Source organism: Rhizobium sp. WYCCWR 11152, from assembly GCF_013087615.1.
Classification (GTDB): Bacteria; Pseudomonadota; Alphaproteobacteria; order Rhizobiales; family Rhizobiaceae; genus Rhizobium; species Rhizobium indicum.
Genome location: NZ_JABFCP010000006.1, coordinates 452507 through 508841, shown reverse-complemented (window position 1 = coordinate 508841; position 56335 = coordinate 452507). Strand labels below are relative to the sequence as shown.

The window sequence follows — 56335 nt, the reverse complement described above, 5'->3', positions numbered from 1 at the left end:
CGCCGGGGCTGAAACAACCGCTCGGCCAGCCGGTCAAGGGGCAGGCGGCATTATTGAAAGCCGATATCGACCCGGCGCTGCCGACGATCTTCCTCGACGGGCTCTATGTCGTCGCGCATGAGGGCGGGCACGCGGCAATCGGAAGCACCAGCGAGAACCGCTTTGACGATCCTACATCCACCGACGTCCAGCTCGACGTGCTGATCGAGGCGGCACGGGGCATCGTACCGACGCTTCGCGACGCCCCTGTTATCGAGCGCTGGGCCGGGCTTCGCCCGAAGGCGATCGATCGGGATCCGATGATCGGCCGCCATCCCGACCACCGGCGCCTGATCGCGCTGACCGGCGGCTTCAAGGTCAGCTTCGGCCTCGCCCACCGGCTGGCGGAGGCGGCGATATGTATCGCAGGCGATACAGACTGCGGATTTTTGCTGCCGGAAAGCTTCGCAATTTCAAGCCACATCGCGGCGGCTTCACGTTAAACGTGAATTAGACGCCGCTGCGTTTCGTTATTCTGTCATGCAAATCACCTATCTGCTTGCGCATCGACAGCGCCGGATCTGAACGGTGCTCACTTCCTTGATGGAGGAAATTGCATGCGCTATGCCATTTGCTTCACGCCTCCGGCGAGCGACCCGTTGTCGCTCGTGGCCGCCAATTGGCTTGGCCGAAACGTGTTTTCGGGCGATATGATGGAGCCTCCGGCAGTTCGTGGCCTCGGTATTCACGAGATCGCCTTCCATACCGCCGTGCCGCGGCGCTACGGCTTTCACGGTGTTTTGAAGGCGCCCTTTCATCTGTCCCACGACATGCCCGAATCGCAACTCCTGCGCGATCTGATGCGTTTTTCCGGGACCTTCGTTCCCTTTCAGATTCCGCGTATCGAAGTCGCCCGGCTCGGCAATTTCTACAGCCTGCTGCCGAGCACTCCCTGCGAGCAGATCCAGTATCTCGCCTCGGCGATCGTGCAGGAATTCGATCGTTTTCGCGCACCGCTCAGCGAGGCCGAGATCGAACGCAGCGATCCGGACGGGCTGTCGGCGACGCAATTTTCCAATCTGCATCGCTGGGGCAATCCCTATGTGATGGAGGAGTTCCGCTTCCATATGCCTGTGACGGGCCCCGTCAACGCGATCGACATGCCGCGCATCGAGCCGGTGTTGCGGACGATCTTCGAGCCTGTCCTCTGCGAACCTGTAATGGTTTCCAACGTTGCCCTGATGATCGAAGAGGGCACTGGCGGTCCTTTCCGCGTTCACTCGCTGCATCCGATGGGCAAGGTCAGCGCGCGCAAAATCGCTTGAATCTGCTGATGAGCTAAAGGCTTGTGCTGTAAACGCAAATCCGGCCGAGCAGTTTCCGTCTCGACATTCCGGCTGCGGATGCTACCGTTCCCCGTCTTTTCAGAAGGTGATTTGATGGTATCCGAGACTTATCCGCGCAATCTCGTCGGTTACGGGCGTCTGACGCCCGATCCGAAATGGCCGGACGAGGCACGCGTCGCCGTGCAGTTCGTCGTCAACTACGAGGAGGGCGGCGAAAGCTCGATCCTCGACGGAGATCCGGCTTCCGAAAACCTGCTGTCGGAGATCGTCGGTGCGGCCGCCTGGCCAGGGCAGCGCAACCTCAACATGGAATCGATCTATGAGTATGGTTCGCGTGCCGGCTTCTGGCGGCTCTGGCGAATGTTCACCGATCTCAAGGTGCAGGCGACCGTCTACGGCGTAACGCTGGCGATGGCCCGCAACCCCGAGGCCGTCGCTGCGATGAAGGAGGCCGGCTGGGAGATCGCCAGCCACGGTTACCGCTGGCTGGAATATAAGGATTTTCCGGAAGATCTGGAGCGCAAGCATATCCTCGAAGCCGTGCGCCTGCACACCGAGCTTACCGGCGAGCGGCCCTACGGCATGTATCAGGGCAAGCCTTCCGACAATACGCTTCGGCTGGTGCAGGAGGAGGGCGGTTTCCTCTATTCCTCCGATTCCTATGCCGATGACCTGCCTTACTGGGTGAAGGGCGTCGACGGGAAACCCTTCCTGATCATCCCCTATACGCTCGAAACCAACGACATGCGTTTTGCGACGCCGCAGGGCTTCAATGCCGGCGATCAGTTCTTCACCTATCTGAAGGACGCTTTCGACACGCTTTATGAGGAAGGCAAGGCGGGCAGCCCGAAGATGATGTCGGTCGGATTGCATTGCCGCCTCGTCGGACGTCCCGGCCGGGCGGCAGCGCTGAAGCGCTTCATCGAATATGTGCTGAAGCATGACAAGGTCTGGATTCCGCGCCGCATCGAGATCGCCGAGCATTGGCACAAGCATCATCAGCCGGAAGCGCTCTGATGATGTCGCGCGAGGATTTCGTCTCCCGCTTCGGCGGCGTCTTTGAACATTCGCCTTTCATCGCCGAGCGCGCCTATGACGCCGGCCAGGTGCCGGAGCCGCTGACGGCGGCCGGCGTGCATGCGTCGCTAACCGCTGTCTTCCAGGCGGCAAGCCCGCAGGAGCGCCTCGGCGTGCTCAGCGCCCATCCTGACCTTGCCGGGCGCCTCGCGATAGCGGGCGAACTCACCGAAGACAGCCGGAAGGAGCAATCCGGCGCCGGTCTCGACCGCCTGACCCCGGCCGAACATGCCCGCTTCACCGAACTCAATTCGGCCTATGTCGAAAAATTCGGCTTTCCCTTCATCATTGCGGTCAAGGGGCTCGGCAAGGACGATATCCTGTCGGCCTTCGAAACACGGATCGGCAATGGCAGGGACGAAGAATTTGCGACCGCGACGGCGCAAGTCGAGCGGATCGCGCTGCTGCGCCTGACGACGATGCTGCCGGAGGCTGAATGAACGAGCGGCGCGCGATCGACTATCTCAATGAGATGTATGAGGCGGCATCCGAAGCGCTGTCTTTCGTCGGCGGAATGGATGGGGCGGCGTTCGCCGGGGACAAGCTCACTTTCAAGGCGGTTACCTTTTGCCACTTCACCATCGGTGCCGCGGCATCCCGCTTGCTGGTGACTCATCCGGAATTTGCGACCGAGCATCCCGATCTGCCGTGGACGAAAATCTGCGGCACGGGCAACCGTATCCTCGACGGCGTCTTCGATCTCGATCCTTCCGACATCTGGGAGGCGACGTATCGCACGCTGCCGGAGCTTCTTTCCGCGATCGATGCCATCCGTCACTGGCATGCCGAAGGTGAGTGAGCGATTGCCCCCACGTCTCGACATCCGTCCGCTTACGAGATCCGCCTTTGCTCCCTTCGGCGAGGTGATCGAAGCCGATCCCGCCTCGATGCGGCTCATCAATGGCGGCACGACGGAGCGTTTCCATGCGCTCGCCGCCACTGAGGCGACGGGCGAGGGTGCGCGCGTCATCATTAACCTCTTTCGCGGCCAGCCGCGCAGCTTCCCCTATGAAGTCACCATGATGGAGCGCCATCCTTTCGGCAGCCAGAGTTTCTCGCCGGTCTCGGGCCGTCCTTTTCTCGTCGTCGTCTCCGAGGACGAAAGCGGCCGCCCGGGCAGGCCGCAGGTGTTTCTGGCGCGCGGCGACCAGGGCGTGAACTATCGCCGCAACGTCTGGCATCATCCGCTGATGGCGCTCGGTGAAGCCTCAGATTTCCTGGTCGTCGATCGTGACGGGCCAGGCAATAATCTGGAAGAATACTTCTTCGAAACCCCTTATATCATTAAAGAGCCAGCCCCATGACCGGACTGACCACACATGTTCTCGACACCGCTCTCGGTAAGCCGGTCGAAGGCTTGAGGATCGATCTTTTCCAGCTCGACGGCGAGATCCGCAGGCATCTGAAGACGGTGGAGACCAATGCCGACGGCCGGGTTGATGGCGGCCCCATCCTCATTGGCGAAAATTTTCGGGCCGGCACCTATGAACTGGTCTTCCACGCCGGCGATTATCTGAGGGCCAGCGGCACGCCGTTGCCGCATCCCGCCTTCCTCGATCTCGTACCGATCCGCTTCGGTATTGCCGACGTCACGGCGCATTACCATGTGCCGCTGCTGATTTCGCCCTATGGCTATTCCACCTACCGAGGGAGTTAAAAAATGCGGTTTGCGGCAATTGCCGATATCCACGGCAACCATCTGGCGCTCGAGGCCGTGCTTGCGGATATTCGTGCGCAGGAGATCGATGAGATCGTCAATCTCGGCGATTTCTTCAGCGGCCCGCTCGAGGCCGGCAAGACGGCAGACTTGCTGATGCCGCTCGGGTTGACGTCGATCCGCGGCAATCACGACCGCTATCTGATCGAGCAGGATCCGGCGGCAATGCATGCTTCGGATGCGGCCGCCTACGGTCAATTGTCGTCGTCTCATCTTAATTGGATTCGAAACCTGCCGTTCGATACCATCTATCGCGGCGAAGTCTATCTCTGCCACGCGACGCCGAAGGATGACAATCTCTACTGGCTGGAATCGGTCTCGCCGGAGGGCGTCGTCTTCCTGAAACCGATCGAAGCGATCGAGGCGCTGGCCGAAGGCATCGACCTGCCGCTGATCCTCTGTGGCCACAGCCACATTCCCCGCGCTGTGCGCCTCTCCGATGGCCGCCTGATCGTCAATCCAGGCAGCGTCGGCTGCCCGGCCTATGACGACGAACTGCCCTATTACCACAAGGTGGAAGCCGGCCATCCGCTGGCGAGTTATGCCATTCTGGAAAAGGCAGCGGGCGGATGGACATGGCAGTTCCGAACCGTCGCCTATGACCATATGGCGATGTCGGCACTGGCCGCCGAAAGGGGCCGTGCCGACTGGGCAGGCGCGCTGGCAGCGGGTTGGGTGAGATAGAGCATGATGCCCGAAAAGTGTGAGCAGTTTTCGGGCGACATCATCCTATTCTAGTCCAGACCCGCTTGCGCGGCGATCAGTCCTTCTTTGGTACCGGCTTCGGCGCCGGAGGGATGATCGTTTGTGTCGGGGCTACGGTCGGTGTTGCCGGCTTTGCCGGGGCTGCCGCGGGCGTTGCCGGTCTTACCGGTTTTGCGCCATCGAGATTTCCAAGAAGGGATGAGATGGCATCGTCGCCGTCGAAGCCGGCTTCCTTCAGCAATTTGTCGAGGATCGGTTTATTCGCCTGATAGGAGAGGAGCTGGCTAGCCAGTCCTTCGCCGAGCCCGATACCGTTTCCGCCGGTCGCTCCGTTTCCGCGGCCGAGCATGCCGCCGGTATCGAATATCCTGATATCGGAGATCTTCTCGATCGGCTTGACCGCCTCGGCGAGCGCCTGCGGAATGATGCGGATCCGTTCGCGGGTGATCTCGAACTCGATGATGGCAGAGCTCAACTTGTTGCGAGCGTCGTTGAGCAATGCCTCGCTCTCAGCCGCGGCCTTGCCGGTTTCGAGAATGCCCTTGGCCTTGATGATCGCCGCATCCGCCTCGGCGGTCGCCAGCGTCTTGATGGCCTCGGCCTGGTCGCTTGCCGCTTGTTTTTCAGCTTCGGCGCCGACGGTGACGGCGGTCGCTTCCGTCTCGGCTTTCTTGCGTGCGTCGATGACGGCAATCTGCTTTTCGCGTTCGGCAATCTCGATCGCCTTGGCGGTGCCGACTTTTTCCTCCGCCGCTATCGCCAGCGCGCGCGCCGTCTCCGCAGCCGCCTTCGCTTCGGATTCTTCACGGCTCTTGTTGGCAACGGCGATGGCGCTTTCCTGTGCCACGATCTGGAGGTCACGCTTGGCCTCGGTTTCGCGTTGCTGGACGGCGCGGGCGGCGTCGATGTTGGCGCTTTCGCGAGCCTGCTTGGCAGATGCCTCGCGTTCGGCGATCGCCTGTTCGGAAGCGATGCGGGCTTCCTCCTCGGCGCGTTTTGCGGCCTGCTCCTGCTGCGCGGTTTCAGCGCGTGTCGCCGCGGATTTGTTGGCGATGTCCCGTTCCTGGCTGAGTTCGGCTTCCCGCTTGGTCCGCTCGATGGTTAGCGATTGCTGGCGGGCCTCGAGATCCTTCTGGGCGATGGCGACTTCGGTGTCGCGAACGATCTCGTTTCGCTCCTTCTTGCGTCCCTCGGTGATGCGGGTCAATGCCGCAAGACCCTGCGCGTCGAAGAAGTTGTTAGCGTTGAAATGCTTGATATCCGTCTGGTCGAGGCGTGTCAGCGACACGGATTCGAGTTCGAGGCCGTTCGACTGGAGATCGGCGCCGACAGCTTCCTGCACGGCCTTGACGAAATCCATGCGCTGTTCCTGCAGCGCGTCGAGATTCATCGTCGCGGCCACCGAGCGAAGGCCGTCGACGAATTTCGCCTCGATCAGGATGCGGAGAGCCTCGGCGTCGTTGGTGCGGTTGCCGAGTGTCTGAGCTGCAAGCGCAATCGAGGAGGCATCGGGTTTCACGCGCACATAGAACTCGGCGCCGATATCGACGCGCATGCGGTCCTTGGTGATCAGTGCATCGCCTTCACCGCGGCGAACCTCGAGCCGCAGTGTCTTCAGGTTAACCCGGGCAGTCGAATGGAAGATCGGCAGGACGACCGAACCGCCGTCGAGCACTACCTTCTGGCCGCCGAGACCGGTGCGCACATAGGCCTCGTCTCTGCTGGAACGCGTGTAAAGCGAGGCGAGGACAAAACCGATGCCGAAGATCAGAACAATCCCAATGCCGGCTGGTAGAATAACGTCGTACATCATTGCTGCTCCCTCAAAGATTGATTGTCCGCATCGGTGGGGTCGACCGGCGCGGGAATGGCGATAAATACATTTGCCTTGTGATCGACGAGAAGAACCGAAGCGCCGATCGAGAGTGGACCTTCGCCCTTGGCGGCTCGGGCTCGAAGCACATGCCAGTTTCCATGCTGATCCTTGACGCGGACGCGGCCCGGCAATCCCTGATCGAGCGGGCCGATCGACACCTCGGCTGTCCGGCCGAGCAAGGCGTCGAGATCGACCGCATAGGTTTCGTCGTGCGGTACGATCCGCGCCACGGTTCTGCTCGATGCCCTGACCATGGGGATGGTTGCGAGCGCGGCAGGTATGACGGCTATCAAGCTTGGCAGCGGCGCCCAGAAGGCGTTGGCGACGGCCTGCAACGCAAAGCCCGTCATCGCGAAGAAGCCGAGCGTCAGCATCATGAGAATCAGCAGCGGAACACCGCCGAGATTGAGCCAGGAGAGATAAGCCAGGATGCCGTCATGGCCATGAACCTCCGGCTTTCCCAGGAATTCCGTCATCGAAAAACCCATGACCATCGCGAGCATCTCGATCGCGGTCAGGCCGACAAGGATCGCTGCGGCGATGGCGAAGGGCGCACATTCAGGGGCGAAAAGGAGTGCCATCGTGTTATCGGTTATCCGCCTTGAAGCGTGCGAGCCGGGCTTCGATTGCCTGTTCGCGGTGCAGTCGGTCGAGTTCGTCCAATTCGGAACTGTGGCCATGCTCGCCAGCGGGAACTCCGGTCAGCCGCGAGACCGCCGCAGCAGCGCGCGCAGCATCTGCACCCGGTGCGGGCTGGCTGTGACCGGCCGCTGCCTGTTCGGGATACCGGGCGAGACTGCGTTTGAAATCGGCAAGGCGGGCGTCCGCCTCGCGGCGTGTGGCGAGCACGGCCTGCAAGGCTTTCTGGCCTTCATCCAACTGTTCCCTGGCATCGGCCAGCGCCTTGTCGAGCGCTGCGATCTGGGATTCGAGATCGATCTGACGGGCGACGCCGGCCTTTGCCAGGTCATCCCTCCCGGAGGAGACGGCGAGGCGGATCTTCTGGTCGAGCGCGTTCATGTCTTCGACGATTTCGTCTCTGCGGCTCTGGATGCGGTATTCCTCCGCGCGCGCCTTGCCGAGATCGGTGCGGGCCTCATCAGCCGCCGCATCGATCTCGCGGACCGCCTGTTCGATGACGGCGATCTTGTTGACGCCTTCCGCCTTGTCGACCGCCGCATTCGCGATGCCCGCGATCAGGCGACCCATGCGTGAGAGAATGCCTTCGTTCGTCATATTTTCCTCCATCCGAGCGGAATTCGGCGTGACGCCGATGTGAATCTCGTAACGGTCCTGGCCCGCAACGAGGTAGGCTGGAAAAATACTCTCCCATCCCCGTGAATAACCCGCGACATCGAAGGGCACGGCAACGCGTCCGTGCACCGTGGCGATCGTCAGGTCCGAGGGGCCTTTGATGGCGAAGAGCTTGTCATCGAGCGGCAGATGCGGCGGATCGGCGGTCACGCCGCGATTGGCGGCGAAATCGCGAAGGCCGAGCGTGACCAGCCTTGCCGGCAGGCCCGTCTGCTCGCGGACAGTTTCATAGGCAAGGTCATGCAGCAGGACGAGATTGGCGCCCGCCTTATCGGCAACGAGGCTGGTCAGGATTTCGATCATCCTGAGGTAGGCGGCAATGGTGTCGTCCAGCGCGTGCCGGGCACTGTCGTCAGGCGCCAGCGTGTAGCGCAGCAGCGATGGATGCGGTGTCTTGCCTGTGGTAGCCATAGGCAAAACATAAAGCACCGCTTTTGTGCTTTCAAGAGGTCGCGCTAAAAATACAACCTAGCCTTAACGCGCAGTTAGAAGGACTGAGGGCAGCGTCCAGTATCGAGATATTTAGGGAGCCGTTGCTGCGTCCGTCGCTGGCGGCAGGTCACTGCCGCCCGTCGATGATCGATGAATTCACGTCGTTGATGTCGCGTTTGCCGCAGAGCGCCATGGTGATGTCCATCTCCTTGCGGATGATGCCGAGCGCCAGAGATACGCCTTCCTTGCCCATGGCGCCGAGGCCGTAGAGGAAGGGGCGGCCGATATAGGTGCCCTTGGCGCCGAGCGCCACAGCCTTCAGCACGTCCTGGCCGGAGCGGATGCCGCCGTCGAGATGGACCTCGATACGGTCGCCGACGGCGTCGACGATCTTCGGCAGCATGCTGATCGATGAGGGGGCTCCGTCAAGCTGACGCCCGCCATGATTGGAGACGACGATCGCATCGGCGCCGGTGTCGACGGCGGCCTTCGCATCCTCCGGATCGAGTATGCCCTTGATGATCAGCGGGCCGCCCCATTGTTCCTTGATCCAGGCGACATCCGCCCAGGAAAGCCGCGGATCGAACTGCTCATGTGTCCAAGCGGCGAGCGAGGCGATATTGGTTACATTTTTCGCATGGCCAACGATATTGCCGAAGTTGCGGCGCTTGGTCTGCAGCATGTCCAGGCACCAGAAGGGCCGGGTCGCCATCTGCCAGACATGTTTCGGGGTGAATTTCGGCGGCGCCGACAGGCCGTTGCGCAGGTCCTTATGCCGCTGGCCGAGGATCTGCAGATCAGCCGTCAGCACCAGCGCCGAGCATCCGGCCGCCTTAGCGCGGTTGATGAGATTGAGGACAAAATCCTTGTCCCTCATCACGTAGAGCTGGAACCAGAAGGGGCGTGTCGTCGCTGACGCCACGTCCTCGATCGAGCAGATGCTCATCGTCGAAAGCGTGAAGGGAACGCCGAACTCCTCGGCAGCGCGTGCCGCCAGCATCTCGCCGTCGGCATGCTGCATGCCGGTCAGGCCGGTCGGCGCCAGGGCCACGGGCATCGACACTTTTTGGCCGATCATCGTCGTTTCCAGCGTGCGGTTGGTCATGTCGACCATCACCCGCTGGCGCAGCTTGATCTGGCTGAAATCGCTCTCGTTTGCCGCATAGGTCGATTCCGTCCAGGCACCCGAATCCGCATAGTCGAAAAACATCTTCGGCACACGGCGCCGTGCGAGCTTTTTCAAGTCGGCGATGGTGAGCGGAGTGGCCATGAATTGAACCTTCACGTCTGAATACGGCCATCGGCCATAACATGAAATTGGCAGAAGCGTTATGGGAAATTGGCCTTGTCGGACAGCTGTTACGGGGTGATTTCAAGAGCAACGAGATGTGTCATCGTAGCTGCGCTTTCAACGCAACACCGGCCACATAGGTCTCTGCAACAGCTCGGTCGTCGCCCATCGTCTGCAGTAGGAAAAGCTCCTCGGGCAGCGTCTTAACCACTTCCATCTTTAGTGCCATCGCCGATGTCGCCGTCGCATCGAGGACGACGAGATCGGCCTCGGTGCCGGGTTCCAGCGTGCCGATCCGGTCCGCCAGCGACAGGGCCTCGGCATTGCCACGCGTCATCAGGTAATAGCTTTCCAGCGGGTTCAGCCGTTCGCCGAGCAACTGCTGGATCTTGTAGGCCTCGTCCATCGTCCGCAGCATCGAATAGCTGGAACCGCCGCCGATATCGGTCGCTACCCCGATGCGAACAGGCTTTTCCCGCCGCGCCAGCGCCTTCAGCGGAAACAGGCCGGAGCCGAGGAAGAGGTTCGAGGTCGGGCAGTGGACGGCGACGGCACCTGCCTCGCTCATGGCATCGGCTTCGCGCTCGGACAGGTGGATGGCATGGCCGAAGAGGCTTTTCGGCCCGAGCAGGCCGTAGTGGGCGTAGATGTCGGTATAGTCGAGCGCGTCGGGATAAAGCTCGCAGGTGAATTTGATTTCGTCGTGGTTTTCCGAAAGATGCGTCTGGATGTGCATGTCGGGAAATTCACGGGCAAGCGCTGATGTCGCTTCCATCTGCGCCGCTGTCGAGGTGATGGCGAAGCGCGGAGTGATGGCGACGTGGTTGCGGCCCTTGCCGTGCCAGTCCGATATCACCTGGCGGGTCTCGTCATAGCCCATCTCGGGCGTGTCGAGCAGGCCTTGCGGGGCATTGCGGTCCATCATCACCTTGCCGCCGACCATTCGCATGTTGCGCCTCATCGCCTCGGCAAAGAAAGCGTCGGCCGAGGTCTTGTGCACGGAGCAATAGGCGACCGCCGTCGTCGTGCCGTGGCGGATCAACTCGTCGTAGAAATGCGTGGCGATCCTTTCGGCATGCGCGCTTTCGACGAAACGGCATTCCTCGGGAAAGGTATAGGTATTCAGCCATTCGAGCAGGTTGGCGGCGTAGGAGGCAATCACCTGCATCTGCGGAAAATGCAGGTGCATGTCGATGAAGCCCGGCATGATCAGATGCGGGCGGTGGTCGATTTCGGTCGTGTCCGCGGCTGCTTTTGCCTTGACGTCGGCATAGGGGCCGATAGCCGTGATCAGCCCATCTTCGACCAACAGGCCGCCATCCTCTTCGTAAAGGTAGCTTTGGCTGTCAACGAGGCTTAGCGGCGCGCGATGGAAGGAAAGCAGGCGGCCGCGCAGGAGTGTCGTCGTCATTGTTTCTTGCCTTCGACTGCGCTCTCGAACCAGGCGACCAGCAGCTTGCGCTCGTCCGGCGTGATGTCGGTGATGTTGCCGGGCGGCATGGCATGGCTGCGGCCCGCCTGTATATAGATCTCACGGGCATGGGCGGCGATTTCCGCGTCGTTTTCGAGCATCACGCCATTGGGTGGCCGCACGATACCCTCATACACCGGCTCGGCCGCGTGGCACATGGAACAGCGCGTCGAGACCAGTTGTTTGACGGCGGGGAAATGCGGATCGCCGGCGAATTGCTGGAAGGCGGGCGCGACCGCCGCCGCATCCGTTTCGCCCGTCAGCAGCTTCGGCACGGTCGAAAGCCACATGATCAGGATGAAAAGAATGACGGTGACGATCCAGGTCCAGGTCGGCCGGCCCTTCCTGGCATGCGTGGTGTTGAACCAGTGGCGGATGGTGACGCCCATCAGGAAGACCAGAGCCGCAATCACCCAGTTGAACTGCGTACCGAAAGACAGCGGGTAATGGTTCGACAGCATGAAGAAGATGACGGGCAGCGTCAGGTAGTTATTGTGTAGCGAGCGCTGCTTGGCGACCTGCCCATATTTGGGATCGGGAACCCGTCCGGCGATGAGGTCGGCGACGACGATCTTCTGGTTCGGAATGATGATCATGAAGACGTTGGCCGACATGATCGTCGCGGTGAAGGCGCCGAGATGCAGGAAGGCGGCGCGGCCGGTGAAAAGCTGCGTATAGCCCCAGGCCATGAAGACGAGCACGACATAGAGCACCGCCATCAGTCCCCAGGTGTTCCGCCCGAGCGGCGACTTGCAGAGCAGATCGTAGACGACCCAGCCGAGGGCAAGCGATGCCAGCGAGATCAGGATCGCGACGGGCGGGCTGATATCCAGCACATGCCGGTCGATCAGGAAGAGGTCGGCGCCGCCGTAATAGACGATGCACAGCATCAGGAAGCCTGATATCCAGGTGAAATAGCTCTCATATTTGAACCAGGTCAGGTGCTCCGGCATCTGGGCGGGCGCCACCAGATATTTCTGGATATGATAGAAGCCGCCGCCATGGACCTGCCATTCCTCGCCATAGGCGCCGGGCGGCAGATGCGGGCGTTTCACCAGTCCGAGATCGAGCGCGATGAAATAGAAGGACGATCCGATCCAGGCGATCGCGGTAATGACATGGAACCAGCGCGCCGCGAAGGCGAGCCATTCCCATGCTATGGCATATTCATACATCGAGTTCCCCTATCTTCCTCCGACTCGTGACATTGCGGAAATTTTGGCGGGGAGGGAAGAGGAGATTGAAGGACCACACGCTCAATCGCTGACGCGGCCAAAGGAGCAATGGAATGATCACCGCACTCTACAGCGATCAGGTCATCGCCGAAAACGCGCCGATGGACCGCCGGCTTGCCGCGCTCGTCCTCGCGCGCGGAAACCGCATCGGCTACATCGCATCCGGTCCGGACCCGCAGCGGGAGTCTTTCAACGAGAAACGGCGGTATTATCGCAGCTACGGGCTTTCCCTCGATCTCTTCTTCGATCTCGACGTGCTTTCCGGTGACGAAGAGATCGGCCGGCTGTTTTCCTGCGACGCCATCCATCTTTCCGGTGGGCATACCGGCGATTTTCTGAGACGGCTGCGCCGAAACGGCATGCTGGACAAGCTGCGCTCATGGGCATTGGACGACGGCATTCTCGTCGGAACCAGCGCCGGGGCGATTTTGATGACGCCGACCATCGCCGTCGACGCGCTCTTTTCCGGCGGTCCGCCTGATGCGGTGCAGGATGGCGCGGCTCTTGATCTCTTGCCCTTCGAATTCTTCCCGCATCTGAACGACGATCCCGGCTATCTCTCCGCGCTGCTGCGCTACAGCGAGACGACGGCAAGACCCATTCTCGCGTGCCGGGACGGCGAAGGTCTCATCCTCGGCAACGGGTTCGTCGAGATCTTCGGCGCTCCGCTGACGATTTCCGGCGGTTTTGCCGAAGCTGCCGATCGCAGCCGCATCGCCGATCTGCTGTCGCGTGCCTAAAAGCTGCCGAGAAGGCTGTGTATTATCTCTGCCTCATACTTGATCTGCTAATTCAGCAGGCCTTGAACTACGACGACTCGATTACAGTTATTTTGCGGGCCGCCGGAATAAAATAAGAACCGTTAGATCATCGGCGGCGCATTCATCGACGGAGAAGATGCCCATGCGCAGCATTCTGACGTGTGTGATGATTGCGTATGCGTCGTTGGCGACGGCTCACGACGCACCTTCGGGGTGGAGTTATGACCCCTATTGTTGCAACGGCAACAGTCATAATGGCGATTGCCAAATGATCCCTTCGAAAAGCGTGGCGGTGACGCCAGGCGGATATCGTGTGACGCTGATGCCGGGCGACCACCGGCTGGTCACCCATGCTCATGTCTTCCTGCTGCCGATGACGAAGGCGATGCAATCCGGCGACAACGACTATCATCTCTGTCTGTTCCCGAACGAGGACACGCCGCGCTGCTTCTATGCGCCGGAAATGGGATTTTGAAGCCGAGCCAGCGGACCGGACCCGGCTCACGAACCGGGTCCGGCATGTCGTTGTCTGAAATTGGCTGCACATTTTTAGGTGACATGTATCAATTTCCGGCTGCCTTCATCTCTTCGAGGATCCAGTTGCGGAAGGCCTTGATCTTGGGCACGTTGCGACGGTTTTCCGGGTAGACGAGCCAGTAGGCTTTGCCGTCGCTGCGGGTCAGTTCGAAGGGTTGATAGAGCCGGCCGAGCGCGATCTCGGCCGCATAGAAGGCAGGATGAAGGATGGCGACGCCATGGCCGGCGATCGCCGCATCGGCTTCCACCGCCTGAGAGCCGAGCTGGTTGCGCGGACGCCGATCGAGATCCGTCTCCGTAACGCCGGCTGCCTCGAACCATTGTTTCCACCAGATGTCGCCGGCGTCGAAGAGGTCGAAGTTCAGGAGATCGCGTGGCTCCCTGATGCCGCCTGCCGCCTCCGCCAGCTTCGGGCTCAGCATCGGCGTAAACTCCAGTCCCATCAGCCGGTGCAGCGCCAGCCCCGGCCAGTTGCCGTCGCCCCAGCGGATGCCGACATCGATCTGCTCGCGGGCGAAGTCGATGATATCCGAACTCGCCTGAAAGCGCACCGCGATCGCCGGATGCTTCAAGTGGAAGGAGCCAAGGCGCGGCGCCAGCCACTTCGAGGCGAAGGTATGGGTCGAACTGATGGCGAGCGTGCCTTCGACGCTGTCGCGCGCCGTCGCCATCGCGTCGTGCAGCATAGCGAAAGCTTCGGTCACCTTCGGCGCCAGCCGCTCGCCGGTGTCTGTCAGTGCGATCTGGCGGGGACGGCGCAGGAAGAGCGGCTCGCCGACATTCTCCTCCAGCAGCTTGATCTGGTAGCTGACGGCGGTCTGCGTCATGCCGAGCTCATCGCCCGCCTTGGTGAAACTTCCGAGCCGGGCAGCGGCCTCGAAGACGCGCAACGCATTCAGCGGGAATTGTTTGGACAGTTTCATGGATAAGTTCTCTTGATGTAGGCAGACGGTTGTTCGATTGGAATTGCAGCATTTTTGGCCGCAAACTGCAACTCATACCATCAAACCATCGAGGTGATGTCATGGATTGCTATGCTATCGAACAGAGCCCGCCGCAGCCGACCATCGGAATTTTCCGGCGCATCGGCGGCCGGCTGGCGCGGATCTGGCGCATGCCCAGCCTCGATCTCGACACGGCGCCCGATCGCGTCAAGCGCGATCTCGGTTTCCTCGACGGGCGCGATCCCTATTACGAAGACGAGCGCATGCGGTAGGCGCCAAGCGCCGTCAGGATCTCGGCGGAGGTCATGGCGGCGATCACTTCAGGGCGCTTGTCTCTGACCGCCGCGCCGCCGATCGGCAGCGTCAGCCGCTCGAGCCAGGCACGCTCACCGCCGCCTTCACGGGAAAGCCAGCTGGCGAAGGTGGCGCGCTTGGTCGCCGAGCCGATCATGCCGACATAGACGAGATCCGTTCTTTCCAGCGCTTCGCGGGCGATGAGGAAATCCAGCGCGTGGTCGTGCGTCAGGATGACGACCGCGCCGCCAGCCGGAATATCCTTCACCAGCGCTTCGGGCATCGGCATGAGCCGCGTCTTCGTCTCGGGCGGCAGGTTGGCAAGTTCCTCCTGCCGCGTCTCGACGACCGTCACCGACAGCGGCAGCGGCGCAAGGGCCGTTGCCAGCGCCCGGCCGACATGGCCGGCGCCGAAGAGATAGACTTCGGGCAGGCGCTCGATCTCACTGGTCAGCCTGGCCTCGATTTCTTCGGTAACCGCCTGCGTCACCCGGCGAAACCGCAGCTGCGTGCGCCCACCGCAGCACTGACCGATGTCAGGCCCGAGCGGAATATCCATCTCCGCCATCCCGCCGGTTCCCGCCAACATGTCCCGCGCATTCGCGATCGCCATGAATTCGAACTGGCCGCCGCCGATCGTGCCCCACAATGCGGTTTGCGATACCAGCATGAAGGTACCGGCCTCGCGTGGGGTCGAGCCTTGTGTGCCGGTGATGTCGACGAGGATGCTGTCGGGGTGGGCGATGATGAAGCTGGAGAGGTCGGTCATGGGTGGAGGGCCGATGAGCGGGTGGGCGCGGCACCCCCCTCTGTCCGGCAGGACAGAGGGGGGTGCCGCCCACTCCAACCTCTCTGCCGGTGCCGCTCAAGCAACAAATCAGCCGGACGCATCCTACACCCGCTTCATCCGCTCGACCGCCATCAGCACCCGTTCCGGCGTCGCCGGGGCGTCGAGCCTCGGGCAGACCTTGTAGTTGGCCACACTTGCTACCGCCATCGACAAGGCTTCCAGTACCGAGATCGCCAGCATCAAGGGTGGCTCGCCGACGGCCTTGGAGCGGCCGATGGCGGCCTCAGTGTTCTCGGACCATTCGGCGAGGCGCACGTTGAAGATCTTCGGACGGTCGGAAGCGAGCGGGATCTTGTAGGTCGAGGGGGCATGGGTGCGCAGCCGGCCCTTGTCGTCCCACCAGAGTTCTTCCGTCGTCAGCCAGCCTAGTCCCTGCACGAAGGCGCCTTCGACCTGGCCTATATCGATCGCCGGATTCAGCGAGCGGCCGACATCGTGGAGGATGTCGGTGCGGTCGATCAGATATTCGCCCGTCAGCGTGTCGATCGACACCTCGGTGCAGGAGGCGCCGTAGGCGAAATAATAAAAGGGCGTGCCGCGGCCGGCTTTGCGGTCCCAGTGGATCTTCGGCGTCTTGTAGAAGCCGGCGGCGGAAAGCTGGACGCGGGCGAAATATGCCTGCTTGATGAAGTCGGGGAAGGGGATCTCGATCTCGCCAACGCGCACGCGGTTCGGCAGGAAGACGACGTCGGTGGCTCCTACATCCCATTTCTCGGCGGCAAAGGCGACAAGCCGTTCCTTGATCTGGCGAGCGGCGTCGAAGGCGGCCATGCCATTCAAGTCCGAGCCGGAGGAGGCGGCGGTGGCCGAGGTGTTCGGTACCTTGGCCGTCGTCGTCGCAGTGATCTTTACCCTGTCGATATCGACCTGGAAGCTGTCGGCCAGCACCTGCGCCACTTTGGTATAGAGGCCCTGGCCCATTTCAGTGCCGCCATGGTTCAGGTGGATCGAGCCGTCCTGATAGATGTGCACGAGGGCGCCTGCCTGGTTGAAGGCGGTCATGGTGAAGGAGATGCCGAATTTCACCGGCGTCAGCGCGATGCCCTTTCTGATATAGCGGCTGTCGCGGTTGAAGGCGATGATGGCGTTGCGCCGTGCCCGGTATTCGGCCGTTTCCTCCAGCTCCTCGACGATGCGGGCGATGATGTTGTCCTCAACCTCCTGATGGTAGGGGGTGAGTGTGCGCTCCGAACCCGGCTGGCCGTAGAAATTCAGTTTGCGGACATCGAGCGGGTCTTTGCCGACGGCATAGGCGATCTCCTCGATGAAGCGTTCGGCGCCGAGCATGCCCTGCGGCCCGCCGAAACCGCGGAAGGCGGTGTTGGAGACGGTGTGCGTCTTTAGCGGCTTCGAGGTCAGATGCACATGCGGATAGAAATAGCTGGAATCGGCATGGAAGAGGGCACGATCGGTCACCGGCCCAGAGAGGTCGGAGGAGAAACCGCAGCGCGCCGCATAGGTGGCGTCGACCGCATGGATGCGGCCTTCGGCGTCGAAGCCGAGTTCGTAATCGACGAGGAAATCGTGGCGCTTGCCGGTGGCGCTCATATCCTCGTCGCGATCAGGGCGGAATTTGATTGCCCGGCCGAGCTTCTTGGCGGCGATGGCGGCAAGGGCTGCGAACTGATTGCCCTGCGTCTCCTTGCCGCCGAAGCCGCCGCCCATACGGCGCACATTGACGGTCACCGCGTTCGAAGGAATATCGAGCACATGGCCGACAATGTGCTGGATCTCGCTCGGATGCTGCGTCGAGGACCAGACGGTGACCTCGTCATCCTCGCCGGGGATCGCCGTGGCGATATGGCCTTCGAGGTAGAAATGCTCCTGCCCGCCGATGCGCATCTGACCTTTAAGACGCATGGCAGCATTGGTCATTTCCGTGTCCGGCTCGCCGCGCCGCAGCGTCATCGGGGTGATGACGAGCGGGCTGCCATTGGCGAGGGCGCCGTCGATATCGCTCCAATGCGGCAGGTCCCGATAGTCGATCTTTGCCAGTAGCGCGGCGCAGCGGGCGGCATCACGCGTCTCGGCGATGACGGCAAAGATCGGCTGGCCGTGGAACTGAACCAAGGTTTCAGCCAGCAGCGGCTCGTCATGGCTGCCGTTTGAGCTGACGTCGTTGACGCCGGGCACGTCCTTGCCGGTGAAGACCCAGACGACGCCGGGATAGGCGGCGACCGCGGAAAGGTCGATGCTGAGGATTTCGGCATGCGCCCGGTCGGAGAGGCCGAGGGCGCCATGCAGCAGACCTGCGGGTTCGGGAATATCGTCGATATAATCGGCGGTTCCGGTGACATGCTTATGCGCTGAATCATGCCGCAGCGAGCCGTGCATCGGGCCTGCGATGATGGCCTTGCGGTCTTCGAAGGTGGATTTGTCCATTAGATACCTCCTTCGCGAGAACGTGTGGTGCCGTGCGGCCCCCTCATCCGCCCTTCGGGCACCTTCTCCCCGAGGGGAGAAGGGGGAAAAGAGACGGCGCGGCAGTCCCTTCTCCCCAGCGGGGAGAAGGTGGCGGCAGCCGGATGAGGGGGGTGCTTTGCGCTGACAGGTATCATCTTCATCACGCCACCTCCTCAAACCGCTTCAGCTCCGCCGGCGCTCCAACCGTTTCCAGATAGAACCGCGTCAAAAGGTTCTTCGCCGTCAGCTGGCGGTATTCCGCCGTGGCGCGCCAGTCGGTCAGCGGCTGGTAGTCGGCGTCGAATGCGGGGCGGGCTGCGTCGATCGTCGCTTCCGTCCATGGTTTGCCGATCAGCGCCGCCTCCACCGTGCGGGCGCGTTTCGGCGTTGCCGCCATGCCGCCGAAGGCGATGCGGATGTCGGTAACGATTTCGGCCTCGTCGAGCGTCAGGAGGAAGGCGCCGAGCACGGCAGTGATGTCCTCGTCGCGGCGCTTAGTGATCTTGTAGGCGGCAAAGCGGCTCATTGCTGCCGGATAGGGAAGGAAGACGCTCTCGACGAATTCGCCGGGCTTTCGGTCCTGCTTGCCATAGGCGATGAAGAAATCCTCGAGCGGCATTCTGCGCTGGCCTTGCAGGGACCGCATCGTCAGTGTCGCGCCGAGCGCGATCAGCGGTGGCGGGCTGTCGCCGATCGGCGAGCCGTTGGCGATGTTGCCGCCAATCGTGCCCATGTTGCGCACCTGCTCGCCACCGATGCGATCGATCAGCCGCCCGATCGCCGGGATTTTCGTGGAGATCGCCTCGAAGGCCTTGGTGTAGCTGACGCCGGCGCCGATGGTAACGCCGTCCTCGCCTTCCGTGACCGACTGCAATTCGCTGAGGTGGCTGATGAAGACGACCGGGCTTAGCCTGCGCAGCTGCTTCGTCACCCAGAGGCCGACATCGGTCGCGCCGGCGACGATAATTGCGTCGGGTTCCTGCGAGAGGACTTCGGCCAGTGCCTGCATCGAAGCCGGCACGATCAGCCGGTCTTCGCCATTGGCAATCCTGATCGTGCCGCTCGCCTGCATTGCCCAAAGCCGCGCAACGATTTCAGAGCGCGTCCGTTCCAGCGGGTCGAAGAGCGTGCTCGGCCGCATCAGGCTCACCTGCTCGGCGGCCTTGACGATCGGCTCATAGCCCGTGCAGCGACAGAGATTGCCTTGCAGCGCCTTTTCGATTTCCTGGCGGCTCGGCTTTTCCTTGGCGAGCCAGAGACCATAAAGTGACATGACGAAGCCCGGGGTACAGAAGCCGCATTGCGAGCCATGACAATCGACCAATGCCTGCTGCACCGGATGCAGCGCGCCGTCCCTGCCGGCCAGATGCTCGACCGTTACCACATGGGTGGCGTGCAGCGAGCCCATGAAACGGATGCAGGCATTGACGGATTCATAGGCGAGCTTGCCGTCCGCCAGCCGGCCGACGAGCACGGTGCAGGCGCCGCAATCGCCCTCCGCGCATCCCTCCTTGGTGCCCGTCAGGCGTCGCTTCAACCGCAGAAAATCGAGAAGCGTCTCGGTTGGCCTGACATCAGTGAGCGTGATGTCCTCGCCATTCAGGATGAAGCGGATGCTGTCGTTCATGATATTCCCGGTTGTTTTTCCAAATGGTTAAGCCGCCGTCCAGCCACCGTCAATCGAGATATGCGTTCCGGTCACCTGCCGGGCCGCATCGCTGGCAAGGTAGAGCGATAGCGCGCCGATTTCCTCGGCCTTGACGAATTCATGCGTCGGCTGCGCCTTGAGGATGACCTCGCTCTTTACCTGTTCCTCGGTCATGCCGCGGGCCTTGGCGGTATCCGGTATCTGCTTCTCGACGAGCGGTGTCAGCACGTAGCCGGGGCAGATGGCGTTCACGGTCACGCCGAATTCGGCAAGCTCCAGCCCTGCCGTCTTCGTCAGGCCTAATATACCATGTTTTGCCGCGACATAGGCGGATTTGAACGGGGAGGCGACGAGCCCGTGGGCGGAGGCGATGTTGATGATGCGGCCGTACTTTTTCGCCTTCATCAGCGGGATCGCGGCGCGCATGGTATGAAAGGAACTCGACAGATTGATCGCGATGATCTGGTCCCATTTCTCGATCGGGAAATCCTCGATCTTCTCGACGTGCTGGATGCCGGCATTGTTGACCAGGACATCGACGCCGCCGAAGGTCTTGGCTGCGGTTTCGATCAGGTCGGCGATCTCGGCGGGCTTGGTCATGTCGGCCGGATGATAGAGCGCCCGGCCTTTGGACAATGATTCAAGCCGTTCGACGATCACCTTGATTTCATCGGCCTTTCCGAAACCGTTGATGACGATGTTGTCGCCCGTTTCGGCGAAGGCAGTGGCGATCGCAAGGCCGATGCCGCTGGTGGAACCGGTGACGACGACTGTTCTGCTCATGCTGTTCTCCCTGAAATCGCGATGCTGCGTTGCAGCGTTGGCTGCGAAGTTATGCCCAAAGCCGGCGGGCTGGCAATTCCGCTTTATTCGCTTTTCTCGCCCGCATCCGTGTCCTATTGATTTGCTTCGACAATTGACATGCTGAGGGAGGTTTTCATGAGCGGATATGTTCTGGCGATCGATCAGGGAACGACGTCGACGCGGGCGATCGTCTTCGATGGCGACATGCATGTCGCCGGCAAGGGCCAGAAAGAATTTACCCAGATCTATCCGCGCTCCGGCTGGGTCGAGCACGATCCCGAGGAAATCTGGGGTTCGGTCGTCTCCACCGTCCACATGGCGCTGCGCGATGCCGGGATCGAGGCTAGGGATCTTGCAGCACTCGGCATCACCAACCAGCGTGAGACCGTTGTCGTCTGGGAGCGCGAGACGGGCCGTCCGATCCAGAATGCCATCGTCTGGCAGGACCGGCGCACGGCAAGCTATTGCGACAATCTGAAAAGGCAGGATCTTGAGCGGCTGTTCACGAAGAAGACCGGCCTCATCCTCGATCCTTATTTTTCCGGCACCAAGCTCTCCTGGATGCTGGCTAACGTGAAGGGCGCGCGGGCGCGCGCCGCCAGGGGCGATCTCTGCTTCGGCACGATCGATACGTTCCTGATCTGGCGGCTGACGGGTGGCAAAAGCTTTGTCACCGACGCCACCAACGCCTCGCGCACTCTGATGTACAACATCGCCGAGAATGCCTGGGACGAAGACCTGCTCGATATTCTCCGCGTGCCCGCAGCCATGCTGCCCGAGGTCAAGGATTGCGCCGCCGAATTCGGCACTGTCGATTCAGATATCTTCGGTGCTGCCATCCCCATCCTCGGCGTTGCCGGCGACCAGCAGGCAGCGACCATTGGTCAGGCGTGTTTTGCGCCGGGCATGATGAAATCAACCTACGGCACCGGCTGTTTCGCGCTGCTCAATACCGGCGCCGATATGGTGCGGTCCAAAAACCGGCTGTTGACCACCATCGCCTACCGACTGAACGGCGAGACGACCTATGCGCTGGAAGGTTCGATCTTCATCGCCGGCGCCGCGGTGCAATGGCTGCGGGACGGGCTCGGGATCATCGGCAGCGCGGCGGAGACCAACGCCCTTGCCGAAAGCGCCGATCCGACCCAGGAGGTCTATCTCGTGCCCGCCTTCACCGGCCTCGGCGCGCCGCACTGGGATGCCAAGGCGCGCGGCGCGATCTTCGGGTTGACGCGTAACAGCGGTCCCGCCGAACTCTCCCGGGCGGCGCTGGAGGCCGTCTGCTACCAGACCCGCGACCTGCTCGATGCCATGCAGAAGGACTGGAAGAACGGCGCCGACGACACGGTGCTGCGTGTCGACGGCGGCATGGTCGCCTCTAATTGGACGATGCAGCGTCTCGCCGATCTGCTTGATGCCCCGGTCGATCGCCCGGTCATTCTCGAGACGACGGCGCTGGGAGCCGCCTGGCTCGCCGGCAGCCGGGCAGGGGTGTGGCCGGACCGGGACGGTTTTTCGGCGACGTGGAAACGCGATCGGCGGTTTGAGCCCGAGATGGACGAGAAGGTGCGGGCGGCAAAGCTCAAGGGTTGGAAGAATGCGGTCAAGCGGACGCTGAGCGAGGGGTAAGGGGACGGATGGAGCCGCGATATAACTCCGCTCGTTTCTGCGAGATACTCGGCTATTTCTGCAGCCACAGCGTTGCCGTGCTCAAGAAGATCACGAATTTCTCATCAATAATTTTTTGATGCGGCCTGTCGGGTAAGCGGTTACTCCTTCGTCATTCAAAAAGAGGAGTGAGCGATGCTTTATGCAATCCTTTGTTACGCCCATGAGGAAACCGTCTTCGCCTGGACCAAGGAGGAAGAAGCTGCCGTCATGGAGAAACTCTACGCCGTGCAGGAGCCGCTTGCCGCATCCGGCAAACTCGGCCCTGTCGGCCGGCTGATGCCGACCACGGCTGCGACCACGGTGCGCAAGGGCAAGGATGAGCCCTTGGTCATCGATGGGCCTTTTGCGGAAACGAAAGAGGCGCTTCTCGGCTTCTATGTCGTCGACTTTGAAACGCTCGACGAGGCGATCGCCTTCTCGAAGCAGCTTTCATCCGTCAATCCAGGTTCCACCTCTTACGAAATTCGGCCTTTCTACGTCTTCAGGCCGGGAGATGCTTCATCATGACAGACATTGCCTGGATCGACCTCGCGCTTGCATCGGCCCGCCCGAAGGCGCTCGGCGCGCTGCTGCGCTATTTCCGCAATCTCGATACCGCGGAAGAGGCGTTTCAGGAAGCGTGTCTGAGGGCGATCCGGACATGGCCGGAGAAAGGGCCACCACGCGATCCCACAGCCTGGCTCATCTTCGTCGGCCGCAACAGCGGCATTGATGCGGTGCGCAAGCGGGCGAAGATCCAGGCTCTGCCGGATGAGGACGTCATTTCCGATACCGAGGATGCCGAAAGCGATATCGCCGAGCGGCTGGACGATTCCAATTATCGCGACGATATTCTGCGGCTGCTGTTCATCTGCTGCCATCCCGATCTGCCGGCAACCCAGCAGATCGCGCTGGCGCTGCGCATCGTCTCCGGCCTTTCGGTGCCGCAGATCGCGCGTGCCTTCCTGGTTTCCGAAAGCGCCATGGAACAGCGCATCACCCGGGCCAAGGCGCGCGTCGCCAAGGCTGGGGTGCCTTTCGAAACGCCGAGTCCGCAGGAAAGAGCCGAACGGCTCTCGATCGTCAACACCATGATCTACCTGATCTTCAATGAGGGCTACAGCCAGGCCGATCCCAGGCATGAGGCGGCTGCCTTCAGCGACGAAGCGATCCGGCTGGCGCGCTTGATGCTGCATATCTTCCCATCCGAACCGGAGCTGATGGGGCTGCTTGCGCTCATGCTCCTGCAGATCTCGCGCCGGCCGGCGCGCTTCGATGCCGGAGACGAGATCGTGCTGCTCGAAGATCAGGACCGGTCGCTCTGGAACCGGCCGTTCATCAACGAGGCTTTGGCGCTGCTCGACAAGGCGCTGCGCCACCGCAAGCCCGCTCCTTATCAGATTCAGGCAGCCATCGCCGCTGTTCATTCCCGCGCAAAACGCGCCGAGGATACCGACTGGGTGGAGATCGATCTGCTCTATCGCGCGCTGGAGCGTCTCCAGCCATCGCCGGTGATAACGCTCAACCGGGCGGTGGTAGTCTCCAAGCTCCAGGGTGCGCAGGATGCGCTCGACCTCATCGATCCGCTTGGCGAAAAACTCGGCGGCTACTTTTACTATCATGGCCTGCGGGGCGGGCTGCTGAAGCAGCTTGGTCTGACCAGCCAAGCCCGAGAAGCCTTCGACCGCGCCATTGCACTGGCGCATTCGGCGGCTGAGGCCGCCCATATCCGCCGGCAGATCGACAAGATGCAGGAAGAGACCCCGCAGCCGATCGCAAAATAAAATGCGAAAAAGCCGGCGGGCTGTCGGAACGGCGAACTTCGACACGTCCTTGTAACAACCTGACAGGAAACAGGTTTCATTCACATGGAGAGATGTCGACATGACCGCCAGCACGCAGCATGAACTCGTCCTCGTTCGCGAATTCGACGCGCCGCGCGAGAAGATCTACAAAGCATGGACCGATCCCGACCTGCTGAAGCAGTGGTTCGTGCCGCGTCCCTGGGGGGTGGCGGAAGCAACGCTCGACGTCTGCCCCGGCGGTTCCAGTGTCGTCGTCATGCATGACCCCGAGGGCAATCAATACCCGAACCACGGCGTCTATCTCGAGATCGTCGAGAACGAAAAGATCGTCTTCACCGATGCCTATACAAGCGCCTGGGTGCCTTCCGAGAAACCTTTCTTCACGGGCGTCATCCTGCTCGAAGATCTCGGCAACGGCCGGACGAAATATACGGCCAAGGCGCTGCACTGGCGCGCCGAGGACAAGGAGGCGCACGAGAAGATGGGCTTCCACGAAGGATGGGGCAAGGCAGCGGACCAGCTGGCGGAGTTGCTGGCGAAGATGTGAGCGGGGGCGAGGCGGCGCGGCGAGACCGCGTTGTCCTGGCAGTTGAAGCATCGTCTAAGACCGTTCGAAAGATGATTCCGCCGGCGCTTCGAAGTCGTTGAATTCAGATTCGAATTGGTCGCCGATCGATCTTCCAGATTCCCAAAGACATCATGCCGCCCATCGAAATTCTCGAACATTCCGTTCCAGAATTTGTATTTGCGCTCTATCCCCGGCATCCTTATCTCAGCCGAGAATTCAACAGGATGCCGATGATGGAACTGGGGCTTTACACATTCGCCGACGTCAATCCCAACCCCTCCCGCAGCAAGGGCGCGGAAGGGGCGGAGCGGCTGAAGCATCTTATCGAGGAAATCGAGCTTGCCGACCAGGTGGGGCTCGACGTCTTCGGGCTCGGCGAGCATCATCGGCCGGACTATGCAGCGTCTGCTCCGGCGGTCGTGCTGGCGGCGGCTGCCGTCAAGACCAGGAATATCCGGCTGACCAGTGCGGTCACCGTGCTCTCCTCCGATGATCCGGTGCGCGTTTTCCAGCAGTTTTCGACGCTCGATCTGATCTCCAACGGCCGGGCCGAAATCATGGCGGGGCGTGGTTCCTTCATCGAGTCCTTCCCGCTGTTCGGCTACAATCTTGAAGATTACGACCAGCTTTTCGAGGAGAAGCTCGATCTGCTGCTGGCGCTGCGTGACAGCGAGGTTGTGGAGTGGAAGGGTGAGCTTCGCGCGCCGATCAACGGGCGCGGCGTCTATCCCAGGCCGCTGCAGGATCCGCTGCCGCTCTGGGTCGCGGTCGGCGGCACGCCGCAGTCGGTGGCGCGCGCCGGCGCGCTGGGCCTGCCGGTGGCGCTGGCGATCATCGGCGGCGAGCCGCGCCGTTTTGCGCCGCTCTTCGATCTCTACCGCGAGGCGGCGCGCCGGGCAGGGCAGGATCAGGCGAAGCTGAAGACCAGCATCAACGTCCATGGCTTCATCGCCGATACAACGGAGGCGGCGGCCAACCAGTTCTACGGGCCTCAAGCCGAGGTGATGAACCGCATCGGCCGTGAGCGCGGCTGGGGACCGACGAACCGGGCGCATTTCGACATGTCGCGCGGACCGAACGGCGCGCTCTTCGTCGGTGATCCCGAGGCGGTCGCCGAAAAGATCATCGCCCATCATGCTCTCTTCAAGAACGACCGCTTCCTGCTGCAGATGGCCATCGGCCTGATGCCGCATGCCGAGATCATGCGCGGCATCGAACTTTACGGCACGAAAGTCGCGCCGATCGTCAGAAAGGCGTTGACTGATAGCAGCGAAGAGGCGAAAGCCACGGCTTGACGAGCGCATAACGCCGAAAATCGGAATCGATGTTCTGAACTGAGTATGCGCAGATTCGAAGTGACAGAGCGTCCCTAGGGCTTCCTGTTGGAGGCGCGGCGCTCTAGAACAGGATGATTTTAGACCGGGTCGGCCTAAAATTTGAATCCTGGTCTAAATTGAATAGTTAGAGCATGATGTCGTCCGAAAACCGCTCACACTTTTCGGCATCATGCTCCAGGGCGGCCGCTGCCGCCCTGCGCAAGGCCGGAACAGACGAATGGTTATCGCAAACGACGACGAACTGACCAAGCTCAAGGAAATCGGCCGCATCTGCGCCAACGCCATTCAGGTGATGGCGGCGGCGATGGAGCCTGGCATGACGACGCTGGAGCTCGACCAGATTGGCCGCAAGGTGCTCGAGGATTCGGGCGCGCGTTCGGCGCCAGAATTCTGCTACCAGTTTCCCGGTGCCACCTGCATCAGTATCAACGAGGAAATCGCCCACGGCATTCCCGGCCCGCGCGTCATCCGCGCCGGCGATCTCATCAATATCGACGTCTCGGCGGAAAAGGACGGCTTCTTCGCCGATACCGGCGCCTCCTTCACGATGCCGCCGGTCAAGCCGAAGATCGAGCGGCTCTGCCGCGACGGCAAGCGGGCGCTTTGGATCGGGCTCAACCAGGTCAAATCGGGCGAGCCGCTGGCAAAGATCGGCACAGCCGTCGGCGCCTTTGCGCAGAAGAACCGCTATACGCTGGTCGCCAATCTGGCGAGCCATGGCGTCGGCCGCTCGCTGCATGAGGAGCCGGCCGAGCTCTCGACCTGGCCGGACCCTTCGGAAAAACGGATGATGACGGAAGGTCTCGTCTTCACGGTCGAGCCGTTTCTCTCGCTCGGCGCGACATGGGCCGAAGGCGGCGACGATGCCTGGACGCTCTATGCCGATCCGAAGGCGCCGACCGTGCAATATGAACACACGGTGGTCGCGACGCGTAACGGGCCGGTGATTTTGACCTTGCCGGATGAGCGGGGGTAAGGCTTTCTCGGCTGAGCCGGCGCGCCCGCCTCGTCCTTCGAGGCCCCTGCGGGGCACCTCAGGATGAGGCTCTCTTGGATGTCGGCGCGGCATCCTCCAACATCTCTATTGGGAGCACGGCATTCTCCAACGTCCCTCATCCTTGTACGTTGCCGTTGCTGTATAAAGGGGCTGCGCGGCGGAGATGCGTGTCATCCTTGGGTCTTGAACTCGTGCCTCAGCAAGCATCTCCGTCGCCATGTCTTCGCTCGAACGGTTGGTTGGGCTTCGAGCCCGCGTTGCAAGGAGGAGCAGTCATGCATATCCAGCAATCTTTCATGGTCGGTATCGATGTCTCGAAGGCCCATCTCGACGTGGCCGTCGAGGGCAAACGCGCCGTTGTCCGCTTCGACAACGATGCGCCAGGCTGTGCCGCACTCACTGCGGCACATGGCGTGGACAACGCCATATCGCCGGCGGCCGCGCCACCGTCAGATGCGCCCTCTATGCGCGACGCGGGCAAACCGCCCAAGGTCGCCATCGTCGCCGCTATGCGAAAGCTCATCATCATGATCAACACTATTCTTAAAAGACGAACCCCATGGAACCAGCCCCAACAACACGGTTGCTGAGGCGCCCAGCCCATAGGGCGGAGCCTCGAAGGACGCACCGCCGCGCTGCTCCTGACATCCATCGGACGCTGAAGCACCCGCTGCGCGGCCTTCATCTTCAGCCCCGTGTTCCCGGCCTGCCGCCTTGCAGGATTTCGGTGGCGGCGCGTTCGAGGATGCTGGCGATGCGGGCGGCTTCGGGTTTCGACCAGGGATAGCGCATCCTGAGCGCCGAGCGCAGCAGCATGCGGGCGGCGCGGATATCGCCGCCGTCCTGCATGAAGTCGCCGTCATCGCCTTCGTCGGCGCCGTGACGGTCGGTTTCGAAGACACGCTTCACATGGGCCATCTTCTCGCCGATGCGTTCCAGCTTGGCGAACGTTTGTAGGATCATGGGGCGGTTTTCTTCGACGCGGCCGCGGCCGGCCTCGGTGATGCGGTAGAGCTTCTTGGCGCCCTCGGCCTCCACCTCGGCAAGGCCGGTTTCCTCGAGATAGGTGAGTGCGGGATAGATGACGCCGGGGCTCGGTACATAGAAGCCGCCGGAACGCTCCTCCAGCAGCTTTATCAATTCATAACCGTGGCGCGGCTGCTCATCGAGTAAAGCCAGGATGACGAGCTGGAGATCGCCTGCTGCGAATTTGCGGCCCATGCGGAAATCTCCGCCGAACATGCCGCCTTTAAAACCTCTCATGATTTTTCTTTTCATCGTTAGATGTATCGTTGGCTATGTCGTAAAACATATATCGTAAGATATGCCCTTTCAAGTGCAGTCGAGAATTTTTGAAGTTTCGGGAAATTGATCGATCGATCAGAATTACTTGATTGTGATGCCGGTGCTGCGGCGCGATAAGCGCTGCATGCTCGTGCGCACCGGTCACTCCCCGCCGAATCTTGTCTCCACCGCCGCTGCCGGCGCCGTTGCCATGGCCGCCGCTATGGGCTTCGGGCGCTTCTCCTACACGCCGATCCTGCCCGGGATGATGAGCGGCGTGCCACTTTCGGCAGCGGATGCAGGCTTCATCGCGTCGGCCAATTTCGTCGGTTATCTCGTCGGCGCCGTGCTTGCCGCCTATGGCTGGGCGGCGGGGCGGGAGCGGCTGGTGGCACTGTTGTCGCTGCTGGCAACTGCGATCCTGCTTGCCGCCATGGCTACTACCGATTCTGTCGCCGTCTTTGCCATCATTCGCTTCCTGGCTGGTGTCGCCAGCGCCTTGGCGATGGTCTTCACCTCGTCGATCGTGCTCAGCCACGGGGCTGCCGCCGGCAACGATCATGTGCAGGCGGCGCATTTCGGCGGGCCGGGGGCGGGCATCGCCCTGTCCTCGGTCATGGTGTTTCTGATCGGCCTCGGCTTTCACGACGGGCCGGGCGGCTGGCGCGCCGACTGGATCGGCGGGGCGCTTTATTGCGCGGCAAGCCTCGTCGTCGTTTTCCTGCTGCTGCCGTCGGCGCCGGCGCAATCGGCGCAGTCGGGCAAGGAGCCGGCGCTCATCTGGAACCGGCCGATGGTGTTGCTGACTTTGTCCTACGGCCTGTTCGGCTTCGGCTATGTCATCACCGCGACCTTCCTCGTCACCATCGCGCGCCTTTCTGCAACCGGGCCCTTCGTCGAATTCCTCTGCTGGTTCATCGCCGGCCTGACGGCTGCGGTGGCGCTGTTTGCCTGGAAGCCGCTGGTCAAGCCGCTCGGGCTGGGCGGCGTGTATGTCGCAGCCCTTCTGGTCGAGGCCGCCGGCGTGCTTGCGACCGTGGCGCTGCCGCCTTCCGTTGCACCGCTGATCGGCGGCGCGCTGTTCGGGGCGACCTTCCTGGCAATCACCGCCTACGGGCTGCAGATCGGCCGCAAGCTTTCGCCTGAGAGCCCGCGGCGGATCCTGGCGATGATGACGGCTGCCTTCGGTGTCGGCCAGATCGTCGGGCCTGTCGTTGCCGGCTGGATCGCCGAGCGCAGCGGCAACTTCACCGTCCCGACGGTGATCGCCGCCGTGGCACTCGTCGCCTGCGCGGCGCTGATGATGCCGGTGATCAAGAAAATCGCCTAACCGGTTACAACTGCGTAACAATGGGCTGAACCCGTTGCTCCTTCCTTCGAACTGCCTTAGTTTCCGGCACAATCAGTGTTGACGACACTCCCGAGACTCACAGTTCAGGAAAGCAAAGCTCCCCGTGTTTCATTCCTTCTTTCCGCAGCCAAAGGCGTTCTTCACTTCGCTCGTTGTCTGGACGCTGATTTCCATTGCAGGCTGGTATCTCTTCGCCGCCAGTCTCGGAGCATCTCTCGGCTACGCGTCGGTTCCCGAAGAACAGCAGCCGATTGATCTCTCGTTCTTCCTGCTCCCCGAAAATCTCTGGTTCTACAGCTATTTCCTGCTGTCGGCGGCGATCTTTTGCGCCGCGTGGCATCTGATAGCGCGGAACCACCCCTGGAAACGGTGGTCGATCTGGGGTTCGGCCCTGATTATCTTCGTGACCTATTTCGGCGTCCAGATCAGTGTTGTGATCAACAATTGGCGCCGGCCGTTCGGCGATCTTCTAGTGAATGCGATGGCGAAGAAACCTGGTATCACCGTCGACAATTTCTACGACCTGATGTGGATCTTCTGCCAGATCGCATTCCTCAGCATGTTCGTGTCGATCATGACCGACTTCTTCACCAGCCACTACATCTTCCGCTGGCGCACGGCGATGAACAATTTCTACATGTCGAAGTGGGAAAAGCTGCGTCACATCGAAGGCGCCTCGCAGCGCGTTCAGGAAGATACGATGCGCTTTTCGAGCACGCTCGAAGGTCTTGGCATCAGCCTCATCAACTCGGTGATGACGCTCGTGGTGTTCCTTCCGATCCTTCTGGCGCTATCACATTACGTGACGGAACTGCCGTTCATCGGGCCGGTGGCGAATTCGCTCTTCTGGCTGGCGCTGTTCTGGTCGGCGTTCGGCACGCTTCTGCTGGCGGTCGCCGGCGTCAAGCTGCCGGGGCTGAATTTCCGCAACCAGCGTGTCGAGGCGGCCTATCGCAAGGAGCTCGTCTATGGCGAGGACCATGCGGACCGAGCCGAGCCGCTGACAGTCAGGGAGCTCTTCGACAACGTCCGCCGCAATTATTACCGCATGTATTTCCACTACATGTATTTCAACGTCGCCCGCTATTTCTATATCCAGGCCGACGCGCTCTTCGTGGTCTTCATGCTGGTGCCGACGATCGTGGCGGGCACGATCACCTACGGTATCTTCCAGCAGATCTCGACCGCCTTCGGCCAGGTCAGCAACTCGTTCCAGTATCTCGTCAACTCCTGGACAACGATCATCGAACTGCTCTCGATCCACAAACGCCTCAAGGCCTTCGAGGCGGCAATCGATGACGAACCGCTGCCGGAGATTGACCAGCGTTACCTGGAGCGTGAGGCGGGCGCGGTGCATGCCGACGGCTGATGAGTGGGGGATTTCGAGCGATCGAAAAGTCGGCGCGTGCGGCCCCCTCATCCGCCTGCCGGCACCTTCTCCCCGAGGGGAGAAGAGACTTGTCGCAACGTCTCGATTCCACCTTCTCCCCGCTGGGGAGAAGGTGCCCGTAGGGCGGATGAGGGGGCGGCACGGTACTGCGTCTCGGTGATCTTCACCGGCAAGTCGCCGTCAATCCTGATGTGGTACTACGCCGTCAGAGGCCTGACGTCTGCAATTTCCCGCGGGCTTCGATCATCGGGATCGCTTCCGAATAGCTGACACAGGCCACATCCGTTCGGCGGCAGACGTCGCTGACCAGCTTGTCGAGCGCCCGCCAATAGGCGCCGCCGTTCATTTCGACGAAGTGGAAGCCGAGCTGTAGCGGGATGCGGGCGCCTGCATATTGCTTGTCGAAAGCCTCCTTGAAGGCGGCATAGGCGCGGTCCTCGAATTCCGCGGAATCGGCCGTATCCTCCTCACCCTTGGAATGGCGGACGAAGAGATTGTAGTCCATGCCGATGATCGGCTTCTCGTTCGGGCCTTCGGGGATCAGCGGCAGGCCAAAGCGGATGATGCCGTCTTCCTCGACAGGCATGGCAGGCCCTTTGGTGACGAGGCTTGCGTCATAGGTGAAGCCCGCCTTCTTTTCGGCGGCGATCATGTCGGCGCCCGCAGTTGCGGCGAGATAGGGGGCGCGAAAGCCCTTGATGCCGTGATCGACCAGATCCTGCCAGCCGGCCGGCTCCTGCAGGCCGACGCTCTTCCAGGCATTCTCAAGCGTCGCGTGGAAGGTGGCGTACTCGGCCGACCAGTCGGCCTCGCTCCAGAGGCGGCCGTCGAAATGGCCGCAGGCATGGCTCGATATGTCGTGTCCTTCGAGATGGGCGTGCCAGATATTGCCGAGGCGTTCGCGGATCTCGTCGTCGCTCTGGGCGAAGCCGACATTGGATTTTCCGCGTTTCTGGTGGGGCGCCTGGTAGGCCTTCTTCGCCGCCTCGTTCATCAGGAAAGTGCAGGAAAGGAAATAGGTGAAATGGGCGCCGTTTTTCGCCGCCATCTCGCGGCTCTTCAGCCAGAGCGCGTTGTCGTGGGCGCCGTCGAAGGAAATGATGACGAGCTGTTTCGGCCGGTCGGCCGCCTCGGCAATTGCCGGAGCGAGGAGCGAAACAGAAAGGCAGGCGGAGAGGAGGGAACGAGACATGGGCACCGCGACAATTTGTTCGCGGTTTCCCTCCGACAGAATTGCGGCGAAGCTGCGGTCGCGCTGGCATTTTCTCGCGCCAGCCGGTAAGCCATGACAAACGGCACGGAAGGATCCGCAATGACATTGCTTATCGTCGGCATCATACTTTTCCTCGGGGTGCATCTGGTGCGAGTGCTGGTGCCGGACTTTCGCCGTTCGATGATCGCAAGCCTCGGCGAGAAGGGCTGGCGGGCGGCCTATTCCATTGCCAGCATCGCCACGCTGATCCTGTTGATCTACGGCTTCGGGCAGGCGCGGCAGGTGACCGGAATGCTCTACAATCCGCCGGTCTGGATGGCGCATATAGCAATCACGCTGATGCTGATCGCGATGATCTGTCTCGTCGCCTCGCTGCTGCCGGCGGGGCATATCGCGGCCAAGACCAAACATCCGATGGTGCTGTCGGTGAAGATCTGGGCGCTGGCGCACCTGCTCGCCAATGGCGAGACGTCGTCGGTTCTGCTGTTTGCCGCCTTCCTCGCCTGGGGCGTCATCTTGCGCGTTTCCCTGAAACGGCGACAGCGGTCAGGCGAAATCACGCTCCGACCGTTCGTCTCGGCCAAATACGACCTCTATGCGATCGTCATCGGCATCGTCGTCTGGGCGCTGATCATCTGGAAGCTGCACGAATGGTTGATCGGCGTTTCGCCGCTCGTCATCTGACCTACGCATAACCCCAAAAATCGATTCCGATTTTTGGAAAGGATTATGCGCGGATTCAAAGTCTTAGAGCGTCCTTAGCGCGTCCTGTCGGACGTGCGGCGCTCTAATCTTTCACATCCCCCTTACAACGGCGGCAAAATGGAGTAGAAGGCCCGACAATATGCGTTTTGCATGGTGTATGGGTATTTCCGCGGCCGGAGACGAGAATGGCATTCAACGACGACAGCTTCATCCGTGAAGTCAATGAGGAATTGCGGTCTGACCAGATGAAGGGCGTCTGGCGCCGGTTCGGCCGCTATATCGTCGTCGTCGCCATCCTGATCGTCGTCGGCACCGCCGGAAAGGTTCTCTACGACTATTGGGACGACAACCGTTCCTCCGGCACCGGCGACCAGTTCCTGGCGGCGATGAAGCTTGCCGACGAAAACAAGAACGACGAGGCGCTGGCCGCGCTCGACAAGCTCGAGAAGGACGGCCATGGCGCCTACCCGGTGCTGGCGCGTATGCGGGCCGCGACCGTTCAGGTGCAGAAGGGCGATGCCGCCGCGGCAATCGCCGCCTTCAACGAGATCGGCAAGGATAATGCCGTTCCAGCCGCCGTGCGCGATGCCGCCAAGATGCGTGCCGGCTGGTTGCTCATCGAGAACGGCGCTTACGAACAGGTTTCGGCGGCGATCGAGGAAATGGCCGTTCCGGGCAACGCCTTCCGTCATTCGGCGCGCGAGGCACTCGGCCTTGCCGCTTACAAAGCCGGCAACATGGCGCAGGCGCAGCAGTGGTTCCAGTCGATCGTCGACGATACCGACAGCCCGCGCAATATTGCCAATCGCGCCCATATGATGCTTGATCTGATTACCGCATCCGGCAAGGCGCCCGCCGCTCAGGGCTGATCGCGTTAAGGACAAGATATGAGTTTCACGGTCGCGATCGTCGGTCGTCCGAATGTCGGCAAGTCGACACTTTTCAACCGGCTGGTAGGCAAGAAGCTGGCGCTTGTCGATGACACGCCGGGTGTGACCCGCGACCGCCGGCCGGGCGATGCGCGGCTGATGGGCCTGACTTTCACGATCATCGACACGGCTGGTCTGGAAGAGGCTGACGCGGAAAGCCTGCAGGGCCGGATGCGGGCGCAGACGGAAGCGGCGATCGACGAGGCGGATCTTTCGCTTTTCGTCGTCGATGCCAAGAGCGGATTGACGCCCGTCGATACCGACCTTGCCGAAATGCTGCGCCGGCGCGGCAAGCCGGTGGTGCTCGTCGCCAACAAATCCGAAGCGCGGGGCTCCGACAGCGGCTTCTATGACGCTTATACGCTCGGCCTCGGCGAGCCGACGCCGATTTCGGCAGAACATGGGCAGGGCATGCTCGACCTGCGCGATGCGATCGTCGCGGCGATCGGCGAGGACCGTGCCTATCCCGAGAAAGAGGATGTGGCGGTTACCGACGTCGACATTCCGCAATCATCGGACGAGGGCGAAGAGGACGAAGAGCCGACCTATGACGATACGAAGCCGTTGCGCGTGGCGATCGTCGGTCGGCCGAATGCCGGCAAGTCGACGCTGATCAACCGCTTCCTCGGCGAGGACCGGCTTTTGACCGGGCCGGAGGCGGGCATCACCCGCGACTCCATCTCGGTCGAATGGGACTGGCGCGGCCGCACCATCAAAATGTTCGATACGGCCGGCATGCGCCGCAAGGCGCGGGTGATCGAGAAGCTGGAGAAGCTTTCGGTCGCGGACGCATTGCGCGCCATCCGCTTCGCCGAGACCGTCGTCATCGTCTTCGATGCGACGATCCCCTTCGAGAAGCAGGACCTGCAGATCGTTGACCTGGTGCTGCGCGAGGGACGCGCCGCCGTGCTCGCCTTCAACAAGTGGGACATGATCGAGGACCGGCAGGCGGTGCTTGCGGATCTGCGCGAAAAGACCGACCGGCTGCTGCCGCAGGCACGCGGCATCCGCGCCGTGCCGATCTCCGGCCAGACCGGCTGGGGGCTCGACAAGCTGATGCAGTCGATCATCGATACCGACAAGGTCTGGAACAAACGCATCTCGACGGCGCGGCTCAACCGCTGGCTGGAGACGCAGCAGATCCAGCATCCGCCTCCGGCCGTTTCCGGCCGCCGCATCAAGCTGAAATATATGACGCAGGTGAAGGCCCGCCCGCCGGCCTTCATGATCTCCTGCACCCGGTCGGATGCGCTGCCGGAATCCTATACGCGCTATCTGATCAACGGATTGCGCGCGGATTTCGACATGCCGAGCGTGCCGATCCGCATCCATTTCCGCTCGCCTGATAATCCGTTCGAAGGCAAGAAGAGACGAACGTAGGGTTCGGGGGCCATTCGTAGTGGGAACACCCCCTCTTCCCGGCAGGGCAGAGGGGGTACCATAAGCACTGTGATACCCAGTCCGGTTAGCAGCTAAACCACGCTTCGATTCAGCGCCTCACGCAGCGCCACGATCTCGGCCTGGAGGCGGGTGAGGTCGACTGCATCGCGACCGCTGGCAGCGGCGATGCAACCCGGGATGCCGATCGCCCTTTCCTTGAGGCGAATGCCTTCGTCGCTCAAGCGGATGACGACGACGCGTTCGTCCTCCCGGCTGCGTTCGCGTCTGACATAACCTGCGGTTTCGAGGCGTTTGAGCAGCGGGGTCAGCGTGCTCGATTCGAGGAAGAGCTTTTCACCCAAGCCGCCGACTGTCTGGCCGTCCTGTTCCCAGAGCGAAACCATCGCCAGATATTGCGGATAGGTGAGACCGAGCGTCTCAAGCAGCGGCTTGTAAACGCGGTTCAGTGCGTGGCTTGCCGTATAGACGGCGAAGCAGATGAAATTGTCGAGCTTCAGCTGATCCTGCATGGGGTTATCTCCAGAACTGATGGAAGTTATATCGCGCGATAAATAATCGTAAGCGATTTTTATGCATGGCTGCTATGCGCAATTTTAAATTGTCCAATAAACAATTGTGCGCGATATAAAAACGGTGTTCAGGACGAACATCGAACCCGAGAGGACAAGACAATGTCGACCATCAAGACCGCAGTTTCCGCAGCAGCACTGCTCGCAGCCTCCGCCGTCGGCGCGCTTGCCGATCCGGTACTCGAACCGACAACGCAGAAATTCATCGACGGGCTTGCCGGCGGCAAGCCGATCTACACGCTGTCGCCGGCCGATGCCCGCAATGTTCTGGCGGGCGCGCAGAAGGGCGACGTGAAGAAGCTTGCCGCCCAGGAAGAGGACAGGGTCATCAGGGCCGGTCCGACAGGCAACATCAAGCTGCGCATCGTCCGCCCGGAACATGCCAAGGGCACGATGCCGGTCATTCTCTATTTCCATGGCGGCGGCTGGGTGCTGGGCGATGCCGATACACATGATCGGCTGGTGCGCGAGATCGCCAACGGCGCCGATGCCGCCGTCGTCTTCGTTGACTACGAGCGCTCTCCGGAAGCCCGCTATCCCGTTGCCATCGAGCAGGCCTATGCTGCGACCAAATATGTCGCCGAACATGCCAAGGAGTTCAAGGTCGATGCCTCCCGGCTCGCGGTCGCAGGCGATAGCGTCGGCGGCAACATGGCGGCGGTGGTGACGCTGCTTGCCAAGGAGCGTGGCGGTCCTGCCATCGACCAGCAGGTGCTGTTCTACCCCGTCACCGACGCCAATTTCAACAATGGGTCCTACAACCAGTTTGCCGATGGGCCGTGGCTGACCAAGGAAGCGATGAAGTGGTTCTGGAACGCCTATCTGCCCGACGAGACCAAGCGCAAGGAGCCGACGGCCTCACCGCTGCAGGCGTCGCTGGAGCAGTTGAACGGCCTGCCGCCGGCGCTGGTCATCGTTGACGAAAACGACGTGTTGCGCGACGAAGGCGAGGCCTATGCCCGCAAGCTCAGCCAGGCCGGCGTCAAGGTCACGTCGATGCGTTATAACGGCACGATCCACGACTTTGTGCTGCTGAACGCGATTGCCGAAACGCCTGCGGCGCGCAGTGCGATTGCGGTCGCGAACGACACGCTTCGCAGCGCGCTTCACAAGTAAAACCAATCAGTCTGCAGACGGGAGAGGCCCGGCGGTTTCGCCGGGCTTTCTGCTTCTTGGAAGTGATTTGGCAAACTGCCAGGCCTTCTTCCATTTCGGCGTGATGACGCCGTTGGCAGCGCGGATATTGTTGATGAACTGCAGCGTCGCCGCTTCCCAGGAATATTGCATGGCAAGCTCACGCGCCTTGCCGCGCGAGGCGGAAAGAGCGGCAAGGCAGGCGGCTTGCAGGTTCTGGTCGAGCGCCCCGACTTCGCTATCCTCGCCGATGATGTCGAGCGGGCCGGTGACCGGATAGGCTGCGACCGGCACGCCCGATGCCAGTGCTTCGAGGATGGTGTTGCCGAAGGTGTCGGTGAGCGAGGGAAAGACGAAGACATCGGCCTGGGCGTAGGTTTTCGCCAGATCCTCGCCGAACTGCACGCCCGCGAAGAAGACGTCGGGATATTGCTTTTCAAGCTCAGCGCGGGCAGGACCGTCGCCGACGACGACCTTGGAGCCCGGCAGATCGAGATCGAGGAAAGCCGGCAGGTTCTTTTCCAGCGCCACGCGGCCGACGGTCATGAAGATCGGGCGCGCCAAGCCGAACGGGGTTTCCTCGAGCGCCATCGGACGGAACTGCGTGGCGTCAATGCCGCGGCTCCAGGGCATGAGGTTGCGGATGCCCTTTTCCGACAGTTCGCGGGCAAGGCTCGGCGTCGCCACCATGCAGCCGGCGCCGCCATTGTGGAACCAGCGAACGAAGGAGTAGAGCCAGCTCTTCGGTATCGGCAGGCGCGCGGAAACGTATTCCGGGAAGCGGGTGTGGTAGCTCGTCGAAAACGGCATGCGGTTTCTCAGGCACCAGCGGCGGGCGGTCAGCCCCAGCGGACCTTCGGTGGCAATATGCACGTAGGACGGATTGTGCTTTTCGATCTCGCGGGCGATGCGGCGGTAATTGGCGATCGACAGGCGGATCTCTGGATAGGTCGGGCAGGGGATGCTGTTGAAGCGCTCCGGCGTCACCATCGAAACCTCGACGCCCATCTTCGCCAGTTCGCGGTTGGTGTTCTCGATCGAGCGCACGACGCCGTTGACCTGTGGGTGCCAGGCATCGGTGACAATCACCAGCCTCTCAGGCAGGTTCCCGGCGGCTGCGGCATTGGCCCAGCTCTCGCCGCTATAAGTGTTTGCCGGACGTTGCAGCATGTCACGATTTCCATCCGCGTCGCAGTGATATGCCAACGCTCAACCCCAAAGCGGGGTTCCGGAACGGCGATTCCCGCTTCTCTATTTTGAGGCATGACCATGATGGAAATATTACAGCCCCTATTGCAGGGATTGCAGGGCTTTCGCCGGCCTGATCGCCCCGATTATGTCAGTGGCTGGCGGCGTTTTTTCATTCGAAAGAAGAAAGTCACGGCGCCGGTCGTGGACCGGCGCCGCCTGGGAGGTCAAGCTGCAGCGGAAGCCGAGCTTGCGGTCGGAACTTCCGAGATCGTCTTCAGAACCTGCGAAGCGATCTGGTAGGGGCAGCCCTGCGAGTTCGGGCGGCGATCTTCCAGATAGCCCTTGTAGTCGTTCTTGACGAAGGAGTGCGGCACGCGGATCGAGGCACCACGGTCGGCAACGCCGTAGGAGAACTTGTTCCACGGAGCCGTCTCGTGCTTGCCGGTCAGGCGCTTGTCGTTGTCAGGACCGTAGACGTCGATGTGGTCCATCAGGTTCTTGTCGAACTGCGCCATCAGCGCTTCGAAATAGGCCTTGCCGCCGACTTCGCGCATGTACTTGGTCGAGAAGTTGCAATGCATGCCCGAGCCGTTCCAGTCGGTGTCGCCGAGCGGCTTGCAGTGATACTCGATGTCGATACCGTACTTTTCGGTCAGGCGCTGCAGGAGGTAGCGTGCCATCCAGATCTGGTCGGCAGCCTTCTTGGAGCCCTTGCCGAAAATCTGGAATTCCCACTGGCCCTTGGCCACTTCGGCATTGATGCCTTCGTGATTGATGCCGGCAGCGAGGCAGAGGTCGAGATGCTCTTCGACGATTTCGCGGGCAACGTCGCCAACGTTCGAATAGCCGACGCCGGTGTAATAAGGGCCTTGCGGAGCGGGGTAGCCCTGCTCAGGGAAGCCGAGCGGACGGCCGTTCTGGTAGAAGAAATATTCCTGCTCGAAGCCGAACCAGGCGTCTTCGTCGTCGAGGATGGTGGCGCGGGCATTCGATGCGTGCGGCGTGACGCCATCCGGCATCATGACTTCGCACATGACGAGAGCGCCGTTGGTGCGGGCCGGGTCGGGATAGATGGCGACCGGCTTCAGCACGCAATCGGAGCTGCGGCCTTCAGCCTGCTGCGTCGAGGAGCCGTCAAAGCCCCAGAGCGGAAGCTGTTCCAGCGTCGGGAATACGTCGAATTCCTTGATCTGCGTCTTGCCACGCAGGTTCGGTACCGGAGTGTACCCATCGAGCCAAATATACTCGAGCTTATATTTTGTCATCGTGACTCTCTCAATGCTACGAAGGTGAGCAAATCCGGAGGTGATCTCGGCGCGCAAGCGCATCCGACCGCCAGGGATGACGCTTTAAAAGCACGTAGCGTGCCAGTTTTGGCGCTATGCGAAAGAAAGATCGCGAATCAGCGTGCCGGCCGATTTTTTCCCTTTTGGAAAATCGGGCTGTTTTTAACGCTCGCAGGCGGTATCGCCCATCAAAACGCAGTTTTTTCATCTGGAACCGGATGAAAATTGTGGCGTTAGGCTGAAATGATGAAGTGTTAAACAAATTATCGGAAGCTTTTAGCCGAGACAGCATGCCGACCGATTACAATTGCAACATTGCCGTTATTTTATGCAATTTGCATAAACTATGTGCACTGTGCTATGTAGATGGTCCTGAAATGTTGATGCGCCGAGCTGAATGGAGGCGATCTCATGCCCACCGGTTTCCATCGTGAATCCGCAACGATCTACCAGTTTCCCGTTAAGGCGATACGAAACGCCAACCGGTTCGAACGCGCCAGGCTGATGGAGCGCGAGGCCGCAGACGTCTGCGATGCTGCGCTCGACAGCTGCTGGTACCATGACGAGGCAGTTCGCGACGCCGATCGGCCGACGAAGTCCTGATTTCCTCTGGCAGATGCCGCCAAGGCGGGGAGCGCTCGCACATGGCGTTCATACTGCGTCAGCATGTGCGGCCTAAAAGCATGTCTCGCTAAGCGAATCTGAAAGATCGCGCCGCTTTAGCCGCCATCCAATCCAAGCTTTTCCCTTACGACCAATGCACCATGTTCGCTGACGACGCGGGCAGCGACCTTTGCTGCGAAGCGGGCGGCGGCAGGTGCATCGCCTGCTTCGAGATATCGTGCGAGAAAAGCGCCGTTGAAGCTGTCGCCGGCGCTGGTCGTGTCGACCACCTTCTCCACCTTTTCGGCCGGAACGAAGGTCTGCTCGCCGGCAAAATTCAGCGTAACACCCTCCGCGCCGTTCTTGACGACGATATGGACGGCACCCAATGCGCGGTAGCGATGGATCGTCGCCTCGATGGAATCATCGCCGAAATGGGCCGCCTCGTCGTCGAAGCTCGGCATGACGAGCACGGAGGAGCGGGCACCTTCGCTGATCGTCGTGTGCATTACGTCGTAGCTCGACCAGAGCCGCGGGCGGATGTTCGGATCGAAGACGACGAGCTTGCCTGCGGCCTTGGCGCGACGGACTTCGGCAAGCAAAGTCTCGGCATCCTCATGCGGCAGTATGGCAAGCGTGATGCCGGAGAAATAGACGACTTCAGCGCTCTCCACCGCCTCGCGCAGGCGGTCCGGATCGGCGGCCAGGCTGCGGGCAGCCGAGCTGTCGCGCCAGTAGCTGAAGGAGCGTTCGCCGTCCTTCAGGTTGATCATGTAAAGGCCCGGCGTCCTGCCCCTGATGCGGCGAATGAGGCTGGTGCCGATGCCCGCCTTGTCGATAAAGGCCGCCATCTCGTCCGACATGGCGTCGTCGCCGAGCGCGGTGAAGTAGTCGACCGACCAGTCGGCGGCAAGGCAGGCGCGGGCATACCAGGCGGTGTTGAAGGTATCGCCGGCAAAGCCCTTGCGCAGCAGACCATCGCCTGCCTGCGAGAGTTCCACCATGCATTCACCGATCGATAGAAACCGTCTGCTCACCTTGTCCTCCCGGCATTGGTCTTCATCCGCTGATACGCGGAGAGTATGAAGGTGGCAAGCGCCTATATTCGGGAATGGAAACCCGCCTTCGCGGGCTAGGCAAAGGCCGCTTGCGCGGCCTTCGTATCACTCATGGCCTGTCCATGTGATAACAGGCGGCCTTCTGGCCGGGGCGGACCTCCTCGGTCGGCGGCATTTCGGTGCGACAGATGTCGGTCGCCTTCCAGCAGCGCGGTGAGAAGACGCAGCCCTTCGGCGGATTGAGCGGCGAGGGCGGGTCACCCTGCAGGCGGATGCGGGTGCGCAGGCGCGCCAGCTTCGGATCCGGGATCGGCGCGGCGGAGAAAAGCGCCTGCGTATAGGGATGAGCGGGGTGATCGAAGACGGTAGCACAACTGCCTGCTTCCACCACCCTGCCGAGATAGAGCACCAGCACATCGTCTGAGATCAGGCGCACGACGGAGAGGTCGTGGCTGATAAAGATCAGCGTCAGGCCGAATTCCTTGCGCAGCTTGCGCAGAAGCGTGATGACCTGACCCTGGATCGAGACGTCGAGGGCCGAAACCGGCTCGTCGCAGATGATGAGCTTCGGTTTGGTGATGACTGCGCGCGCGATGCCGATGCGTTGCGCCTGGCCGCCGGAGAATTCGTGCGGATAGCGGTTGATCATTTCCGGCACCAGGCCGACGGCGGTCATGATCTCGCGGACACGTTCGGTGCGCTCGGCTCTCGTAAGCTTCGGCTCGAAGACGGTGAGCGGCTCGGCGATGATGTCTCCAACAGTCATGCGCGGGTCGAGCGAGGCGATCGGATCCTGAAAGATGATCTGCATGTCGCGGCGGGCGGCGCGCATTTCCTCGTCCGAAAGGTCGAGAAGGTTGCGTCCCTGCCAGAGGATGCGGCCCTTCTGCGATTTCAACAGCCGCAGGATGGAGCGGCCGAGCGTGGATTTGCCGCAGCCGGATTCGCCGACAATGCCGAGCGTGCGGCCTTCGCTGAGGTCGAAGCTGACATTGTTGACGGCGGTGAGAAAAATCGGCGGCTTGAAGAGGCCTTTCGCCGGCAGTTCGAATTGGGTCGTCAGGTTCTCGACCCTCAGAAGCGATCGTTCAGCCATGATTCAACAGCTCCTCGCGACGCGGGAAGGGGTGGTAGCATGCGGCACAATGGTGCGGCGCCAGGGTTTCGAGCGGTGGCGGGCGGTCGATGCAATCGTCCTGGACCTGCGAACAGCGCGGCGAGAAATTGCAGCCCTTCGGCAGGTGCTGCAGGTTCGGCGGACGCCCGGGGATGACGACGAGGTCGTCGACATCCTGGTCCGGCCGCGGGATCGAGGCATGCAGTGCCGCGGTATAGGGATGGGCGGGGTTGTCGAAGAGCTCGTCGACAGGCGCCTCCTCGACGATGCGGCCGGCATACATGACGGCGACGCGGTCGGCGAGGCCGGCAACGACGCCGAGGTCGTGGGTGATCATGATCAGGGCCGTGTTCATCTCCGCCGTCAGGTCGTTGAAGAGATCGAGGATCTGCGCCTGGATGGTGACGTCGAGTGCGGTCGTGGGCTCGTCGGCGATCAGAAGCTTCGGCCTCGTGAGCAGCGCCATGGCGATGACGATGCGCTGGCGCATGCCGCCGGAGAGCTCATGCGGGTAGAGGTGAAAGCGCCGTGTCGGGTCGGGGATGCCGACACGTTTCAGCATGTCGAGCGCTGCGGCGGATGCGGCGCGCGCCGTCAGGCCGCCGTGCACCTCGAGCTGTTCCGTCAGCTGCCGGGAAATCTTCAGCGACGGATTGAGGGCGGTCATCGGGTCCTGGAAAACCATCGCCATGTCCTTGCCGCGGATCTGGTCGAGTTCGCGCGGTTTCAGCGCCAGCACGTCCTTGCCTTCGAGCAGCGCCTGTCCCGTCGTTTTGCCGTTTTTGGCGAGCAGGCCCATGATGCCGAGGAAGGTCTGGCTCTTGCCGGAACCGGATTCGCCGACGATGGCGATGCGCTCGCCGCGCTTGACCGTCAGGTTCATGTTGGAGACGGCCTTGACCTCTCCATCAGGCGTCTTGAAGGTGATCGAGTAGTCTTTGAGTTCGAGAAGGGTGTCTTTTTGTGTTTCTTGGGACATTCTTATCGATCCTTCGGGTCGAACGCGTCGCGCAGGCCGTCGCCGATGAAGAGCAGGCTGAGCAGCAGGGCCACGAGGAAGCTCGCCGGGAAGACCAGCAGCCACGGCATGCTTTCCATGGCATCGGTTCCCTCGGCGATCAGCGTGCCGAGCGAGGTCAGCGGTTCCTGCACGCCGAAGCCGAGATAGGAAAGGAAGCTTTCGGTGGCGATGATTTCAGGCACCGTCAACGCTGCGAAGATGACCACGGGTCCGACGAGGTTCGGGATGATGTGCTTGATGATGATCTTGAACGGCCGCTGCCCGGATGCGCGGGCCGCTTCGATGAATTCGCGATGCTTGATCGACAGCGTCTGGCCGCGGACGATGCGGGCCATGGTCAGCCATTCCAGCGCGCCGATCGCGGCAAACAGCAGATAGACGTTGCGGCCGAAGATCACCATCAGCAGGATGACGAAGAGGATATAGGGAAGCGCGTACATAATGTCGACGAAGCGCATCATGATCGCATCCAGCCTGCCGCCGACATAGCCTGAGACCGCACCGTAGAGAACGCCGATGAAGACGGAGACGACGGTCGCCGTCAACGCCACGGCAAGCGAGACGCGAGTGCCGTAAAGGACGCGAGCGAGAAGGTCGCGGCCGTTCGGGTCGGTGCCGAAATAGTGGCCGGTCTCGATCGAGGGCGGTATGCGGAAGGCCGCCCAATCCGGATCCTCATAGTTGAAGGGAATGAACCAGGGGCCGAGGAAGGCGGCGAGGATCAGAACCGTCAGGACAACGATCGACAGGACGGCCGCCTTGTTGCGCCCGAGTCGGCGCAAGGCATCCTTGGTGAGCGAGCGGCTTTCGGGCGCAAGGCCCTCCGCCTCCAGAAGCTCCTGGGCAAGCAGCTCGCGTTTTGCGGGGTTGAGGATCATCGGTTTCTCACTTTCGGATCGAGCCACGCATAGGCGATATCGACGAGAAGATTCAGGAACACGATGAGCACCATGTAGAAAATGACCGTGCCGAGAACCATGCCGTAATCGCGGTTCAGCGCTGCGTTGACGAAATAGCGGCCGATGCCGGGCAATCCGAAGATGCTTTCGACAACCAGCGAGCCGGTGAGAAGGTAGCTTGCCGCCGGTCCGAGATAGGAGACCACAGGCATCAGCGCGGGCTTCAGCGCATGGCGCATGACCGTCAGCCGGGGGCCGATGCCTTTGGCCTTGGCGGTGCGGATGAAGTTCTGGTTCATTACCTCGATCATCGAGCCGCGGGTGATGCGCGAGATACGGCCGGCATGCGGCAGGGCTAGAACGACGATCGGCAGGATGAGGTATTTGATCGAGCCGTCACCCCAGCCGCCGACCGGAAACCACGCAAGATGGATGCCGAAGACGAGCTGCAGGATGGGCGCAATCAGGAAGTTCGGCAGTACGACGCCGATCAGGATGAGCGCGCCCAGAATATAATCCGGCGCCTTGTTCTGATAAAGCGCCCCAAGACAGCCGACCGCCACGCCGACAATGATGGCAATCAGGAAGGCAGCCGTACCGATGGTGAAGGTGTAGGGCAGACCGATCATGATCTGCTGGGCGACGGTGAAGTCTTCGCTGGCGAAGGACGGGCCGAGATCGCCTTGGAGCAGGTCACCGACATAGATCAGGTACTGCTGGATGAGCGGCTTGTCGAGATTGTAGTGGATAGCAAGGTTTTTCAAGATCACCGGCGGCAATGGCCTTTCGCCATCGAAAGGGCCGCCGGGGGCAAGGCGCAAAACAAAAAAGCAGGCTGTGACGGCGATCCACAGAACGGGGATCGTCGATAGCAGGCGACGGAGGGCGTATTTGATCATGATCGTGGGCCGGTCCTTTCCGCAATGCGCGGAAAGGACCGTTTTCCCTTACTCTTTCATCGACAGCCAGCGGGTGCGGTGGATGTCCTGGATGTTGTCGACGAAGCCTTCGATCTTCGGCGAAACGACATTCTTCGAGACGTAGTAGTAGATCGGCAGGGCGGCGGATTCATCGAGCGCCAGCTGTTCGGCCTTCTTGAAGATCGCGGCACGCTTGGTGAGATCGGTCTCGGCGTTACCTTCCTTGATCATCTTGTCGTACTCGGGATTCGACCAGCGGCCGTAGTTCATCTGGACGCCTGTCACCAGGAGGTTCAGGAAGTTGTCCGGGTCGTTGTAGTCGGCGAGCCAGCCCGCGCGGCCGATTTCGACCTGGCCACGCTGCATCTGGTCGTAATGCACCTTGGTTTCGGCATTGACGAGCTCGACATCGACGCCGAGCGGCTTCCACATGGAAGCGATGGCGACGGCGATGCGCTTGTGGTTGTCGTTGGTGTTGTAGCTGAGGACAGCGTGAAGCGGCTTGTCCGGACCGAAACCGGCTTCGGTCAGAAGCTTCTTGGCTTCGGCGACCTTCTCGCTATAGGGCAGGTCCTTCCAGCTGACATAGGCCGGCTCGCCGTAATTCGCCGTGCCCGGCGGAACCCATGAATAGGCCGGCAGTTCGCCGGTGCCGAGGATCTGCGGGCCGATCACTTCACGGTTGATCGCCATGGAGAGAGCCTGGCGGACGCGCTTGTCGCTGAAGGGCGGCTTCTGCGAGTTGACGACGTAATAGTAGAGGCCGGAGAAGGGAGCGACATGCGCCTGGCCAGGCAGGTTCTTCTTCATCCACTCGTACTGGTCGGTCGGGAAGTCGGTGAGGATGTCGAACTCGCCGGCGCGGTAGCGCTTCAGTGCGGCTTCCTGGTCTTCAAGCACGAAGAACTTCGCGCCATCGATCTTCAGGTCCTTGGTGTCGTACCACTGGTCGTTCTTGACCGTCGTGACATGCGAGCCCGGAACCCATTCGACCGGCTTGTAAGGGCCGTTGGTGACGATGTTGCCGATCTTGACCCAATCCTGCCCCTTCGCCTCGACGACATGCTTCGGCAGCGGATAGGCGGTGTAATGCATCAGGGCATTAAGGAAATAAGGGGTGGAGTTTTCGAGGGTGATTTCGAGCGTCTTGTCGTCGATCGCCTTGACGCCGAGCTGGTTGAGATCGGTGATCTCGCCCTTGTTGATCTTTTCGGCGTTCTTGATGGTGAATTGCAGATAGGCATAATCGGCGGCATTCTTCGGGTCGACGAGGCGCTGGAAGGCGAAGACAAAGTCTCCTGCCGTTACCGGCTGGCCATCGGACCACTTGATGCCGTCGCGAAGCTTGAAGGTGTAGACCTTGCCATCAGGCGAAATCGTCCAGCTTTCAGCCTGGCCGGGGATCGGATTATCCTTGGCGTCCTCAGTGACGAGGCCTTCGAAAATGTCGCCGGCGATACGGTTCTCCCAGTCGCCGGAAAGCTTCTGCGGATCGAGCGACTGCGGGTCGCCACCATTGTGAATGTTGAGCGTGGCCGCATGGGCCGAAAACGCCAGCAATGTGCCAAGCATTGCAGAGGCGAGAAATTTTTTCGCGAAATGGTTCATGGTGGGTCCACCTTTCTAGGCTTTTCGCCTTTATTAGACATTTGTTCCCGGTGTTTGACCTCTTACGTGCAGGTCAGCGCGCACATTATCGCAAAGGCTTTGCGTTGCAACCCCAAATCCGGAGGGTGGAAACGGGTTGTGGACAAGCCTATATACGTCTCCCCCTTGTCGGATCGCGACGACGTGTCGCGGCGTTTCGCAACACCTTCATAACCGCTTCACATGGTTGTCTTTTGTTTCGTCCGCTTTAGTGTGACGAAGCGCAAACGAGGCAGGAGATGTAGCCGATGGCATTGCAGGCAGGCGGGAGTGCGGACTGGTGGCGTGGCGCGGTGATCTATCAGGTCTATCCGCGCTCGTTTCAGGACACCAACAGTGATGGTCTCGGTGATCTCAGGGGAATCACCCGCCGGCTGCCGCATATTGCCAGCCTCGGCGTCGACGCGATCTGGCTCTCGCCTTTCTTCAAGTCGCCGATGGCCGACATGGGCTACGACGTTTCCGATTATTGCGACGTCGATCCGATCTTCGGGACGCTGGCCGATTTCGACGAAATGATGGGCGAAGCGCACAAGCTCGGCATTAAGGTTGTCATCGACCAGGTGATCTCGCACACTTCCGACCGGCATCCCTGGTTCGTCGAGAGCCGATCGAGCCGGACCAATCCCAAGGCGGACTGGTATGTCTGGGCCGATCCGAAGCCTGACGGTACGGCGCCGAACAACTGGTTGTCGATCTTCGGCGGGCCGGGCTGGGAATGGGATGGCGTGCGCCGGCAATATTACCAGCACAATTTCCTGACCTCGCAGCCGGACCTCAACTTCCACAGCAAGGCCGTGCAGGATGCGGTCCTCGAGACGGTAAAGTTCTGGCTCGACCGCGGCGTCGACGGCTTCCGCCTGGATACGGTCAACTATTATTTCTGCGACAAGCTGCTGAGGAGCAATCCGCCGCACGAGCCTGATGAAGATGACGCAGGCCTCGATGCGCCCGACAGCAATCCCTACGGCATGCAGAACCACCTCTACGACAAGACGCAGCCGGAAAATGTCGATTTCCTCAAGCGCTTCCGGGCGTTGCTCGATCAGTACGAGGATCGCACGACCGTCGGCGAAGTCGGCGATGGGGCGCGTTCGCTGAAGACGGTTGGCGCCTATACGAGTGGCGGCGACAAGCTGCACATGTGCTACACATTCGACCTGCTCGGGCCGGATTTCACCGCCGAGCATATTCGGGGCTGCGTCGAGGCCTTCCAGAAAGCAGTCACGGACGGCTGGGTCTGCTGGGCTTTTTCCAACCACGACGTCATGCGCCATGTCAGCCGTTTCGCGCGGACGGAGGAAGAGCGGCCTGTCATCGCCAAGCTGGCGATCTCGGTGCTTGCGGCGCTGCGTGGCTCGATCTGCCTCTATCAAGGCGAGGAACTCGGCTTGCCCGAGGCGGAACTCGCCTTCGAGGATCTGCGCGACCCCTACGGCATCCGCTTCTGGCCGGCCTTCAAGGGCCGCGATGGATGTCGCACACCGATGCCCTGGGAAGCCGGCAAGGCGCATGCGGGCTTCACCTCGGCGGAAAAGAGCTGGCTGCCGGTGCCTTACGAGCAGGCAGCGCTTTCCGTCGATACGCAGGAAGAGAGCGAAAGCTCTGTGCTGCATCACTATCGCAGGACGCTCGCATTTCGGAAGAGCCACCTGGCGCTGATCGACGGCGACATGACCTTCATCGGCACCAACCAGGATCTGCTCGCCTTCACCCGCGAAAAGAACGGAGAAAAACTGCTCTTCGTTTTCAACCTGACGCGCAAACCGGCGGAATTCCGCCTGCCCGATGGCATGGTGCTCGGGGAACCGCTCGAGATGCCGGGCTTCGAGGCGGTGGCTGGCGCGGGGCTCGTGAAGCTTGCGGCGCTGGACGGGTTTTGTGCGCGGGTTTGATGGCTATTTCAAAAGCTTATCGTAATCCGCGTGCGAGTCGATCCAAAACCAGATGACGTCATCTCCATCCCAGACAGCTAAAGCTCTCCAGGATCTGCCGACGCGCGCCGACCAAAAGCGACCGACGCGCTTGAAATGCAAGGAGGGATGTCTGGGATCTTGTTTGAGCAGATCGAAGTTTTCGTCAGCCAGCTTCTGTATCTGTTCAGGCAAGCGATCATAGGTCTCCCAGAAGGCGGGAGTTGCGTGGTGTTTCAAAGCCGCCTGGTCTTTCGGCACGAAAATCGGCAAAGGCCTTCTCAGCGAGATGATCGAGTTTGCCACCAGCAGCATCTGCTTCCATCTGCCTGTCCCAGCGTTCGGCTTGAAGGGCTTCAAACCACGCCGAAAAAGCTTCGAACTCGTACCTATCGAGTTCGGCAACGATTTTTTCAATCTGTTCCAGCTTCGTCATGATCGGCTCCAAGGATATTGCAAAATAAGCGCTGCTGCTGAGTTTGCCAAGGATTCCATCACCCGATCAGCGCGAACTTGTCCACGTCAACCATGCCGCGGTCTGAGATCTTCAGGTGTGGAATAACCGGCAGTGGCAAGAAAGCGAGCTGGAGGAAGGGTTCCTCCAGCGTGGCGCCGAGCGCCAAGGCAGCTTTACGCAGCTGGTGGAGCGTATCGCGGACCGTCTCGTAGGGCTCGAGGCTCATCAATCCGGCGATGGGCAGGGCGATTTCGCCGGTGACTTTGCCGTCTTCGACGACAACGAAGCCGCCCTTGATCTCGCTGAGGCGGTTTGCGGCGCGCGCCATGTCGTCCTCGCTGACGCCGACGACGCAGATATTGTGGCTGTCATGGCCGACGGTCGAGGCGATCGCACCCTTCTTCAGGCCAAAACCCTGGACGAAGCCATTGGCATGGTTGCCGTTCTTGCCGTGGCGTTCGATGACGGCGACCTTGATGATATCGTTGGCAAGATCGACCGTCGTCTCGTTGCCCCTGACGGGCAGGCGGTAGCGGCGATGCTCGGTGATGATCTTGCCCGGTATGACGCCGATGACAGGCGTTTCGCCCTCGGCGACCGGGACGCCGAAATGGGCGGCGTTGATGGGCCGGGCCTTGACGCTGTCGAGGCCGATCGGGGCAACCGGTCTGCGCGAGGAAAAGAGCGCATCGGTGACGCGGCGGCCGGCCGAGAAAACCATGTCGGCGCGGCAGTTTTTCAGACTGTCGAGCACCACCAGATCGGCGCGCCAGCCCGGCGCGACCAGGCCACGGTCTTTGAGGCCGAAGGCGCGGGCGGCCGAAATCGAGGCGGCGCGGTAGATCGCCAGGGGCTCGACGCCGCTTGCGATCGCCGTGCGGATCATGTGATCGAGATGACCCTGTTCGGCGATATCGAGCGGATTGCGGTCGTCGGTGCAAAGCGCGAGGAAGGGTGAAAGCCGCTCGGTGATAATGGGTATCAGCGCCGCGAGATCCTTGGAGACCGAACCCTCGCGCACGAGGATATGCATGCCCTTGCGGATCTTCTCCAAGGCTTCGCCGGCGGTCGTGCATTCGTGCTCGGTGCGGATGCCGGCCGAGAGGTAACCGTTGAGGTCGTTGCCTGAGAGCAGCGGCGCATGACCGTCGATATGGCCGCCCTGGAAGGCGTCGAGCTTGGCCATGCAGACGGGATCCTTGTGGATCACGCCGGGGAAATTCATGAATTCGGCAAGTCCGATCACCTTCGGATGGTGGCGGAAGGGCAGGAGGCGCTCGATCGGCAGATCGGCACCGGAGGTTTCAAGATGCGTCGCCGGCACACAGGAGGAGAGCTGGACGCGGATGTCCATGATCGTCTCCAGCGCGGATTCGAGAAAGAATTCGATGCCGGCGGTTCCGAGCACATTGGCGATTTCGTGCGGATCGCAGATGGCGGTAGTGACACCATAGGGCAGAACGCAGCGATCGAATTCATGCGGTGTGACGAGTGAAGATTCGATGTGCAGATGCGTGTCGATGAAGCCGGGAACGACGATCCTGCCTGAGATGTCGATCTCGGTTTCGCCCTCATAATTGCCTGAGGTGCCGACGATGCGATCGGCGCCGATCGCAATGTCCGACTGGACGAGTTCGCCGGTGACGAGATCGAAGAAGCAGCCGCCCTTCAGCACGATATCGGCCGGCACACGGCCAACGCCCTGGTCGATGAAGCGCTCGAGTCTGCTGGTCATGGTATTGCTCACATTACAACCGATTCCGAAACTTATAGCCGATCTGCCGCGACAAGCGAGTGCCGCAAAACGAAACCGGGCGCCACAGGGCGCCCGGTCGGTGACGGTCAGCGATGGTTTACTCGGCGGCGACGATCTTGCCGGCTTCCCACTTGTAGAGCGAGAAGCTCTGCGAGGTCAGGTCGCCGGTCTCGCCGTAGGTAACCTTGCCGATGGCGGTCGGGATCTCCTTGCCGTCCTTCAACGCGGTCGCGACGGCTTCCGCATCCTCGGCGCTGCCGGCCTTCTCGATGCCGGCTTTCAGCACTTCGACGGCGGCATAGGCGTTCAGCGTGAAGGCCTCGGCCGGGATGTTCTTGGCGGCGAGCGCATCGGCTGCGGCTTTGGAATCCGGGCTCTTGGTTGCGTCCGAAGCGTTGGTGAAGATCGTGCCCCCTGCCGCATCCGTGCCGATTGCCCAGAATTCGGTGTTGGAGAGTCCGTCGCCGCCGATGATCGTCGTGTTGGCGGCGAGGTCATGCAGCTGGCGGGCGAGCAGGCCGCCTTCCGGGTGGTAGCCGCCGAAATAGACCACGTCGACCTTCTCGGACTTGATGCGGGTGGTGAGCGCGCTGAAATCCTTGTCACCAGGCGTGATCGCGTCATTGACGACTTCGGTGATGCCGCCGGCGTTCAGCGTCGCCTTGAAGGCGTCGGCGAGGCCCTTGCCATAGGCGCCCTTGTCGTTGACGATGGCGACGCGCTTGTCCTTGAAATTCTTCAGCACATATTTGGCGGCGACTTCGGCCTGCTGGTCGTCGCGGCCGCAGGTGCGCAGCACGTTGGTCAGACCGCGCTTGGTCAGGTCGGGGGCCGTCGCAGTCGGGGTGACCATCAGCACGCCATTTTCAGCAAGCACGTCCGAAACCGGAATGGCGACACCCGATGTCACCGGACCGACGACGAAGCGGATGCCGTCGCCGACGACCTTGTTGGCGGCGGAAACGCCCTGTTTCGGTTCGCCGGCATCATCGGCCAGTTCGAGGACGACCTTCTCGCCGAGAATTCCGCCCTTCTTGTTGATCTCGTCAACGGCGGTCTGCGCACCGTTCTTCACCTGGTCGCCATAGGCGGCGACGGGGCCGGTCAGCGGCGCGATCAGGCCGATGGTGATATCGGCATGGGCAAGCGGCGCAAAGGCGAGCGACGCGACGAGGGTCGCCGTCAATGTCTTGAGGGTCATTGTCTGTCTCCTTGGATGGGGTCATTCGACCCGCGATGAGGTGCCGCGCCGGATTTTCCGGATCGTTCAACGGCCCTCAGGCCGTGCCAAGGACGATCGATATCGGCGCGATCGATGCGCCCTCCGGCCATATTTGGCTCGAATGGGCGCAACGGCAAGATTTCTAGGAATTTTGGTGGAATTCCGCAAGTGATAACAAAATGAAACGAAAATCGAGCCGATTCGGCGCGAAATAATCCAAAATCGTCGATCGGGCGCCGTCTGCGGATCTCCAGAAGTGCTGTATCCGCATCTGCGCGGTGCCGATGAACCTGCCGAATTTCGCGAAACTCTTCGTCTTTCCGAATAGTCGAATTCGGTTTCGAGATTAACACTTGATTCTACCAATTAGAGTAGAATCATTGTTCGTGCATATATTGCTGCGATGCAAAAGAACGGTCGATAATAAACAGAGAGATATTTCAGGAACAGAGATCTGGATGCTCAAGCGTATCGAAGCCAGACAGGTGCGCAACGGAATGTTTGTGGAAGCGATCGAGGGTGCATGGCAGGACCCTCTTCTGTCCAAGCGAAGATTTCTGCTGCGCCGTGAAGTCGATGCCCTGAGGCTTCGCAAGAGCGGCATTGAAGGTGTTATCATCAACACCAGCAGAGGCCTCGACATCGACGGTCTGGCAGGCGGCAATATCGAGATCGACACCAAGGCGGCACGCGAAACCATCCAGAAATCCGTGCAGGTCCTAGAAAGCGTTTTCGGCCGGCTCCAGCATGGCGATGGGATCAGCTTCGATCAGGTGGCGCCGGTGATTTCCTCGGTCTCCAAGTCGATGGATGATAATCCCACTGTCTTTCTCAGCGTTACGCGTCTGAAATCCAAGGACGAAGTGACGTTTCTGCATTCCCTTTCGGTGAGTGCGCTGATGATCCTTTTCGGCCGTCACCTCGGACTTGATGAGGCTACCGTGCAGACGCTCGGCACGGCAGGATTGCTGCACGACGTCGGCAAGCTCGAAATTCCGCTCGAGATCCTCAACAAGGAAGGGCGCCTGGACGAGGACGAGATCAAGATGATCCGCGATCATCCGGAAAAGGGGCACGCAATCCTGTCACGCCAGGAAGGCATGCCGGAGATCGTTCTCGACGTCTGCCTCAACCATCATGAGCGTATCGACGGCAAGGGCTATCCCCGCAGGCTTTCCGAGGCGCAGGTCAGCTTCCATGCGCGTCTTGCTGCGATTTGCGATGTCTATGACGCCATGACCTCCGTGCGGCCGTACAAGGCGCCATGGAGCGCGAGCCAAGCACTGAAATGGATGTTTGGCAACGAAGGGCAATTCGATCGCCGGCTGCTGAAGAAATTTGCCCTCTGCCTTTCCGTCGCCGCCGTGATCTGAGGCCTATCGGTCTTCGCAACAAAAGGCCTGCGTGGACTTACCCGCCGCGCAGGCCGTGATGCCGGAGGCCTTCAGCACTTTCTCAGATGTTGTTCTGGAGGATGGTCCGCAGCTTGCCGAAAAGCTCGTCGATGTGGTTCTTCTCGATGATTAGCGGTGGGGAGAGTGCGATGATATCGCCAGTGGTGCGGATCAGCAGGCCGCTTTCATAGGCTTTCAGGAAAGCGGTGAAGGCGCGCTTGGTGGGCTCGCCGGCGATCGGGTCGAGTTCGATGGCGCCAATCAGGCCGGTGTTCCTGATGTCGATGACATTGGGGCAGTCCTTCAGCGAATGCAGCGCGTCGGCCCAATAGTCGGAAAGCTCGGCGGCGCGTGTCAGCAGGCCCTCTTCCTTGTAGGTGTCGAGCGTGGCGAGTGCAGCGGCGGAAGCGATCGGGTTGCCGGAATAGGTGTAGCCGTGGAAGAACTCGATCATGTGCTCCGGGCCGTTCATGAAAGCATCATGGATCTCGGAGGTGACGAAGACGGCGCCCATCGGAATGACGCCGTTGGTCAGTCCCTTGGCGGCGGTGATCATGTCGGGCTTGACGTCGTAATATTGTGCGGCAAACGGGGCGCCGAGGCGGCCGAAGCCGGTGATGACCTCGTCGAAGATCAGAAGGATGCCGTGTTTGGTGCAGATCTCGCGCAGCTTCTGCAGGTAGCCCTTCGGTGGGATCAGGACGCCGGTGGAGCCTGCCACCGGCTCGACGATAACGGCGGCGACGGTGGAGGCGTCATGCAGGGTGACGATGCGCTCGAGTTCGGTAGCGATGTCGCCGCCATGCTCGGGCTCGCCGCGGGTGAAGTTGTTCTTGCCGGGCTGGTGGGTGTGCGGCATGTGATCGACGCCGGTCAGAAGCGTGCCGAACATCTTGCGGTTGGTGACGATGCCGCCGACGGAGATGCCGCCGAAGTTGACGCCGTGATAGCCGCGCTCCCGGCCGATCAGGCGGAAGCGTGATCCATTGCCCTTCACACGGTGATAGGCGAGCGCCACCTTGAGCGCGGTCTCGACGGATTCGGAGCCGGAATTGGTGTAGAGAACGTGGTTCAGGCCTTCGGGGGCGATGTCGACCAGGCGGTTTGCCAGTTCGAAGGCCTTGGGGTGGCCGAGCTGGAAGGCCGGTGCGTAGTCGAGCTCGCCGGCCTGCTCGCGGATCGCCTCAGTGATCTTCGGGCGGCAGTGGCCGGCATTGACGCACCAGAGGCCAGCCGTGCCGTCCAGCACCTGACGGCCGTCATGGGTCGTATAGTACATGTCCTTGGCGCCGACGAACAAACGCGGCTCCTTCTTGAACTGGCGATTTGCCGTAAACGGCATCCAGAAGGCGCGAAGATCGTTCGGTGCATTGAGGCGATTGGACATGCTGTTCTCCTGGCCGCCGACGGCCCTTTTCCGGGGCTTCACGCCCATATTTTTACTGCCCGGTCAAATTATCAGGGCTTCCCAAGGCGTCAACGGGAAAAGTCCCTGAAGCCCTTCATGTGGAGGCTGAAGCCGCCTCGATCGATCCGGCAATATTTTCACGATCGACAGCCGTAGGCGGCCCGTCATCAATCCTTTGCCTCGGCTTGTTACAAAAAACTGATCGTTCGCAGGGCGCAATTGCATTTCATCAATTCACTGAAATCAAACGATATTTCGATCGGAGATACTGATGTCTGACCGCCAGAAGACAAGGGCGCGCCCGACGCGGCGCCATGCATTCGCGCCAAGTTACGGCGCCATTCTCGAAGAGGGCGTTCGCCGCCGCAGCGTGCTCAAGGGCTTTCTCGCAGCGATGGGCGCTGCGGCACTTTCGCCGGCGCTCGGAACCGCGCATGCCGAGGCTGCCGGCTCCAGCCTGACGTTTCCGGAACTCAAGCGCGTGCGCGATACCGCCGACCACTGGCCGGAGGGTTATGAGCGCCAGATCCTGGCGCGTTGGGGTGATGCACTGTTTGCCGACAGCCCGGAATTCGATATCGCGACGCTTGATGGTAAGGCGGCCGAGCGACAGTTCGGCTACAATAACGATTTCACGCAGTTTCTGCCGCTGCCCTGGGGCGAGAAGAGCTCCGACCATGGGTTGATGGTCGTCAGCCATGAATATGCAACGCCTTTCCTGATGTTTCCCGGCCTGACCGACGAAAACTACCGCGAGAAGCTGACGGATAACCAGATCCGCGCGATCATGGCCGCCCTCGGCGTCTCGATCTTCGAAGTGAGGAAGACGGACGGCAAGTGGGCGATCGTCAAGGACGGCAAATACAATCGCCGCGTCCACATGAGCACGGAAGTCGGCATCTCCGGTCCCGCTGCCGGCGACGACCGTCTGAAGACCAAGGCCGATCCGACCGGCACGGTCGTCTTCGGCACGATCTCGAACTGCAACGGCGGCATCACCCCCTGGGGCACGATGCTTTCAGGCGAGGAAGGCGCGATGGACGTCTTTTCCGGCGACTACAAGAAATTGCCGAACCAGGAGCTGGTCGAGCGCCAGGGCTGGGACGAGGACGAAAACGACATCTATTCCATCAGCCGCGTCGAGCCGCGCTTCAAGTTCGAGGAAGAGCCGAACGAATGGATGCGTTTCGACTGGGTGGTCGAGATCGACCCGTTCGATCCCTCCGCAAAACCGATCAAGCGCACCTCGCTCGGCCGTATGACGCATGAGGGCGCCCAGTGTTGCGTCGCCCCTGACGGCCGCGTGGTGGTCTTCATGGGCGACGACGACGACTTCGAATATATCTACCGCTTCGTCACCCACGATCCCTGGAACCCGAACGACCGCGCCGCCAACAGGAACCTGCTCGACCACGGCACCCTCTCG

General features: G+C 61.3%; 54 protein-coding genes and 1 pseudogene (2 of these 55 cut by a window edge). 28 read left to right on the top strand and 27 right to left on the bottom strand.

Going from position 1 to position 56335, the window contains the following annotated elements:
• The 8 genes from G9X67_RS08430 to G9X67_RS08395 form a co-directional block, all read left to right on the top strand.
• A protein-coding gene (locus G9X67_RS08430) for an FAD-binding oxidoreductase (protein WP_138330306.1) crosses the window boundary here: on the top strand, positions 1-482 show its final stretch. Its footprint begins 697 nt before the window's first position; only the last 482 of its 1179 coding nucleotides appear in the window; the start codon falls outside the window, past its left edge; its stop codon occupies positions 480-482.
• Between the two features lie 114 nt (positions 483-596).
• Positions 597-1304 (top strand): DUF1045 domain-containing protein, encoded by a 708-nt coding sequence (locus G9X67_RS08425; protein WP_011653058.1) that lies wholly within the window; start codon positions 597-599, stop codon positions 1302-1304.
• Between the two features lie 114 nt (positions 1305-1418).
• On the top strand, positions 1419-2342 hold the full coding sequence (gene puuE / locus G9X67_RS08420; RefSeq protein ID WP_138330307.1) for an allantoinase PuuE: 924 nt from the start codon (positions 1419-1421) through the stop codon (positions 2340-2342).
• Positions 2342-2842, top strand: a complete 501-nt coding sequence (gene uraD, locus G9X67_RS08415; RefSeq protein ID WP_138330308.1) for a 2-oxo-4-hydroxy-4-carboxy-5-ureidoimidazoline decarboxylase — start codon at positions 2342-2344, stop codon at positions 2840-2842. Before puuE ends, uraD begins: the two co-directional genes overlap by 1 nt.
• On the top strand, positions 2839-3201 hold the full coding sequence (locus G9X67_RS08410) for a HepT-like ribonuclease domain-containing protein (RefSeq protein WP_003541963.1): 363 nt from the start codon (positions 2839-2841) through the stop codon (positions 3199-3201). Before uraD ends, G9X67_RS08410 begins: the two co-directional genes overlap by 4 nt.
• A complete protein-coding gene (locus tag G9X67_RS08405) occupies positions 3185-3706 on the top strand; it encodes an ureidoglycolate lyase (RefSeq protein WP_171598473.1) in 522 nt (173 codons plus the stop codon). Before G9X67_RS08410 ends, G9X67_RS08405 begins: the two co-directional genes overlap by 17 nt.
• Positions 3703-4059: a hydroxyisourate hydrolase gene (gene uraH, locus G9X67_RS08400; protein ID WP_171598472.1), complete on the top strand. Its 357-nt coding sequence runs from the start codon at positions 3703-3705 to the stop codon at positions 4057-4059. The genes G9X67_RS08405 and uraH overlap by 4 nt, the downstream gene beginning before the upstream one ends.
• 3 nt (positions 4060-4062) lie before the next feature.
• Positions 4063-4803 carry a metallophosphoesterase family protein gene (locus tag G9X67_RS08395; RefSeq protein WP_138330310.1) on the top strand — a complete coding sequence of 247 codons (741 nt, stop codon included), beginning with the start codon at positions 4063-4065 and terminating at the stop codon, positions 4801-4803.
• A 76-nt stretch (positions 4804-4879) separates the two neighbouring features.
• Here the strand turns inward: G9X67_RS08395 and G9X67_RS08390 are convergent, their stop codons facing one another.
• From G9X67_RS08390 to puuD, 6 genes are all read right to left on the bottom strand, one after another.
• On the bottom strand, positions 4880-6637 hold the full coding sequence (locus G9X67_RS08390) for a flotillin domain-containing protein (RefSeq protein ID WP_138330311.1): 1758 nt from the start codon (positions 6635-6637) through the stop codon (positions 4880-4882).
• Complete coding sequence (locus G9X67_RS08385; RefSeq protein ID WP_138330312.1) at positions 6634-7281, bottom strand: OB-fold-containig protein; 648 nt, start codon at positions 7279-7281, stop codon at positions 6634-6636. Before G9X67_RS08385 ends, G9X67_RS08390 begins: the two co-directional genes overlap by 4 nt.
• A 4-nt stretch (positions 7282-7285) precedes the next feature.
• Positions 7286-8443: a PspA/IM30 family protein gene (locus G9X67_RS08380; protein WP_138330313.1), complete on the bottom strand. Its 1158-nt coding sequence runs from the start codon at positions 8441-8443 to the stop codon at positions 7286-7288.
• 130 nt (positions 8444-8573) lie between these two features.
• Complete coding sequence (locus G9X67_RS08375; protein WP_138330314.1) at positions 8574-9716, bottom strand: alpha-hydroxy acid oxidase; 1143 nt, start codon at positions 9714-9716, stop codon at positions 8574-8576.
• A gap of 121 nt (positions 9717-9837) precedes the next feature.
• Entirely contained in the window at positions 9838-11148 is a 1311-nt protein-coding gene (gene guaD, locus G9X67_RS08370) for a guanine deaminase (RefSeq protein WP_138330315.1), read from the bottom strand.
• Positions 11145-12383: a urate hydroxylase PuuD gene (gene puuD / locus G9X67_RS08365; RefSeq protein ID WP_138330316.1), complete on the bottom strand. Its 1239-nt coding sequence runs from the start codon at positions 12381-12383 to the stop codon at positions 11145-11147. The genes guaD and puuD overlap by 4 nt, the downstream gene beginning before the upstream one ends.
• A 113-nt stretch (positions 12384-12496) precedes the next feature.
• Between puuD and G9X67_RS08360 the strand changes: the two genes are divergently transcribed.
• On the top strand, positions 12497-13183 hold the full coding sequence (locus tag G9X67_RS08360; RefSeq protein WP_171598471.1) for a Type 1 glutamine amidotransferase-like domain-containing protein: 687 nt from the start codon (positions 12497-12499) through the stop codon (positions 13181-13183).
• A gap of 163 nt (positions 13184-13346) precedes the next feature.
• Positions 13347-13679: a hypothetical protein gene (locus tag G9X67_RS08355; RefSeq protein WP_138330318.1), complete on the top strand. Its 333-nt coding sequence runs from the start codon at positions 13347-13349 to the stop codon at positions 13677-13679.
• Positions 13680-13767: 88 nt separating this feature from the next.
• On the opposite strand, the gene gcvA is transcribed toward G9X67_RS08355, so the two are convergent.
• Positions 13768-14664 carry a transcriptional regulator GcvA gene (gene gcvA, locus G9X67_RS08350; protein WP_011653043.1) on the bottom strand — a complete coding sequence of 299 codons (897 nt, stop codon included), beginning with the start codon at positions 14662-14664 and terminating at the stop codon, positions 13768-13770.
• Between the two features lie 101 nt (positions 14665-14765).
• Between gcvA and G9X67_RS08345 the strand changes: the two genes are divergently transcribed.
• A complete protein-coding gene (locus G9X67_RS08345) occupies positions 14766-14957 on the top strand; it encodes a hypothetical protein (RefSeq protein ID WP_012758544.1) in 192 nt (63 codons plus the stop codon).
• Here G9X67_RS08345 and xdhC read toward each other — a convergent pair.
• From xdhC to G9X67_RS08325, 4 genes are all read right to left on the bottom strand, one after another.
• Positions 14933-15748 (bottom strand): xanthine dehydrogenase accessory protein XdhC, encoded by an 816-nt coding sequence (xdhC, locus tag G9X67_RS08340; protein WP_138330319.1) that lies wholly within the window; start codon positions 15746-15748, stop codon positions 14933-14935. The genes G9X67_RS08345 and xdhC overlap by 25 nt on opposite strands.
• Before the next feature lie 123 nt (positions 15749-15871).
• A complete protein-coding gene (gene xdhB / locus G9X67_RS08335; RefSeq protein ID WP_171598470.1) occupies positions 15872-18211 on the bottom strand; it encodes a xanthine dehydrogenase molybdopterin binding subunit in 2340 nt (779 codons plus the stop codon).
• Between the two features lie 181 nt (positions 18212-18392).
• Entirely contained in the window at positions 18393-19859 is a 1467-nt protein-coding gene (gene xdhA, locus G9X67_RS08330; RefSeq protein WP_138330321.1) for a xanthine dehydrogenase small subunit, read from the bottom strand.
• A 27-nt stretch (positions 19860-19886) separates the two neighbouring features.
• Positions 19887-20663, bottom strand: a complete 777-nt coding sequence (locus G9X67_RS08325; RefSeq protein WP_138330322.1) for a 3-hydroxybutyrate dehydrogenase — start codon at positions 20661-20663, stop codon at positions 19887-19889.
• A gap of 156 nt (positions 20664-20819) precedes the next feature.
• On the opposite strand from G9X67_RS08325, the gene glpK reads away from it, so the two are divergent.
• The 7 genes and pseudogenes from glpK to G9X67_RS34915 form a co-directional block, all read left to right on the top strand.
• Positions 20820-22313 carry a glycerol kinase GlpK gene (gene glpK, locus G9X67_RS08320; protein WP_138330323.1) on the top strand — a complete coding sequence of 498 codons (1494 nt, stop codon included), beginning with the start codon at positions 20820-20822 and terminating at the stop codon, positions 22311-22313.
• A 174-nt stretch (positions 22314-22487) separates the two neighbouring features.
• Positions 22488-22862, top strand: coding sequence for a YciI family protein (locus tag G9X67_RS08315; protein WP_003561490.1), 375 nt, complete (start codon positions 22488-22490; stop codon positions 22860-22862).
• Positions 22859-24118 (top strand): RNA polymerase sigma factor, encoded by a 1260-nt coding sequence (locus G9X67_RS08310; protein ID WP_138330324.1) that lies wholly within the window; start codon positions 22859-22861, stop codon positions 24116-24118. Before G9X67_RS08315 ends, G9X67_RS08310 begins: the two co-directional genes overlap by 4 nt.
• A 100-nt stretch (positions 24119-24218) precedes the next feature.
• Positions 24219-24686, top strand: coding sequence for an SRPBCC family protein (locus tag G9X67_RS08305; protein ID WP_138330325.1), 468 nt, complete (start codon positions 24219-24221; stop codon positions 24684-24686).
• A 254-nt stretch (positions 24687-24940) separates the two neighbouring features.
• Positions 24941-26002: an LLM class flavin-dependent oxidoreductase gene (locus G9X67_RS08300; RefSeq protein ID WP_138330326.1), complete on the top strand. Its 1062-nt coding sequence runs from the start codon at positions 24941-24943 to the stop codon at positions 26000-26002.
• Positions 26003-26261: 259 nt separating this feature from the next.
• Complete coding sequence (map, locus tag G9X67_RS08295) at positions 26262-27020, top strand: type I methionyl aminopeptidase (protein ID WP_138330327.1); 759 nt, start codon at positions 26262-26264, stop codon at positions 27018-27020.
• Positions 27021-27444: 424 nt separating this feature from the next.
• Positions 27445-27631, top strand: a pseudogene (locus G9X67_RS34915) (IS110 family transposase); the annotation flags it as partial.
• 97 nt (positions 27632-27728) lie between these two features.
• Here G9X67_RS34915 and G9X67_RS08285 read toward each other — a convergent pair.
• The gene (locus tag G9X67_RS08285; protein ID WP_138330329.1) at positions 27729-28304 is read right to left on the bottom strand and encodes a PadR family transcriptional regulator; all 576 of its coding nucleotides are present in this window, start codon (positions 28302-28304) and stop codon (positions 27729-27731) included.
• 166 nt (positions 28305-28470) lie between these two features.
• Between G9X67_RS08285 and G9X67_RS08280 the strand changes: the two genes are divergently transcribed.
• A complete protein-coding gene (locus G9X67_RS08280) occupies positions 28471-29655 on the top strand; it encodes a YbfB/YjiJ family MFS transporter (RefSeq protein ID WP_171598469.1) in 1185 nt (394 codons plus the stop codon).
• A gap of 124 nt (positions 29656-29779) precedes the next feature.
• Positions 29780-31045, top strand: a complete 1266-nt coding sequence (gene sbmA / locus G9X67_RS08275; RefSeq protein WP_138330330.1) for a peptide antibiotic transporter SbmA — start codon at positions 29780-29782, stop codon at positions 31043-31045.
• A gap of 226 nt (positions 31046-31271) precedes the next feature.
• Here sbmA and G9X67_RS08270 read toward each other — a convergent pair whose 3' ends face one another.
• Positions 31272-32258: a polysaccharide deacetylase gene (locus G9X67_RS08270; RefSeq protein ID WP_138330331.1), complete on the bottom strand. Its 987-nt coding sequence runs from the start codon at positions 32256-32258 to the stop codon at positions 31272-31274.
• Between the two features lie 120 nt (positions 32259-32378).
• Here G9X67_RS08270 and G9X67_RS08265 point away from each other — a divergent pair, with 120 nt between their 5' ends.
• The 3 genes from G9X67_RS08265 to der all read left to right on the top strand — a co-directional run bounded on the left by G9X67_RS08265 (position 32379) and on the right by der (position 35293).
• A complete protein-coding gene (locus tag G9X67_RS08265; protein ID WP_138330332.1) occupies positions 32379-32963 on the top strand; it encodes an NnrU family protein in 585 nt (194 codons plus the stop codon).
• A gap of 206 nt (positions 32964-33169) precedes the next feature.
• Positions 33170-33853 (top strand): tetratricopeptide repeat protein, encoded by a 684-nt coding sequence (locus tag G9X67_RS08260; RefSeq protein WP_138330333.1) that lies wholly within the window; start codon positions 33170-33172, stop codon positions 33851-33853.
• An 18-nt stretch (positions 33854-33871) separates the two neighbouring features.
• Positions 33872-35293, top strand: a complete 1422-nt coding sequence (gene der / locus G9X67_RS08255; RefSeq protein ID WP_138330334.1) for a ribosome biogenesis GTPase Der — start codon at positions 33872-33874, stop codon at positions 35291-35293.
• 92 nt (positions 35294-35385) lie between these two features.
• Here der and G9X67_RS08250 read toward each other — a convergent pair whose 3' ends face one another.
• The gene (locus tag G9X67_RS08250) at positions 35386-35823 is read right to left on the bottom strand and encodes a MarR family transcriptional regulator (protein ID WP_138330335.1); all 438 of its coding nucleotides are present in this window, start codon (positions 35821-35823) and stop codon (positions 35386-35388) included.
• A gap of 162 nt (positions 35824-35985) precedes the next feature.
• Between G9X67_RS08250 and G9X67_RS08245 the strand changes: the two genes are divergently transcribed.
• Positions 35986-36999, top strand: a complete 1014-nt coding sequence (locus G9X67_RS08245; RefSeq protein ID WP_138330336.1) for an alpha/beta hydrolase — start codon at positions 35986-35988, stop codon at positions 36997-36999.
• A gap of 6 nt (positions 37000-37005) precedes the next feature.
• Here the strand turns inward: G9X67_RS08245 and G9X67_RS08240 are convergent, their stop codons facing one another.
• Positions 37006-38187, bottom strand: a complete 1182-nt coding sequence (locus G9X67_RS08240) for a glycosyltransferase family 1 protein (protein WP_138330337.1) — start codon at positions 38185-38187, stop codon at positions 37006-37008.
• A 245-nt stretch (positions 38188-38432) separates the two neighbouring features.
• A complete protein-coding gene (locus G9X67_RS08235) occupies positions 38433-39473 on the bottom strand; it encodes a glutamine synthetase beta-grasp domain-containing protein (protein WP_003541898.1) in 1041 nt (346 codons plus the stop codon).
• A 432-nt stretch (positions 39474-39905) separates the two neighbouring features.
• Here G9X67_RS08235 and gstI point away from each other — a divergent pair, with 432 nt between their 5' ends.
• The gene (gene gstI / locus G9X67_RS08230; RefSeq protein WP_027664062.1) at positions 39906-40097 is read left to right on the top strand and encodes a glutamine synthetase translation inhibitor GstI; all 192 of its coding nucleotides are present in this window, start codon (positions 39906-39908) and stop codon (positions 40095-40097) included.
• A 116-nt stretch (positions 40098-40213) separates the two neighbouring features.
• Here the strand turns inward: gstI and G9X67_RS08225 are convergent, their stop codons facing one another.
• The 6 genes from G9X67_RS08225 to G9X67_RS08200 form a co-directional block, all read right to left on the bottom strand.
• Positions 40214-41134, bottom strand: coding sequence for a sugar kinase (locus tag G9X67_RS08225; RefSeq protein WP_138330338.1), 921 nt, complete (start codon positions 41132-41134; stop codon positions 40214-40216).
• Positions 41135-41264: 130 nt separating this feature from the next.
• On the bottom strand, positions 41265-42251 hold the full coding sequence (locus G9X67_RS08220) for an oligopeptide/dipeptide ABC transporter ATP-binding protein (RefSeq protein ID WP_138330339.1): 987 nt from the start codon (positions 42249-42251) through the stop codon (positions 41265-41267).
• Positions 42244-43251 (bottom strand): ABC transporter ATP-binding protein, encoded by a 1008-nt coding sequence (locus G9X67_RS08215; RefSeq protein ID WP_138330340.1) that lies wholly within the window; start codon positions 43249-43251, stop codon positions 42244-42246. Before G9X67_RS08215 ends, G9X67_RS08220 begins: the two co-directional genes overlap by 8 nt.
• A gap of 2 nt (positions 43252-43253) precedes the next feature.
• On the bottom strand, positions 43254-44171 hold the full coding sequence (locus G9X67_RS08210) for an ABC transporter permease subunit (RefSeq protein ID WP_138330341.1): 918 nt from the start codon (positions 44169-44171) through the stop codon (positions 43254-43256).
• Positions 44168-45091, bottom strand: a complete 924-nt coding sequence (locus G9X67_RS08205; protein ID WP_138330342.1) for an ABC transporter permease subunit — start codon at positions 45089-45091, stop codon at positions 44168-44170. The genes G9X67_RS08210 and G9X67_RS08205 overlap by 4 nt, the downstream gene beginning before the upstream one ends.
• Before the next feature lie 48 nt (positions 45092-45139).
• A complete protein-coding gene (locus G9X67_RS08200) occupies positions 45140-46720 on the bottom strand; it encodes a peptide ABC transporter substrate-binding protein (RefSeq protein ID WP_011653015.1) in 1581 nt (526 codons plus the stop codon).
• Positions 46721-47007: 287 nt separating this feature from the next.
• Here G9X67_RS08200 and G9X67_RS08195 point away from each other — a divergent pair, with 287 nt between their 5' ends.
• Positions 47008-48654, top strand: coding sequence for an alpha-glucosidase family protein (locus G9X67_RS08195; protein WP_138330343.1), 1647 nt, complete (start codon positions 47008-47010; stop codon positions 48652-48654).
• A gap of 3 nt (positions 48655-48657) precedes the next feature.
• On the opposite strand, the gene G9X67_RS34910 is transcribed toward G9X67_RS08195, so the two are convergent.
• From G9X67_RS34910 to G9X67_RS08180, 4 genes are all read right to left on the bottom strand, one after another.
• Positions 48658-48912: a hypothetical protein gene (locus G9X67_RS34910; RefSeq protein WP_138330344.1), complete on the bottom strand. Its 255-nt coding sequence runs from the start codon at positions 48910-48912 to the stop codon at positions 48658-48660.
• Complete coding sequence (locus G9X67_RS08190) at positions 48872-49108, bottom strand: hypothetical protein (RefSeq protein WP_138330345.1); 237 nt, start codon at positions 49106-49108, stop codon at positions 48872-48874. The genes G9X67_RS34910 and G9X67_RS08190 overlap by 41 nt, the downstream gene beginning before the upstream one ends.
• A 58-nt stretch (positions 49109-49166) precedes the next feature.
• Positions 49167-50864: an adenine deaminase gene (ade, locus tag G9X67_RS08185; protein WP_138330346.1), complete on the bottom strand. Its 1698-nt coding sequence runs from the start codon at positions 50862-50864 to the stop codon at positions 49167-49169.
• 118 nt (positions 50865-50982) lie between these two features.
• Entirely contained in the window at positions 50983-52086 is a 1104-nt protein-coding gene (locus tag G9X67_RS08180) for a branched-chain amino acid ABC transporter substrate-binding protein (protein WP_027664068.1), read from the bottom strand.
• A gap of 479 nt (positions 52087-52565) precedes the next feature.
• On the opposite strand from G9X67_RS08180, the gene G9X67_RS08175 reads away from it, so the two are divergent.
• Positions 52566-53480, top strand: a complete 915-nt coding sequence (locus tag G9X67_RS08175; protein ID WP_138330347.1) for an HD-GYP domain-containing protein — start codon at positions 52566-52568, stop codon at positions 53478-53480.
• An 82-nt stretch (positions 53481-53562) separates the two neighbouring features.
• Here the strand turns inward: G9X67_RS08175 and G9X67_RS08170 are convergent, their stop codons facing one another.
• Positions 53563-54888 (bottom strand): aspartate aminotransferase family protein, encoded by a 1326-nt coding sequence (locus G9X67_RS08170; RefSeq protein ID WP_062944409.1) that lies wholly within the window; start codon positions 54886-54888, stop codon positions 53563-53565.
• A 292-nt stretch (positions 54889-55180) separates the two neighbouring features.
• Here G9X67_RS08170 and G9X67_RS08165 point away from each other — a divergent pair, with 292 nt between their 5' ends.
• A protein-coding gene (locus G9X67_RS08165) for a PhoX family phosphatase (protein ID WP_171598468.1) crosses the window boundary here: on the top strand, positions 55181-56335 show its 5' portion. It continues 819 nt past the right edge of the window; the window shows 1155 of its 1974 coding nt (coding positions 1-1155); it begins with the start codon at positions 55181-55183; its stop codon lies off the right edge, out of view.

What these genes read in the sequence shown, in the direction of transcription:
- G9X67_RS08425 (WP_011653058.1), top strand. Translation starts at nt 597, where the DNA reads ATGCGCTATGCCATTTGCTTCACGCCTCCGGCGAGCGACCCGTTGTCG.
- puuE (WP_138330307.1), top strand. Translation starts at nt 1,419, where the DNA reads ATGGTATCCGAGACTTATCCGCGCAATCTCGTCGGTTACGGGCGTCTG.
- uraD (WP_138330308.1), top strand. Translation starts at nt 2,342, where the DNA reads ATGATGTCGCGCGAGGATTTCGTCTCCCGCTTCGGCGGCGTCTTTGAA.
- G9X67_RS08410 (WP_003541963.1), top strand. Translation starts at nt 2,839, where the DNA reads ATGAACGAGCGGCGCGCGATCGACTATCTCAATGAGATGTATGAGGCG.
- G9X67_RS08405 (WP_171598473.1), top strand. Translation starts at nt 3,185, where the DNA reads ATGCCGAAGGTGAGTGAGCGATTGCCCCCACGTCTCGACATCCGTCCG.
- uraH (WP_171598472.1), top strand. Translation starts at nt 3,703, where the DNA reads ATGACCGGACTGACCACACATGTTCTCGACACCGCTCTCGGTAAGCCG.
- G9X67_RS08395 (WP_138330310.1), top strand. Translation starts at nt 4,063, where the DNA reads ATGCGGTTTGCGGCAATTGCCGATATCCACGGCAACCATCTGGCGCTC.
- G9X67_RS08390 (WP_138330311.1), bottom strand. Translation starts at nt 6,637, where the DNA reads ATGATGTACGACGTTATTCTACCAGCCGGCATTGGGATTGTTCTGATC.
- G9X67_RS08385 (WP_138330312.1), bottom strand. Translation starts at nt 7,281, where the DNA reads ATGGCACTCCTTTTCGCCCCTGAATGTGCGCCCTTCGCCATCGCCGCA.
- G9X67_RS08375 (WP_138330314.1), bottom strand. Translation starts at nt 9,716, where the DNA reads ATGGCCACTCCGCTCACCATCGCCGACTTGAAAAAGCTCGCACGGCGC.
- guaD (WP_138330315.1), bottom strand. Translation starts at nt 11,148, where the DNA reads ATGACGACGACACTCCTGCGCGGCCGCCTGCTTTCCTTCCATCGCGCG.
- puuD (WP_138330316.1), bottom strand. Translation starts at nt 12,383, where the DNA reads ATGTATGAATATGCCATAGCATGGGAATGGCTCGCCTTCGCGGCGCGC.
- G9X67_RS08360 (WP_171598471.1), top strand. Translation starts at nt 12,497, where the DNA reads ATGATCACCGCACTCTACAGCGATCAGGTCATCGCCGAAAACGCGCCG.
- G9X67_RS08355 (WP_138330318.1), top strand. Translation starts at nt 13,347, where the DNA reads ATGCGCAGCATTCTGACGTGTGTGATGATTGCGTATGCGTCGTTGGCG.
- gcvA (WP_011653043.1), bottom strand. Translation starts at nt 14,664, where the DNA reads ATGAAACTGTCCAAACAATTCCCGCTGAATGCGTTGCGCGTCTTCGAG.
- G9X67_RS08345 (WP_012758544.1), top strand. Translation starts at nt 14,766, where the DNA reads ATGGATTGCTATGCTATCGAACAGAGCCCGCCGCAGCCGACCATCGGA.
- xdhC (WP_138330319.1), bottom strand. Translation starts at nt 15,748, where the DNA reads ATGACCGACCTCTCCAGCTTCATCATCGCCCACCCCGACAGCATCCTC.
- xdhB (WP_171598470.1), bottom strand. Translation starts at nt 18,211, where the DNA reads ATGGACAAATCCACCTTCGAAGACCGCAAGGCCATCATCGCAGGCCCG.
- xdhA (WP_138330321.1), bottom strand. Translation starts at nt 19,859, where the DNA reads ATGAACGACAGCATCCGCTTCATCCTGAATGGCGAGGACATCACGCTC.
- G9X67_RS08325 (WP_138330322.1), bottom strand. Translation starts at nt 20,663, where the DNA reads ATGAGCAGAACAGTCGTCGTCACCGGTTCCACCAGCGGCATCGGCCTT.
- glpK (WP_138330323.1), top strand. Translation starts at nt 20,820, where the DNA reads ATGAGCGGATATGTTCTGGCGATCGATCAGGGAACGACGTCGACGCGG.
- G9X67_RS08315 (WP_003561490.1), top strand. Translation starts at nt 22,488, where the DNA reads ATGCTTTATGCAATCCTTTGTTACGCCCATGAGGAAACCGTCTTCGCC.
- G9X67_RS08310 (WP_138330324.1), top strand. Translation starts at nt 22,859, where the DNA reads ATGACAGACATTGCCTGGATCGACCTCGCGCTTGCATCGGCCCGCCCG.
- G9X67_RS08305 (WP_138330325.1), top strand. Translation starts at nt 24,219, where the DNA reads ATGACCGCCAGCACGCAGCATGAACTCGTCCTCGTTCGCGAATTCGAC.
- G9X67_RS08300 (WP_138330326.1), top strand. Translation starts at nt 24,941, where the DNA reads ATGGAACTGGGGCTTTACACATTCGCCGACGTCAATCCCAACCCCTCC.
- map (WP_138330327.1), top strand. Translation starts at nt 26,262, where the DNA reads ATGGTTATCGCAAACGACGACGAACTGACCAAGCTCAAGGAAATCGGC.
- G9X67_RS08285 (WP_138330329.1), bottom strand. Translation starts at nt 28,304, where the DNA reads ATGAGAGGTTTTAAAGGCGGCATGTTCGGCGGAGATTTCCGCATGGGC.
- G9X67_RS08280 (WP_171598469.1), top strand. Translation starts at nt 28,471, where the DNA reads ATGCTCGTGCGCACCGGTCACTCCCCGCCGAATCTTGTCTCCACCGCC.
- G9X67_RS08270 (WP_138330331.1), bottom strand. Translation starts at nt 32,258, where the DNA reads ATGTCTCGTTCCCTCCTCTCCGCCTGCCTTTCTGTTTCGCTCCTCGCT.
- G9X67_RS08265 (WP_138330332.1), top strand. Translation starts at nt 32,379, where the DNA reads ATGACATTGCTTATCGTCGGCATCATACTTTTCCTCGGGGTGCATCTG.
- G9X67_RS08260 (WP_138330333.1), top strand. Translation starts at nt 33,170, where the DNA reads ATGGCATTCAACGACGACAGCTTCATCCGTGAAGTCAATGAGGAATTG.
- der (WP_138330334.1), top strand. Translation starts at nt 33,872, where the DNA reads ATGAGTTTCACGGTCGCGATCGTCGGTCGTCCGAATGTCGGCAAGTCG.
- G9X67_RS08250 (WP_138330335.1), bottom strand. Translation starts at nt 35,823, where the DNA reads ATGCAGGATCAGCTGAAGCTCGACAATTTCATCTGCTTCGCCGTCTAT.
- G9X67_RS08245 (WP_138330336.1), top strand. Translation starts at nt 35,986, where the DNA reads ATGTCGACCATCAAGACCGCAGTTTCCGCAGCAGCACTGCTCGCAGCC.
- G9X67_RS08240 (WP_138330337.1), bottom strand. Translation starts at nt 38,187, where the DNA reads ATGCTGCAACGTCCGGCAAACACTTATAGCGGCGAGAGCTGGGCCAAT.
- G9X67_RS08235 (WP_003541898.1), bottom strand. Translation starts at nt 39,473, where the DNA reads ATGACAAAATATAAGCTCGAGTATATTTGGCTCGATGGGTACACTCCG.
- gstI (WP_027664062.1), top strand. Translation starts at nt 39,906, where the DNA reads ATGCCCACCGGTTTCCATCGTGAATCCGCAACGATCTACCAGTTTCCC.
- G9X67_RS08220 (WP_138330339.1), bottom strand. Translation starts at nt 42,251, where the DNA reads ATGGCTGAACGATCGCTTCTGAGGGTCGAGAACCTGACGACCCAATTC.
- G9X67_RS08215 (WP_138330340.1), bottom strand. Translation starts at nt 43,251, where the DNA reads ATGTCCCAAGAAACACAAAAAGACACCCTTCTCGAACTCAAAGACTAC.
- G9X67_RS08210 (WP_138330341.1), bottom strand. Translation starts at nt 44,171, where the DNA reads ATGATCCTCAACCCCGCAAAACGCGAGCTGCTTGCCCAGGAGCTTCTG.
- G9X67_RS08205 (WP_138330342.1), bottom strand. Translation starts at nt 45,091, where the DNA reads ATGATCAAATACGCCCTCCGTCGCCTGCTATCGACGATCCCCGTTCTG.
- G9X67_RS08200 (WP_011653015.1), bottom strand. Translation starts at nt 46,720, where the DNA reads ATGAACCATTTCGCGAAAAAATTTCTCGCCTCTGCAATGCTTGGCACA.
- G9X67_RS08195 (WP_138330343.1), top strand. Translation starts at nt 47,008, where the DNA reads ATGGCATTGCAGGCAGGCGGGAGTGCGGACTGGTGGCGTGGCGCGGTG.
- G9X67_RS08190 (WP_138330345.1), bottom strand. Translation starts at nt 49,108, where the DNA reads ATGACGAAGCTGGAACAGATTGAAAAAATCGTTGCCGAACTCGATAGG.
- ade (WP_138330346.1), bottom strand. Translation starts at nt 50,864, where the DNA reads ATGACCAGCAGACTCGAGCGCTTCATCGACCAGGGCGTTGGCCGTGTG.
- G9X67_RS08180 (WP_027664068.1), bottom strand. Translation starts at nt 52,086, where the DNA reads ATGACCCTCAAGACATTGACGGCGACCCTCGTCGCGTCGCTCGCCTTT.
- G9X67_RS08175 (WP_138330347.1), top strand. Translation starts at nt 52,566, where the DNA reads ATGCTCAAGCGTATCGAAGCCAGACAGGTGCGCAACGGAATGTTTGTG.
- G9X67_RS08170 (WP_062944409.1), bottom strand. Translation starts at nt 54,888, where the DNA reads ATGTCCAATCGCCTCAATGCACCGAACGATCTTCGCGCCTTCTGGATG.